The sequence below is a fragment of the Parafrankia soli genome, from assembly GCF_001854695.1.
Classification (GTDB): Bacteria; Actinomycetota; Actinomycetes; order Frankiales; family Frankiaceae; genus Parafrankia; species Parafrankia soli.
Genome location: NZ_MAXA01000232.1, coordinates 1 through 57,671, shown reverse-complemented (window position 1 = coordinate 57,671; position 57,671 = coordinate 1). Strand labels below are relative to the sequence as shown.

Here is a 57,671-nt window from a genome sequence, read left to right as displayed (position 1 = left end):
GCAGGGCTCGGGCCAGTGGCGACCTTCCTCGGGGGACGCGGCGACACGGGGCGCGGCAGGTCCGCGTAGTGGGATTCGACGTGACGGCCCGGGCAGGTCCGACGGGACGGCGGCCGGCCGCGGCCCGGGTGTCGACCGGCGTCCCCCGTCGGCCGGGTCGCGGCCCTGGCAAAGCGGTGCGACCGGCGATGCCCGGACCTCCAACGGCTCCGGGTACGACCGTGGTCACCGGTCTGATCGCGCCTCCGGACCCGATCGTGGTTACCGGCCCGATCGCGGCGCCGGGTCCGACCGTGGTTACCGGTCTGATCGTGGCGCCGGGTCCGATCGCGGTGACAGCCGTCGGAGTGGCCCGCCCAGCGGGGGCTCGTCCGCACGGCCCTACACGCGGCCGACGCACCGTGAGCAGCCCGCGTCCGGCACGGACCGGGTAGATCGGGCGGAGCGCACGGACCGACCGGACACTCCGGGCACCGGTGCGGATCGGGCCCGTCCCGACCAGACCCGCTCCTATGAGGCCCGTGCGGGCCAGGGCCGCCCGGACGAGGGCCGTGCGGGCCAGGGGGGCCCGGACCGGGGCCGCCCGGACGTGGGCCGTTCTGGTCAGGGCCGCGCGGACACGGGACGTCCGTATCAGGCACGTACGTACCAGGAACGGCCGGATCGGGCGGCTCGGCCGGATCGATCCGGTGGGAGCCGGTTCGACGGGAACCGTGCCGGGGCAGGGGGCTCCTACGCGGGTCGCCGTGGTCCGGACACCCGCTCGGGATCGAGCGGGGGACCTCGGGCCGGCCGTGGCGGGGTGAGTGGCGGGCCCAGCCGTTCGGGCCCCGGTACGCGTCCGGCCGGCGGAGCCGGGGGTCGATCCTCCGCGGGGCCGGCCGGCCGGCCGAACAGGGACGACGTCACGGCGCGCCGCAGGCCGCCCGCACCTGCGCTGCCGGACGAGGCCAAGGCCGAGTTGCTTGATCGCGACATTCGCCGTGACCTGCGCAGCGTGCCCGCGCCGCTGGCCGAGACGATCGCCCGGCACCTCGTCGCGACCGCGCTGCTCGTCGACACCGACCCGGTGCAGGCGCTGGCTCACGCGCGTGCCGCGGCGGCCCGGCTGCCCAGGATGGCCGCGGTGCGGGAGGCCGTGGGAGTCGCGGCCTACCACGCCGGCGAGTTCGCCTCCGCGCTGCTGGAGCTGCGCGCGGCCCGCCGCATCGACGGCTCGTCCCACAACCTCCCGCTGATGGCTGACGCCGAACGTGGCCTCGGTCGGCCCGAACGCGCGATCGACTACCTCTCGGACCCGGGTGTCGCGGCGCTGGACGCCGCCGGCCGGGCCGAGCTCCTGATCGTCGTGTCCGGTGCCCGGCGCGACATGGGTCAGCCGGAGGCGGCCGCGGTGCTGCTGCGCGACGAGGTGACCGCCAGAACGGAGCCGAAGCCGTGGACGCCCCGTCTCTGGTACGCCTACGCCGAGGCGCTGCTGGCGGCCGGCCGCACGATGGAGGCGCTGCGCTGGTTCACGGCCACGGCCGGCATCGACGAGGACACGACCGACGCGGCCGAGCGCGTCTACGAGCTCACCATCGATGACGAGACCGATGACGAGACCGAGATCGACAACGAGGACGGCGGCGCCGAGGACGACGGGCCGGAGAGCGATCGGCTCGAGGACGAGCTGCTCGGTGACGAGCGACTCGAAGACGACGGGCCCGCCGCCGGGACCCACGACGGCGCGGCCGTAGACGAACCGGACCCCGACGGCCTGATCGCCTCCGGCACAGGTGCGGCCGTTGACGCCGTGGCAGATGACGCCGCGCTGGCCGACGCCGACGCCGACGCCGACGGTGCCGGTGACGCGGACGCGGAAGCTGAGGCCGCCGACCATGGCGACACGGGTGGTGCCAGTGACGCCGGGGCAGCGGTCGATGTGACCGTCGACGGCGAGCCGGCGGCACCGGTCGAGCAGCCGGCGCCGGCGGAGCCCGCCGCGGCCGTGGAGCCCATCGAGGTCGGCTTCTCCGCGGCCGAGGACACGAGCGCGGTGCCTGCCGCGGAGGTGACCGCCGACACCCCGCCGATTCCAGAGATCATTTTCTCGGACGCCCCGGGCGGTGCGGACCAGGCCGGAGCGCACCGGACATCCGAGGACTGACCCCGGGGCACCGCCACTCTCTCGGGCGCTCGAACTGCTGAGCGCCCGAGAGAGACCGGGCGTTCGAGCACCCGAGCCCCTCGAAGGCCCGAAAGGACAGGCGCCCGAGCGGAGTCAGTCCAACGGGCGTATCAGCAGGCCGGTGCGTGGCTTCGGGGTGAACAGGGTCGACTTGCGGGGCATCCGCTCCGCGGCCCCGGCGACGGCGGTCACGTCGGCGACCGGGGTCGGGTTGAGTAGCAGCGCGACACCGCCGGTGGCGCGTGCGGCGGCGAGCGCGGCGGGGGCGTCGTGGTAGTAGTCGACGACGCCGACCCTGTCCTCCAGACCCCACACGTTCGTGATCAGCGCCAGGTGCGCGACGGTCACGTCGAGGCCGCGGAACGCCGCCGACCGGTCGGCGGGCAGCGCGCGAGCGAGGAGATCGGCGGCGGGCGCCGTCAGCAGATAGGCGTCCGAGTCGTCGCTGATCACGAAGGCGTGGCCGTCGTGGCCCGCCTTGGCGAGCTCGTCGAGCAGCGCCGCGGGGTCGACCGGTGCGCCGGCGCCGGCGGCCTCGGTCAGCCGGCGGACGGTGAAGGCGCCCTCGGCCCGCGCTACGGCGTCGGCGAGGGTGAGTCCCAGCACGGCGCGGTGGATCGCGTGCACCTGCGGGCCGTTGGCGGTCGCGTCCACCAGGAAGGTGAGCCCGAAGTCCCAGGCGCCGGCACCGTCGCCCGCGGCGTGCCGTTCCGCCTGGTAATGGCGGTATGTGGCGTACCGGTGGTGGCCGTCGGCGATGACCGCGCGGCGGGGAAGGAGATCCGCCGCGATGGTCTCCAGCTGGGCGGGGTCGTCGATCGCCCAGATCCGGTGGGTCACCCCGTCGTCGGTGTGGGCGTCCACGATCGGCGGGGTGGTCACCGCGGCGGCGACGACCTGGCTGGCCGGGCCGCCGCCGTCGTAGAGCAGGAAGATCGGTTCCAGGTTCGCGGCGGTCGCCCGAGTCAGCGCGAGCCGGTCGGAGACCGGGCCGGCCATGGTGTTCTCGTGGGGCAGGACGATGCCCGCGTCCGGGTCGGCCAGAGCGAGGGCGCCGACGAGTCCGCGCTGGAGGTGGCCGTCCTGCTCCTGCTCGTAGACGTAGAGCGCGGGGGCCTCGTCCCGGGCGAGGATCCCGGCGTCCAGCCATTCCCGCAGGGTGCGCGCCGCCCGGTCGTACCGGCTGTCCGGCTCGCCGGGGGACTCGGCGGGGGAGAGGTCCCGCGGCAGGATCAGCCGGACGACGTTGTGCTCCGCGGCCGCTTCGAGGGCGGTGCGGCCGTCCTCGTCGATGACGTCGTAGGGCGGGGAGGTCAGCGCGGCGAGATCCGGGCCGGCGGCGGTGAACCGCGCCGCGCGGAACGGCGCGAGGACGAGCCCGGCTGGAACGGGCACGGCGGCGTCAGGGGCAACCATGAGGCGCATCGTAGGTGCTGGGGCTGCCCGGTCGCCCCCGCCTGCCGGCCAGGTCACGCCGCGGAAGACAGGCCGTTATTCCGATGTTGAGGCATGTGGACGCCGCTTGCGGCGAAACTGGATGGGAGGGTGGGACGCCTCCACCCCACCTGGGTCGCCGAGGACGTCGGCCGGGGGGCCGGCCGGATGACGGCCGGTCGCCGGTGCCGGTCATGGGCGGTGCCGGTCGGGCTTCGGCCGCGACCGGTGACTGCCCGGCGCGGCCCGGTGCGGCGTCCCGGCGGTGCTGATGCCGCCGCCGCGGTGGCCACGGCCGTGGCGGTCCGGACGACGTGGAGGTGCCATGACGGAGGAATTCGGCGTTCCGAACGGCAACGGCAACGCTGACGGCAATGGCAATGGCGTCGGCGGCGGCGGTAGTGGCGGTGAGCGGCGGCAGGCCGAGTCGGTCCGCTCGCCGGCCGGCGAGGTCTACGACTGGTACACCCGCGGGATGGCGCTGCTCGGGCACGGTGACGCGAACGCGGCGGTGCAGCTCCTCGCGCATGCCGTCGCGGCGGAGCCGGCGTCCCCGAGTGTGCGGGAGGCGCTGGGCCGGGCGCAGTTCGAGGCCGGGCAGTACGACGACGCCCTGCGGACCTTCGCCTGGATCGTCGACCGCCATCCGACCGACGACTACGCCCAGTTCGGCCTCGGGATGGCCGCGCGCCGCACCGGCGACCTGCGCTCCGCCGTCGAGCATCTTGCGCTCGCGGTGGCGATGCGGCCCGATCTGGCGCACTACGGGGTCGCCCTGCGCGGGGCGCGGGCCGCTCTGAACCGCGCGTGACGGTCCCCCGAGAGGCGGCGGGCACGGCGCGGTCCGTGCTCGCCGGCATGAGCCGTCCACTGGCGGCGATGTTCGACGTCGCGCTGATGGATCTCGACGGGGTGGTGAACCGCGGCGAGCGGGCTGTGCCGCACGCCGCGGCGGCCATCGAGGCCGCGGGCCGGCAGGGGATGCGCACCGTCTACGTGACGAACAACGCGCTGCGGACCCCGGAGACCGTCGCCGCGCGGCTGACGGGTTTCGGCGTGCCAGCCGAACCGTCGGAGGTCGTCACCTCGGCGCAGGCGGCGGCGCACGTGCTCGCCGAACGGCTACCGGCCGGGGCGGTGGTCCTGGTCGCCGGAGGTGTCGGGCTCCGGGAGGCGGTGCGCGCGGAGGGCCTGGTCCCGACCGGGTCGGCCGCGGACGAGCCGGCCGCCGTGGTCCAGGGCTTCGATCCGGAGATCAACTATGCCCGGCTGGCCGAGGCGGTGCTGGCGATCCGGGCGGGGGCGTGGTGGGTCGCGAGCAACACCGACCTGACGGTGCCGACGGAGCGTGGCCTGGCGCCCGGTAACGGGGCGCTGGTGGCCTTCGTCCGGGCCGCGACGGGCGCGGAGCCAGAGGTGACCGGGAAACCGGAGTTCGCGATGCACGCGGAGTCGGTGCGGCGCAGCGGCGCGTGTGATCCGATCATCGTCGGCGACCGGCTGGACACCGACATCGAGGCGGGTTTCCGCGCCGGCACGCGGACTCTGCTGGTGTTCACCGGTGTCACCGGGCCCGCGGAGCTGCTCGGCGCGCCCGCGCGGCACCGGCCGACCTTCCTCGCCGCCGACCTGCGCGGGCTGCTGCGCCCCCAGCCCGCCGCGCTCGCCCGGGACGGCTCATCCCGGTGCGGCGGGTGGACGTGCGACCTGAACGGCGGCACCCTGCGCTGGCACCAGGCCGACCCCGGGAGCAACGGGCCGGACGACGGGCTGGACGCGCTGCGGGCCGCGTGCGCGCTGGTCTGGGCGGCAGCGGACGAGGGCCGTCCGGTCGAGGCCCTGGCCACTGATCGGCCGCCGGGCTGCGAGGACCTGCGCGCGCCGGCCGCGCGCTGACGACGTCCCGGCGACCCGCGGGCCCGGTCGGGACAGGAGCCCATCAGAAGCAGGGCCCAGCCGGAGCCGGCACGGTCAGAGCCGGCACGGTCAGAGCAGGGAGCGGACCCGCAGGAGGTCGCGGACGCTCGCGTCGACCTTGAGCCGGCCGCTGGCCCACGCCGTCGTCACCGAAAGGGTGCCGTCGGTCACGGCGAGCAGGTCGTCGCTGCTCAGGGTGAGGGTGATCTGGGCCCCCGGCAGCTCGCCCTCGCCGATGTCGCGCAGGCAGCCGTCGCGGAGCTGGCCGGAGAACGTGGTCCGCAGGTCCGGGATCCGGCACACGATCACCCGGTCCGGGGTACGCGGCGGCCGGCGCTCGCGTGTGAGCTCGTCGAGCCGGTCGGCGAGGGCTCGCAGTGCTGCCTCGCACTGCAGTCTGTCCGCCATGCTGGACGGTCACCTCCTGCGCCCGCAGCACCCGTCGTCCGTGCCGTAATGGATCCTCCGGGTACGGCGGATCCGGCCGTCAGCGACACTAGCGTGTGCGTGCCGCCCCCGGCGGGACGCCGGCGGATGTGAGGGCAGCCACGTGCCCGCCAGGTGATGCCGCGGCCGGGCGCGGACGCCCCCCGGAATGCGAGAGGCTGGTTCGGTGAACACCGACGAACTGTCCGCCGAGCTGAGCGCGGCGCTCGCGCGGCTCGCCACGCTCCCCGGTCGGCCGGCCGCCGAGCACCTGGAGGCGTTCGAGGACGTGCACCGGCTGCTGGAGGAATCGTTGGAGGATCTCGCGGGCGGCTCGTCGCGCGGCCCGGGCGCGGCGCCGTCGCCCGGTCCGACCGCCGGCCCGGATCCCGGGCCGCGCGCTGCTCCGGGCCCCGGTCCGCGTCCCGGTCCGCGTCCCGGCTCGGGCCCTGCTCCGGGTGCCGGTCCGCGTCCTGCTCCGGGCCCCGGCCCGGGCGGCGCCCGGGCACCTCGGTGAGACGGGCGGGATCACCGGTGGCCCGCAGGATCCGTCTGGACGCGGAGCTTGTCCGTCGCCGGCTCGTCTCCTCTCGGGAACGGGCGGTCGAGGCGATCGCCGCGGGCCGCGTGCGGGTCGGCGGCGTCACCGCGACGAAGCCGGCGACGGTCGTCGACGGGGCGACGTCGATCGTGCTCGCCGTGGACGACGACCCCGGCTATGCCTCCCGGGGAGCGCACAAGCTGGTCGGCGCGTTCGAGGCGTTCGGCGTCCCGGCGCCCGGGACGCCCGGCCTGTCTGGCGGGCCCGGCCAGCCTGATGTGCCGGCTCGGCCTGGTTCGCCCGCGGCGGTGGCGGGGCCGCCGGCGCTCGTGGTCGCCGGGCGGCGGTGCCTCGACGCCGGTGCGTCGACCGGCGGGTTCACCGACGTGCTCCTCAGGTACGGCGCGGCGCGGGTCGTGGCCGTCGACGTCGGATACGGGCAGCTTGTCTGGCGGCTGCGCTCCGATCCGCGGGTGCGCGTGCTGGACCGGACGAACGTCCGCAACCTCACGCCCGAGCAGGTCGGCGAGCCGGTGGAGCTGGTCGTGGGCGACCTCTCGTTCATCTCGCTGGTCCTGGTGCTGCCCGCGCTGCGCGCGTGCGCCGCGCCGGACGCCGACTTCGTCCTGCTGGTCAAGCCGCAGTTCGAGGTGGGCCGGGAGCTTCTCGGCTCCGGTGGTGTGGTCCGTGATGTGGCCCTGCACGCCCGGGCGGTGCGCACCGTCGTGACCGCCGCCGAGGGGCTCGGGCTGGGGGCGCGCGGCGTGGCGGCCAGCCCGCTGCCGGGACCCGCCGGCAACGTCGAGTACCTCGCCTGGCTGCGCGCGGACGTCCGCCCTACCTCCGGCGAGGTCGAGGCGATGATCACTGCTGCGATCGAGGCGGGGCCCGCGAGCACGGCGGCCCCCGCCCCAGCGCCGCCGCCGTCGTCCCAGGACGCCGGCCAGGACGCCCGAGCCGACGGCGAAAGGACCGGCCGATGACCCGCGAGGTACTTGTCGTCAGCCACCCGCGCCGTTCCGTTGTACGGGAGAGCGCGCAGCGCGTGCTGGAGATGCTCGTGGCCGCCGGTGTCTCCCCGCGGGTCCTGCGGGACGAGGCCGAGCTGCTCGACCTGTCGGCGCCGAACGTGGTCACGGGGGACACCGACGCCGCGGTAGGCGCCGAGCTGGTGCTCGTGCTCGGTGGTGACGGCAGCCTGCTGCGCGGCGCCGAGTTCGCCCGCTCGGCGGACATCCCGCTGCTCGGGGTCAACCTCGGGCACGTGGGCTTCCTGGCCGAGGCGGAGCCCGACGCGCTGGAGGCCACCGTCGAGCACGTCGTCCGCAAGGAGTACTCGGTCGAGGAGCGGATGACCGTCGACGTGACGGTGCGCCACCGTGGCGAGCTCATCTACACCGGCTGGGCGCTCAACGAGATGTCGCTGGAGAAGGCCGGGCGGGCCCGGATGCTCGAGTGTGTCCTGGAGATCGACGGGCGGCCGCTGTCGCGCTGGGGCTGTGACGGCGTGATCTGCTCGACGCCGACCGGGTCGACCGCGTACGCGTTCTCGGCGGGCGGCCCGGTGATGTGGCCGGGGGTGGAGTCGCTGCTGGTGGTGCCGATCAGCGCGCACGCGCTGTTCGCCCGGCCGCTGGTGCTCACCCCGACGTCGACCGTGGCCATCGAGGTGCTGCCGGACGTCCCGGCGGTGCTCTACTGCGACGGGCGGCGACTGGTCGACGTCCCCGAGCTGTCGCGGGTGGAGGTGGTGCGGGGCCGGCGCCCGGTGCGGCTGGCGGTAATCAGGCCACGTCCGTTCACCGATCGGCTGGTGGCCAAGTTCGACCTGCCGGTGGTGGGGTGGCGCGGTCGCTCGGGGCGCTGAGCCGGCCGGGGCTGCCGGGGTTTCGGCCCGCTGAGCTGGGAGGACGCGGCGGGCGGAGAAGTGTCGGGGCGAGCGGGGCCGGCGTGGTGACGTGACCGGAATCGGTGGCACGGCTCCGATCTCCCCGATTTCCGGGTGCCGTCCGTGGTGGGGGTGACGCTAGAGTTCGGGGCGTGCTCGAGGAGATTCGCATCCGTGGCCTCGGGGTCATCGATGACGCCGTCCTCGACCTGGCGCCGGGGCTGACGGTGGTCAGCGGCGAGACCGGCGCCGGCAAGACCATGATCGTGCAGGGGCTCGGCCTGCTGACCGGGGGCCGCGCCGACTACGCGCTGGTCTCCCCGCTGGCTGGGCGTGCCTTCGTCGAGGCCCGGCTCGTCGTGCCGGCCGACTCCGGGCTCGCCAAGCGTGTCCGTGAGCTCGACGGCGACGTCGACGAGGACGTCATCATCATGGGCCGCACGCTGAGCGCCGAGGGCCGCTCGCGGGCCCAGCTCGCGGGGCGTTCGGTGCCCGCGAGTGTCCTCGCGGAGATCACCGAGAACGTGATCGCCGTGCACGGGCAGTCCGAGGCGCAGCGGCTGCGCCGTCCCGCGACCCAGCGCGACGCGCTCGACCGGTTCGCCGGCGCCTCCGTCGCCGAGCCGCTCGTCCGGTACGGGCAGGTGTACGCGCGGCTGGCGAAGGTCCGCGCCCGGCTGGCCGACATCACCGGGCGGTCGCGGGAGCGGGCGCAGGAGGCGGAGCTGCTCCGGCTCGGCCTGGCCGACGTCGAACGGGTCGCGCCGCAGCCCGGCGAGGATGTCGCGCTCGACGCGGAGCTGCGCCGGCTGGAACATTCCGAGACCCTGCTGCGGGTGGCGCGTTCGGCGCACGGCGCGCTGGTCAGCGACCCCGCGACCGGTGAGGACGTCCCCGCCGCCGCCGAGCTGGTCGGCTCCGCCCGCCGGATCGTGGCCGGCGACGCCGCGCTCGACCCGGCGCTGGAGGAACTGGCGGGCCGGTTGACGGAGCTGTCGAGCCTGCTGACCGACGTGGCCGCCGACCTGGCCTCCTACGCCGCCGGGGTGGAGTCCGACCCGGAGCGGCTCGCTCAGGCGCAGGAACGCAAGGCGGCGCTGACCGCACTGGCCCGCGCGCACGGCACGGACGTCGACGGCGTGCTGCGGTGGGCCGACACCGCCGGGCGTCGCCTGCTCGAGCTCGACGCCGACGGCGACCAGACGGGCGCRCTGGCCGCCGAGCGCGCCGAGCTGACCGCGGAGCTCGCCGGCCTGGCCGAGCGGATCAGCGCGGCGCGCTCCGCCGCCGCCGAGCGGTTCGGCGCGGCGGTCGCCGCCGAGCTGGCCGGCCTCGCCATGCCGCGGGCCCGGGTGGAGGCGGCGGTCGGGCACCGCGACGACCCGAACGGTCTGCCTGTCGGCGGCCGGACGCTGGCCTACGGGCCGAGCGGGATCGACGACGTCGAGCTTCGCCTGGTTCCGCACCCGGGCGCGCCGGCCCGGCCGGTCGAGAAGGGCGCCTCGGGCGGCGAGCTCTCCCGGGTGATGCTGGCGATCGAGGTGGTGCTCGCGGCGGCCGACGCCGGGGCGACGATGGTCTTCGACGAGGTCGACGCCGGAGTGGGCGGGCGCGCCGCGGTCGAGATCGGCCGTCGCCTCGCCCGGCTCGCCCGCACCCACCAGGTCATCTGCATCACCCATCTGCCGCAGGTCGCCGCGTTCGCCGACCGGCACCTGGTCGTGCGCAAGGCCGATGACGGTTCGGTGACCCGCAGCGGCGTGGTGGCGCTCGACGGCCCCGGGCGGGTCCGGGAGCTGTCGCGGATGCTGGCCGGCCAGGAGGAGAGCTCGCTGGCCCGCGGCCACGCCGAGGAGCTGCTCGCCGCCGCCGCCGCCGACAAGGCCGCCCTCGCCCAGCCGTGACCGCCCGGCCCCGGCGAGCCGGGTGGCCGGCGGCGGGGCGGGGCGTTGGCCTGCTCGGCACGGTGTTACCGTGAAGACCCGTGGAGGCGCCGGGGCCGGACCGGCGGCGTGACCACGGGGGTTCCGCGTGGCGCAGGCGCATGTGACCAAGCACGTGTTCGTGACGGGAGGTGTGGCGTCCAGTCTCGGTAAGGGACTGACGGCGTCCAGCCTCGGCCGTCTACTCAAGGCCCGCGGTCTGCGGGTCACGATGCAGAAGCTCGACCCGTATCTGAACGTTGATCCGGGAACGATGAACCCGTTCCAGCACGGCGAGGTGTTCGTCACCAATGACGGCGCCGAGACCGACCTGGACATCGGGCACTACGAACGCTTCCTCGACGTCGACCTCGACGGCAGCGCGAACGTGACCACCGGGCAGGTGTACTCGGCGGTCATCGCCCGCGAGCGGCGCGGCGGGTACCTCGGTGAGACGGTGCAGGTCGTCCCGCACATCACCGACGAGATCAAGGGCCGGATCCGCCGGCTGGCCACCGATTCGGTGGACGTGGTGATCACCGAGGTGGGTGGCACCGTCGGCGACATCGAGTCGCTGCCCTACCTGGAGGCGATCCGCCAGGTCCGGCACGAGGTCGGCCGGGACAACGCGCTGACGGTGCACGTCAGCCTCGTCCCGTACCTCGCGCCGTCGGGTGAGCTGAAGACCAAGCCGACCCAGCACTCGGTCGCGGCGCTGCGCAGCATCGGCCTGCAGCCGGACGCGGTGGTCTGCCGCTCCGACCGGCCGCTGCCCGACGCGCTCAAGCGCAAGATCGCCATGATGTGCGACGTCGACGACGAGGCGGTCGTCGGCGCACCGGACGCCGGCTCGATCTACGACATCCCGAAGGTGCTGCACAAGGAGGGCCTCGACGCCTACGTCGTGCGCCGGCTCGGCCTCAGCTTCCGGGACGTCGACTGGACGGAGTGGGACACCCTGCTCCGCCGGGTGCACCATCCCTCGAACACCGCCACGGTGGCGATCGTCGGCAAGTACGTCGACCTGCCCGACGCCTACCTGTCGGTGACCGAGGCGCTGCGCGCCGGCGCGTTCGCCGTCGACGCCCGCGCGGACATCCGCTGGATCGGGTCGGACGAGTTCACCTCGCCCGCCGCCGCCGCGCACGCGCTGGAAGGCGTGGACGGGATCATCGTTCCGGGCGGGTTCGGGATCCGCGGCATCGAGGGCAAGATCGAGGTGCTGCGGCACGCCCGCGAGCATGGCATTCCCACGCTGGGGATCTGCCTGGGCCTGCAGTGCATGGTGATCGAGGCCGGCCGTTCGCTGGCCGGGCTGGCCGGGTCGAACTCCACCGAGTTCGACCCGGAGACCGCCCACCCGGTGATCTCCACGATGGCCGACCAGCACGACGTGGTCGCCGGCAAGCGGGACATGGGCGGCACGATGCGGCTCGGCCTGTACCCGTGCGCGCTGGGCGCGGGGACCGTCGCCCGCCGGGAGTACGGCGAGCCGGAGGTGCTCGAGCGCCACCGGCACCGCTACGAGGTCAACAACTCCTACCGGGAGCGGCTGACTGCCGCCGGGCTGGTGTTCTCCGGCACCTCGCCGGACGGCCGCCTGGTCGAGGTCGTCGAGCTGCCGGCTGACGTCCACCCGTTCTACGTGGGGACGCAGGCGCACCCGGAGTTCCGGTCGCGGCCGACGCGCGCGCACCCGCTGTTCCGCGGGCTCGCCGCCGCCGCCGTGGCCCACGCCGACCGGCGCCGGGGCCGGCTGCCCGTCGACATCCCGGACGGTGGCGTCGGGGGCGGCGGCGTCGCGGGTGGCGGGCCCGCCGATGGTGACATGATCGGGTCGGGTGACGGTGACGGTGACGCGGCCGGTGCGCGGGCGGGCAACGGTGCCCGGTCGGCCGGTGGGCGGGCCCGCCGGGGCCGTGCGGAGCAGAGCGTGGCGACCGGCGCCGGCACGACCGCCGGCACGACCGCCGGTGCCAGCGGTGCCGCGGGTACCGGTGGTGCCGTGGGTACCGGTGGTGCCGTGGGTGCCGCATTGCCCGGTGGGTCCACGGGGCCGGCCGCGGCGGCCGGTGTGAGCGACGGAGAGCTGGTTTCCCCATGAGCGGTGCCGTGCACACCTACGAGGTGGCGGACAGCTCCGTCGCCTACCGCGGGCGGGTCATCGCCGTTCGCCGTGACATGGTGCGGATGCCCGACGGTGACACGTCCCAGCGGGACGTGGTGGTGCACCCGGGCGCGGTCGGCGTCGTCGCCCTGGACGACCAGGAGCGGGTGGTGATGGTCCGCCAGTACCGGCACCCGGTGGGCGGCCAGCTGTGGGAGCTGCCCGCGGGCATCCTCGACGTCCCCGGCGAGCCGGCGTCCGTCGCGGCCGCCCGGGAGCTCGCCGAGGAGGCGGGCCTGCGGCCGGGCCGTCTCGACCTGCTCGTCGACGTCTACGCCTCGCCGGGGATGACCGACGAGGCCTTCCGGCTGTTCCTGGCCCGTGACCTGGTGGAGATCCCGGCGGCCGAGCGGCATGTCGGCGTCCACGAGGAGGCCGAGATGGACATCACCCGCGTCGACCTGTCGGAGGCGGTGGACCGGGTGATGCGTGGCGAGATCACCAACGGGATGGCGGTGATCGGCCTGCTGGCGACCTACCGCGCCCGGGTGGACGGGTACGAGCGGTTGCGCCCGCTCGGCTCGGAATGGTCGGCCCGGCCCGCCGCGAGCGGCTGATCGGCGCCCGTCGACAGTACCGGTGGACGGGGCTCAGTCGTTGTCGACGAGCACGCCGCCGGCCTCCTCGATGGTGATTGGCTCGGCCGCGGCGAGGACGACGTCCGCCAGCGGGAACGCCTGCGCCACCCCGGGCACGGTGAAGAAGCCGTCCCAGGTCACGGTGAGGGTCACCTGGTAGGTGCCCGGGCGGTGGTAGGCGTGGGCGACGTAGGCGTCCGGGTGGTCGCGGGGGGAGATCGCCGGGTCGTAGGGGCGGCCGGGCGCGTCCGGGCCGGTCTCGCCGTCGCCGAAGTCCCAGACGTAGTGCGGGTTCGCGCTGATCGTGGCCAGGACGGGTTCGGCGACGTCGAAGGTGAACGCGTCGGGCACCGCCGTGTGCATGATCGTCGGTAGGTTCGCGAAGCTGTTCCCGACCGGCTGGATCACTACGTCCGGGGTGGGCAGCAGCTCCTCGCGCAGGTAGTCGGCGAGCTGCGCGGCGATGTCGGCGACGGCGATGCCGTCGGGGTCGTAGAGCACCGGGCCGCAGTTCGCGACGAGCGCGTCGTACTCGGCGCGTTCCGCCGCGGTCATCTCCGGGGCGGGGCCGACGCCGGTCAGCAGCGCGCACAGCGCGTCCGGGTCGGGCGGACAGTCGTCGCCACAGCCGCCACCACCACCCCCGCCGGTGGCGCCGCCGAGCGGTACCCGCTCGAGGTACCCGCCGCGGTAGCGGTACTGGTAGCCGTTGTCCGTGGCCCGGGTGTCGCAGCTGCCCCACCGCGCTCCGGTGCACGGGACCTGCGCCGCCGTCTCCGGACCGGGCACGGGGGCGGCCCAGGCGGGAGATCCCGGCGCGGACAGCGGGCCGGGACCGGCTCCGCCGAGGGCGAGCAGCGCGGCCGCGACCAGTGCGGCGAGGGCGGCCAGGTGGCCGCGGCGGTGACTCACGGCTACCCCGCGGCGTAGGTGATGGTCTGGACGCGCCAGCCGGGGCCGGTCAGCGCGAGGCGGGCCGTCGCGGTGCGGGTGGGCACGGCCGGTTCCGTGCCGGCGTCGCGGCCCGCCGGGTCGAGCAGGTGGACCTGTCGGGTCGTGGCGGTGAAGCGAACGTCGACGACGGTGCCGGTGCGTTCGCCGGCGGCCAGCCCGGTGATCTCGTAGGGCTCCTGGGTCGCGCGCAGCCCGAGCTGGTCGAGGCGGCGGGTCATGCCGACGTCCAGGGCGCAGGTCTGGCAGCCCGGCAGCGCGGTCGCCGAGACGTCGGCGACCCGCCCGCCGCGGGCGGCGGCGTTGATCTCGCGGTAGTAGGCCTCGACGACCCGGCCGGCCGCGGCGGGGGAGTCGTCGGACGGGTCGGCCGCACCGCCGGCCGGCCCGCCGGTGGTGGTGGTCGGTGCCGAGGTGCCGGTGGCCGCCGCGGTGCCCGCACCGCCGGCGGGGCCGGGGCTCACCGGGCCGCCGACCGTGGCGGAGCCGGGACGTGCGGGCGGCGGTGCCCCACCCGAGGGGCCCGCGCCTCCGCAGCCGGCGAGGACCGACCCCGCCAGGAGCGAGGCCGCGCAGACCGAGGCCGCGCGGGCCGATCCGGCGCGAACCGGGCCGGCTATCGAGGTGGTGGCGATGGTGTACCCCCGACGTGCGGCGAAACGTGACAATACAATGCCCGTCCGCACAAGCTGTCACGATAGACGCTCGACGGCGCCGTGGGACGGGCAACGGCGAACCGTCGCAGCCACGTCCTAATATCAGTTCGATGATGACCACGGTGGAAGGCGGCGACGCCCGCCGGGGTGGGCCGCCGGGCGATCCGGCCGGCCCGGTCCAGGTCATCGAGCGTTACCTGGACCACGTCGACGGCGAGCGCGGGCTGGCCCGGAACTCGGTGCTGGCCTACCGCCGTGACCTGCGCCGCTACCGCGAGCACCTGGCGGCCGGCGGGATCACCTCGCTGGCGGCGGTGGGGGAGGCGCAGATCGCGGAGTTCGCCGCCGCCCTGCGGGAGGGCGACGAGACCCATCCGCCGCTCGCCCCGGCGTCGGTGGCCCGGATGCTGGTCGCGGTCCGGTCGCTGCACCGGTTCGCCGCGCAGGAGGGCGACGTCAGCGAGGACGTGGCCCGTCCGGTCCGGCCGCCGGTGCCGCCCAGGCGGCTGCCGCGGGCGCTCACCGTCGACCAGGTGAGCGCGGTCATCGCCGCCGCGGTGGCCGGCGGCCCGGAGTACGCGGAGGTCTCCGGCGGCGACCCGGCGGAGCTGGCCCGGCGGCTGCGCTCCGCGGCCCTGCTCGAACTGCTCTACGGGACGGGCGCGCGGATCTCCGAGGCCGTCGGGCTGGATCTGGACGATCTCGACCTGGACCGGTCCGCGGTGCGGCTGCGGGGCAAGGGCGGGCGGGACAGGGTCGTCCCGCTCGGCCGGTACGCGGTGACCGCGCTGGAACGCTACCTGCGGCGCGGACGGCCGCATCTGGTCACCGAGTGTTCGGGGGCGGCGGTCTTCGTCTCGCGCCGGGGGAACCGGCTGTCCCGGCAGAGCGCGTGGTCGGCGCTGCGCGCGGCGGCGAACGCGGCCGGCGTTCCCGGGGCGTCGCCGCACGTGCTGCGGCACTCGTTCGCGACCCACCTGCTCGACGGCGGCGCGGATGTCCGGGTGGTGCAGGAGCTGCTGGGGCATGCCTCGGTCAGCACGACCCAGATCTACACGCTGGTCACGATGGACCATCTGCGTGAGGTGTACGCGTCGTCCCACCCGCGGGCCCTGCGACGCCCGCCCGGGTTCGGGTATCCGTCCGCGCCGGGCACGGGCGGCGCGGTGCCGGGCCCCGACCTGGCCGCGGCGGACGCCGGCCTGGTGGCACCCGGTGCGGACCAGGTCTTTCCTCCGCGCCCTGCCGCCGGCACCCCGTGACGGGCACCCCGTTGTCGGATGCCCTCTGAGTTGTCGGGTGCCCTTTGAACGGTCGGCCGCCCATGGGTGACCGACGCGCGCGACGATGACCCCGGGCGACCCGTGAGGTCGACCGGCCTGCTGCCAGAGCGTCCCTGTTCAGGACGGCCTTCGTTCGGGACGGTGCGAGCCGTTTCAGGACGGCGTGTACGGCCCCAGGCTCGGCATTCCGTTGGAGGGCGCGGGCGAGGGGACGCCGCCGACCCCGCCCACCGACTGGTTGCTGCGCTCGGCGAGGGTCTCGCCCACCTTGCGCGCGATCGCTTCCATCAGGCGCAGTGCCTGCGGCAGCGACAGGTTCAGCACCACTTCGCTGTCGTTCGTCATCGCGAAGCGAACCGACACGTCCGCCATTGCTCGACCTCTCTCGCCTGACTCGTAAGATCTGCCTGCCGAAGATCTGCTTGTTACGTGTGATTGGGAACGGTACGGCCCATCTGGGACGAACGCACGTCCGGGGCTCCCCGAAGCGTACGGATCCTCACGTTGCGTCAGGTCGTCGGTGCTCCGCGTCGTGGTCAGAGTTCGATGAAGATCCGCCACTCGTGCTGCTCCTTCGCCGATCGCGATGCTCCGCCGGAGGCGTCGGTGCCGCCTGCCCGAGCCGGGGATCAGTCCAGCTCACATCAATGATCACGATCGTAGCTACCCCGTTGTTTCTTCATAGTCCCCTATCGGGTGGGTGGCCCCGCGAGGGGGTGGGGGTAAATGTCCTTCCGCTGGCCGTTGTGTGCCCCTGTGTGCTGCGTGGGGCCTTCGTGGTATCTGACGGTCGAGGTCACCGGCAACCCTCGGGTGGGGAACCCCTCATGCCGATACCGTGTGCTCCCCGGCCCGCCCACCGCCTCTCCCTGGTAACCCGCCTCTCCCTGGCAGCCCACCGCGGGCCGGCGCTCGTCGGGTCGCGAACCCCGAACTGGGAGCGGAGTCACAGGGTGTGACGGTGGTCGGCATGTGGAGCGGGTTTCGGGCAGGATGGCCTGGTGAGCTCAGCATCGACGCCTCTTCCGGACGTCTCCTCGCTCGTGATCGGCATCCTCGGCGGTTCGGGGCCGCAGGGCGGCGGGCTCGCCGTCCGCTTCGCGATGGCGGGTCACCAGGTCCTCGTCGGGTCGCGCTCGGCCGAGCGCGGCCGGGAGGCGGCCGCGAAGCTGGCCGCGTCCGGGCGGAACATCTCCGGCGGCGACAACGCCGACGTCGCCGAGCGGGCCGACGTCGTGATCGTCGCCGTCCCGTGGGAGGGGCACGGCGAGCTGCTGGCCGACTTGCGCAAGCAGCTGGCCGGCAAGATCGTGATCGACTGCGTGAACCCGATGGGCTTCGACAAGGGTGGCGCGTTCGCGCTGCCCGTCGCCGAGGGCAGCGCCGCGCAGCAGGCCGCCGCCGTGCTGGCGGACAGCACCGTCGTCGGCGCCTTCCACCACGTGTCGGCCGTCCTGCTCATGGACGAGTCCGTCGAGTCGATCGACACCGACATCCTGGTCATCGGCGACGACCGCTCCGCGACCGACACGGTGATCGCGCTGGCGAACCGGATCACCGGGATGCGCGGCATCTACGCCGGCAAGCTGCGCAACGCCGGCCAGGTCGAGGCGCTCACCGCCAACCTCATCTCGGTCAACCGCCGCTACAAGGCGCACGCCGGCCTGCGCGTCACCGACGTCTGAGCGGGCGTCCACCCCGTGCCGGTCGACGATCTGGGTGAGCGGGTGGACGTCCCCGCTGTGGTCCGGCGCGTGGTCTCCCTGGTGCCGAGCCTGACCGAGTCCGTCGCGGCGACGGCGCCCGGCCTGCTGGTGGGGGCCACCGACTGGTGCTCCCGGCCGGCGGACCTGGCCGTGACGCGGGTGCGCGGCACGAAGAACCCGGACATCGCGGCGATCGTGGCGCTGGCGCCGGACGTCGTCTGCGCCAACGCCGAGGAGAACCGGCAGCCGGACCTGGACGCGCTGCGGGCGGCCGGGCTCGCCGTCTGGGTGACGGCGCCGACCACCGTGCCCGCGGCCCTGCGCAGCCTCGACCGCCTGCTGCGCCTGGCCTGCCGGCTGCCCCGTCCCAGCTGGCTGGAGACGGCGGAGCGGGTCTGGGCGGCGCCGAGCGACGGCCCGCGCCGGCGCGCCGTCGTCCCGATCTGGCGCCGGCCGTGGATGGCGCTCGGCCGCGACACGTTCGCCGGTGACCTGCTGGCCCGGCTCGGGGTCGACAACGCCCTCGCCGGGGCGGACGAGCGCTACCCGCGGGTGGATCTCGACACGCTGCCCGCACATGATCTCGTGGTGCTGCCCGACGAGCCGTACGCGTTCAGCCCGTCGGACGGGCCGGAGGCGTTCGTCGCGCCCGCGGTGTGCGTCTCCGGTCGGCTCCTCACCTGGTACGGGCCGTCGCTGGTCGAGGCCCGCGCGGAGCTGTCCACCGCGCTCGCCGCGGCCCCCCGGCCCTAACGGCGAACACCGGGACGGCGGGACGGCGGCGGCCGACGAACGTCGCGGGACAGCGGGACAGCGGGATGGACGGCGGGCGGCGGGACGAACGGCGGGGCGGTGGGCCCCGGGTGCGGGCCCGCCGCCCCGCCGGAGGTCAGTAGCTGTGCTCGACAGTCGGGTAGAGGCCGCTCGACACCTCGTCACGGAACGCGGCCGCGGCGTCGGTGAGCGCCGTGCGCAGGTCGGCGAACCGCTTGACGAAGCGGGGCGCCTGGCCGCCGGTCAGGCCGGCCATGTCCTGCCAGACGAGGACCTGCGCGTCGCAGTCGGCGCCGGCGCCGATCCCCACCGTGGAGATCAGCAGCTCCTTGGTCACCCGGGCGGCCAGGTCGGCGGGGACGACCTCCAGCACGACGGCGAACGCGCCCGCCTCCTGCAGGCCCAGCGCGTCGGCGAGCAGGGCCTCACCGGCGCCGTCGCGGCCCTGTACCCGGTAGCCGCCGAAGGCGTGGACGCTCTGCGGGGTCAGGCCGAGGTGGCCCATCACCGGGATGCCGGCGGCCACCAGCGCCCCGACCTGGGGCAGCACCCGCGCGCCGCCCTCGAGCTTGACCGCGTGCGCCCCGCCCTCCTTGAGGAAGCGGGTCGCGGTCGTCAGCGCCTGCTCGGGACTCGCCTGGTAGGAGCCGAACGGCAGGTCGGCGACGACCATCGCGTGTGGCGCGCCGCGCACCACCGCGCGGACCAGCGGGACCAGCTCGTCCACGGTGATCGGGACGGTGGTCTCGTAGCCGTAGACGGTGTTTGCCGCGGAGTCCCCGACGAGGAGGACCGGGATGCCGGCCTCGTCGAAGATCCCGGCGGTGATCACGTCGTAGGCGGTGAGCATGGCCCACCGCTGGCCGCGGTCCTTGGCCGCGCGGATGTCGCGGACTGTGGTCCGGCTGTGGCTGGCGGGCCGGATGGTGGTCGGTGCGGCGGGCGCCTGGCCACCGGTTCGGGGCGTGGTCGGCGCGCCGTAGAGCGTCGCCGCCGGCTCCGTTCCGGGCGTGGCGGGGCCGCTGGATGAGCGGGGCTTGCCGATCGATGAAGTCATGCGATCTCCCGGTGATCCGTCCGGGCGCGGGATCGCGTCCCGGCGTGCCCCCATGCTGCCACCGATCCGCCTTCGCGCGGAGCCCTGCCGTGGGGCACCGGCCCGAGGGTGACATCGCGGCCCACGGGGTGGGGCCGGGCTGTCACCCTCGCGGGCCCTCCCTGGGCCCGGCGGTGGCGCATGTCGAGTGTGTCCGGATGGTTCCCATTGTTTGTGTGGAGTGTCGGAGCTGGTGTGTTGACCTGCGGTGGCGCATCATGCACAGGCGCGCTGCAATCGCAAACGGATGCGTGTGGCACCGCGCGGACGTACTGTCCGATCTTGTGAGCCGCGGGCGGGGAAACGTGCCGGCACAGTGTGCTTGGAGTCACCGGGTGCCCGGGTCGCCATGCCCGGGGCCACGGGTGCCCCGGGCCGCTGGGTGCCCAGGGGCACCGGGCGGGCAGACCCGACTGGGACGGTCCACGGTCCACGGTCCGTGGGTGGCGTGACGAAGGCGCGGGTGGCGTAGGGCATGCGGATGGACCAGTACGGCGACCGGCCTGGGCCGCCACCACCGTCGGGCCGGGCGGTCTGATGGCCGTCACACACGTGCGCGGGGCGGCGCCCGGGGGCCGGCCGGCGCCCGCGCCCTCAGGGGTGGTGCGCCCGCCGGGGCGTCCGCGGGACACCCGCTGCGACACCGCGATCATCCAGGCGACGCTGACCGAGCTGGCCACCAGCGGGTTCGGTGGGCTGTCGATGGAGGCGGTCGCGGCCGCGGCCGGGGTGGGCAAGGGCACCGTCTACCGGCGCTGGCCGACGAAGGGTGCCCTGGTCGCCGACGCGCTGGCGACGCTGGCGGAGCCCTACGAGCCGCACGACACCGGCTCGCTGCGCGACGACCTCGTCGCCGCGCTCAACTCGGTGCGCCGGCACAGCATCCAGACGCTGTCGGGGCGGATCATGCCGCGCCTGCTGGCGGAGAAGGAGACCCACCCGGAGTTGTTCGAGACCTACCGCCAGCAGGTGATCGTCCCGTCGCGGGAGCGGGTGGCAAGCGTCCTGCGGCGCGGGGTGGCCGAGGGTGAGCTCCTGGCCGACCTGGACATCGACCTGGTGACGGACATGCTCGTCGGCCCGGTCTCCTACCGCCAGTACACCAGCGGGAGCCACGAGGTCAGCGGCACCCGGATCGGCCAGATCGTGGACACCGTCCTGGGTGGCATCCGTCTCTGCTGACCGGTCCCCGCCCACCGGCGGCAGCCGTCCGCCCACAGGGTGGTCGCCGGCCCGGTGGACGCCGGTCCGCGTGCCCGGCGAGGGCCGATGTGTCACCGTGCGTGTAATTCCGTTGGGGTGCCCGGAGCGCGCGAGTAGCATCGGCGGTCGGGACGACCTGGCGACCGCACGACCTGGCGACCGCACGACCTGGCGACCGCACGACCTGGCCCGCATCGCGGCCACGCGCCCGGTACCGGCGGTTCGAGGCCGGCACGCGGCCCAGCCGGCCCGACAACCAGAGAACCCGAGATTCGCAGATCCCCGAGAACCAGCCGATCCGTGATCAGGGGCGGTCACAGGCACGCCCCGGTCGTTCGTCCAACGCAGCAGGAGAAACCGGTGTCCGACGTCCGCGTAACCGTCCAGCGAGGTCAGCAGGCCGAGGAGCGGGTGGTGCGGACGGGGACTACGGCCGCCGAGCTCTTCGACGGGGAGCGGTCGGTGATCGCGGCCCGCGTGGGTGGTCTCCAGCGTGACCTCTCCCATCCGCTCGCCGCCGGTGACGTCGTCGAGCCGATCACCGTCGACTCGCCGGACGGGCGGGCCATCGTCCGCCACTCCTGCGCCCACGTGGTGGCACAGGCGGTGCAGGACCTGTTCCCCAAGGCCCGGCTCGGCATCGGCCCGCCGATCCAGGACGGCTTCTACTACGACTTCGACGTCGAGCGCCCGTTCACCCCGGAGGACCTCAAGGCCGTCGAGAAGCGTGCCCAGGAGATCATCAAGGCCGGTCAGCGCTTCGCCCGGCGGGTCGTCTCCGAGGACGAGGCGCGCGCCGAGCTCGCCGACGAGCCGTACAAGATCGAGCTGATCGGGCTGAAGTCCAGCGCGGGCGACGACGCCGAGGCCGGGGTCGAGGTGGGCGAGGGCGAGCTCACCATCTACGACAACCTCGACCCGAAGTCCGGCGAGCTGTGCTGGAAGGACCTGTGTCGCGGGCCGCACGTGCCCACCACCCGGCACATCCCCGCGTTCGCGGTCCAGCGCTCGGCGGCGGCGTACTGGCGGGGCAGCGAGCGCAACCCGCAGCTGCAGCGCATCTACGGCACCGCCTGGGAGTCCCGCGACGCGCTCAAGGCCTACCAGCACCGGCTGGCCGAGGCGGAGAAGCGCGACCACCGCCGGCTGGGCGCCGAGCTCGACCTGTTCTCGTTCCCGACCGAGATCGGGCCCGGCCTGGCCGTGTTCCACCCCAAGGGCGGCGCGATCCGCACCGTGATGGAGGACTACTCGCGGCGCCGGCACATCGAGGCCGGGTACGAGTTCGTCAACACCCCGCACATCACCAAGTCGGATCTCTACGAGATCTCCGGGCACCTCGACTGGTTCGCCGACGGCATGTACCCGCCCATGCAGCTCGACGGCGGGGCGGACTACTACCTCAAGCCGATGAACTGCCCGATGCACATCCTGATCTTCCGGTCGCGCGGCCGGTCGTACCGGGAGCTGCCGCTGCGGCTGTTCGAGTTCGGCACCGTCTACCGGTACGAGAAGTCCGGGGTCGTGCACGGCCTGACCCGGGTCCGCGGCCTCACCCAGGACGACGCGCACCTGTTCTGCGCCCGCGAGCAGCTGCCCACCGAGCTCGACACCGTCCTGAAGTTCGTGCTCGGCCTGCTGCGCGACTACGGCCTGGAGGACTTCTACCTCGAGCTGTCGACCCGTCCGCCGGGCAAGGCGATCGGCAGCGACGAGGAGTGGGAGGAGGCGACCGAGCTGCTGCGCGAGGCCGCCTCCAAGCAGGACCTTGAGCTCGTCATGGACGAGGGCGGCGGCGCGTTCTACGGGCCGAAGATCTCCGTGCAGGCCCGGGACGCGATCGGGCGCACCTGGCAGCTGTCCACCATCCAGGTCGACTTCCAGCTCCCGCAGCGCTTCGACATGACCTACCAGGCGGCGGACGGCACCCGCCAGCGCCCGTTCATGATCCACCGGGCGCTGTTCGGGACGATCGAGCGGTTCTTCGCGATCCTGCTGGAGCACTACGCCGGCGCGCTGCCGCCGTGGCTGGCTCCCGTGCAGGTGGTGGGCATCCCGATCACCGACGAGCACGTGCCGTATCTGACCGACGTGGCGGCGAAGCTGCGGCAGCGGGGCATCCGCGTCGAGGTCGACTCCTCCGACGACCGGATGCAGAAGAAGATCCGCACCGCCCAGAAGCAGAAGGTGCCCTTCATGCTGCTCGCCGGCGACGAGGACGTCGCCAAGGGCGCGGTGTCCTTCCGCTTCCGGGACGGCACGCAGCGCAACGGCGTGCCGGTGGACGAGGCCGTCGCGGAGATCCTCGACGCCGTCGAGCGTCGTATCCAGGTCTGAGCACGGCCCACCCCGCCCGCGGTCAGGCCGTCCGCGGGCGGGGCCGCCCGGCGGTCAGCCCGCAGAGTGGTCGCGCTCGCGCCAGCGAGAGGTGATCGGCAGCCGGCGGTCGCGGCCGAACGCCTTGGACGTCACCTTCGGCCCGGGCGGGTTCTGCCGGCGCTTGTACTCGGCGAGGTCGACCAGGCGGATCACCCGGTCGACCGTCTCCGGGGCGTGGCCCGCCGCCGTCAGCTCGGCCCGGCCGAGGTCGTGGCTGACGTAGTCGTCGAGCACGGCGTCGAGGACCGAATAGTCCGGGAGGCGGTCGGAGTCGAGCTGGCCGGGGGCGAGCTCCGCCGACGGCGGCTTGACGATGATCTCCTCCGGGATGGGCGGGACCTCGCCGCGGGCGACCGCCCGTGCGTTGCGCCAGCGGGCCAGCGCCCACACGTTGGTCTTCGAGACGTCCTTGATCGGGGCGAACCCGCCGGCGCTGTCGCCGTAGAGGGTGGAGAAGCCGGTGGCCAGCTCGCTCTTGTTCCCCGTCGTCAGAACCAGGTGGCCGTGCTCGTTCGACAGAGCCATCAGCAGCGTCCCACGGACCCGCGCCTGCAGGTTCTCCGCGGCCAGCCCGTGCAGGCCGCCCGCGGCCGCGAGCGCAGCGTGGAAGGCGGCCACGGTCGGCTCGATGGGGACGACGCTGTGCCGGGTCCGCTGCCGGCGGGCGAGCTCGGCGGCGTCGTCCAGCGAGCCCTGGGACGAGTGCGCCGACGGCATGGCCACGGTGTGCACGGCGTCCGGGCCCAGGGCGTCCACCGCGATCGTGGCCACCAGGGCCGAGTCGATGCCGCCGGAGAGCCCGAGCGCCACCGAGCGGAAGCCGTTCTTGCGGACGTAGTCGCGGGTCCCGGTGACGACGGCGGCGTACAGCTCGCCGGCGGGGTCGGGCCGGTCGGCGACCGTCGCCGGGCGCGGCTCCCAGGCCGGCAGCGGATCGGCGGCGAGCACGACGCGGCTGACGGCCATCGTGGTGCCGTCGCCGGCGTCCACCGGCCCGTCCGGGCCCGTCTCCGGGCCCACGCCGGTGCCGGCGCCTTCGGGCAGATCGAGATCGACGGTGAGCAGGGTCTCGGCGAAGACCGGCGCCCGGGCGAGGACCTCGCCGCCGGCGTCGACGACCAGCGAGTCGCCGTCGAAGACCAGCTCGTCCTGGCCGCCGACCAGGTTGACGTACGCCAGCGTCGCGCCGGCCTCGCGGGCGCGGCGCGCGCACAGCTCGTCCCGGTGGTAGGACTTGCCCTGCTCGTACGGTGACCCGTTGATACACAGCAGCAGCCCGACCCCGACCTCGCGGGCCACCGCGACCGGGCCGCCCTCCTGCCAGAGGTCCTCGCAGACGGTCAGGCCGACGTCGACGCCGTGCAGCCGGAACACCGGGAACGTGGTGCCCGGCACGAAGTAGCGGAACTCGTCGAACACCCCGTAGTTGGGCAGGTGGTGCTTGGCCGAGCGGGCCGCGACCCTGCCCTGCCACAGCACGGCGACGCAGTTCTGCGGCTCCCCGGCCGGACGTCCGACCGCCGGCGCCGGGGTCGGGGAGGCGTCGAGGTAGCCGACGACGACGGCGATCTCGCCGGCGCCCTCCTCGGCGAGCCGGACCGCCAGGCGCTCGAGGGCGGCGGCGGAGGCGGCCACGAAGGAGCGGCGCAGGACGAGATCCTCGGCCGGGTAGCCGGTCAGCGTCATCTCGCCGAACACGACCAGGTGCGCGCTGCGGGCGAGTGCCTGCTTGGTCCAGGAGCTGACCAGCTCCGCGTTGCCGTCCAGGTCTCCGACGGTGGTGTCCACCTGGGCGAGGGCGATCCGCAACTGGGCCATACAGGCAGCGTAGGCCGCGATGCCCCGGCCCGGCGGTGTCGCGGCGGGGGTGGGTACGAGCGGTTGCGGCGACGCAACTTCGCTGTAACGTCAGGCGCGTCGGGTCGGATCAGTCGCTACTCTCGGGTCAAAGTACCCGGGGGCGCCGCGCCCCGGCTCGGACCATCGGGCGGCGGCGCATCCGGGGGAAGATCACCGGAAGTTGACTCGGGGAGCCGTGCCGACGAGTCCACACCTCAGCGCGGAGGGCTCATGGACAAACAACAGGAATTCGTTCTTCGCACCCTCGAGGAACGCGACATCCGGTTCGTCCGGCTCTGGTTCACCGACGTGCTGGGGGTGCTGAAGTCGGTCGAGATCGCGCCGGCCGAGCTGGAGGGCGCGCTCGCCGAGGGCATCGGCTTCGACGGCTCCGCGATCGAGGGCTTCGCGCGGGTGCACGAGGCGGACATGCTCGCCCGGCCCGACCCGTCGACCTTCCAGGTGCTGCCGTGGCGCGGCGAGCACCCGATGACCGCCCGCATGTTCTGCGACCTGGTCATGCCGGACGGGACGCCCGCGGTCGCGGACTCCCGCTGGGTGCTGCGCCGCACCCTGGCGAGGGCGGCCGACGCCGGGTTCACCTTCTACACCCACCCCGAGATCGAGTTCTTCCTGCTCAAGCACCCGCCGACGCGCGGTGGCCCGATGCCGCCGCCGGTGGACGAGTCGGGCTACTTCGACCTGACCCCGAACGACATCAGCCACGACTTCCGCCAGCAGGCCATCGGTGTGCTGGAGCGGCTCGGGATCTCGGTGGAGTTCAGCCACCACGAGGTCGCGCCGGGCCAGCAGGAGATCGACCTGCGCTACGCCGACGCCCTCACCATCGCCGACAACATCATGACCTTCCGGCAGGTGATGAAGGAGGTGGCGCTGCGCCAGGGCATCTACGCGACGTTCATGCCCAAGCCGTTCAGCGACCAGGCCGGGTCCGGCATGCACACCCACATGAGCCTGTTCGAGGGCGACCGCAACGCCTTCCACGACCCGACCGACGAGTACCAGCTCTCCAAGGTGGCCAAGGCGTTCATCGCCGGGCTGCTGGTGCACGCGGCCGAGATCACCGCGGTCACCAACCAGTGGGTGAACTCCTACAAGCGGCTGGTCGGCGACCAGCGTGCCGGTGAGCTGATGGAGGCGCCCGCCTACGTCTGCTGGGGCCACAACAACCGCTCGGCGCTCATCCGGGTGCCGCTGTACAAGCTCAACAAGTCCAACGCGGCCCGGGTCGAGTTCCGGTCGCCGGACAGCGCCTGCAACCCGTACCTGACCTTCGCGCTGATGCTCGCCGCCGGCCTGCGCGGGGTACAGGGCGGGTACGACCTCCCGGCACCGGCGGCCGACGACGTGTGGACGCTGACGGACGCGCAGCGCCGGGAGCGCGGCATCACCGCGCTGCCCGGGTCCCTCGCCGAGGCGATCGCGACCATGGAGACGTCCTCGCTCGTCCGGGAGACCCTCGGTGACGAGCTGTTCGACTTCTTCCTGCGCAACAAGCGCTCGGAGTGGATCGAGTACCGCAGGCAGGTCACGCCGTTCGAGATCGACCGGTACCTCCCGACCCTGTGAGGAGCGGCGGCCGCGGGCCGCCGCTCCTCCGGAAGACGCGCCCATGCCCCACCAGACGTCCGTACCCCACCGGGTGACCGCGCCCGGCCGGCTGACCGTTCCCGTCAGATGACCGTCCCGGCCGCTGACCGGCGGCGCCACACGGCCGCCGCGCAGCTTGCCCGGCTCGGCTTCTCCGACGTCGAGCGGGTCGCCGCGACCATGCGGCGGATCGGGCTGCTGCCGGTGGATGACGGCGTGGGCGGGTTCGCGGTGAGCGCCGTCGTCGGCGAGCTCGCTGCCGCCGCCGATCCCGACCGGGCGCTGCGTTGCCTCGACCGGCTGCTGGACGCATTGAACGCCCAGGACACGCCGGACGCCCAGGACACGCTGGCGGGCGCGCGGCTGCTGACCGCGCTCGCCAGCCGGGCGGGCCTGCGCCGCCGGCTGGTCGCGGTGCTGGGCGCGAGCTCCGCACTGGGTGATCATCTCGTCGCGCACCCCGGGGACTGGGCGATCCTGGACTCCGACGAGGCGATGACCGGCCCAGTCGATCCGGTGGCGGCCCGCGGCAGGCTGCTGCGGGCCGTCGGCGCGGACCCGGGCGCCGTCGAGCCCCGCGCCCGCGGCGCCGGCCCGGACGTGCTGGACGCGCTGCGCCTGGCCTACCGGCGCGCCCTGCTCGTCCTGGCCGCGCGGGACCTCACCGGGGCGGTGACCCTCGACGACGCCACCGCCGAGCTCGCCGCCCTCGCCGGGGCCGCCCTCGACGCCGCCCTCGCCGTGGCCCGCGCCGGGCTCGGGCCTGGCGACGTCCCCGTCCGCCTCGCCGTGATCGGGATGGGCAAGTGCGGCGGGTGCGAGTTGAACTACGTCAGCGACGTCGACGTCCTGTTCGTGGCCGAGCCGGTACTGACGCCGAAGGCGGCGGCTGGGACTGGGACGGCGGCTGGGACTGAGACTGTGCAGGCGCGGATGCCGGAGGCGGCGCCGGGTCTGGAGGCGGTGCTGCGCACCGCGACGCGGCTCGCCGAGGGGGTCGTCCGGGTCTGCGGCACGCCGACCGCGGCCGGCGAGCTGTTCCAGGTGGACGTCAACCTCCGCCCGGAGGGGCGGCACGGCGCGCTGGTGCGCACCCTCGACAGCCATCGGGCCTACTACCGGCGCTGGGCCCGGACCTGGGAGTTCCAGGCCCTGCTCAAGGCCCGCCCGATCGCCGGTGACACCGAGCTCGGCCGGCGGTTCGCCGCGATGGTCGCCCCGATGGTGTGGACGGCGGCCTCCCGCCCCGGGTTCGTCGCCGACATCCGGGCCATGCGGCGGCGGGTGGAGCGTTCGCTGTCACGCTCCGAGGCCGACCGCAACCTCAAGCTCGGCCCCGGCGGGCTGCGCGACGTCGAGTTCGCGGTGCAGCTGCTGCAACTGGTGCACGGCCGGGCGGACGCCAAGCTCCAGGTCGCGTCCACCCTGGACGCCCTCGACGGGCTGGCGCGCGGCGGGTACGTCGGCCGCCGCGACGCCGCCGGGCTCGCCGACGCCTACCGGTTCCTGCGCGCGGCCGAGCACCGGCTGCAACTACAGCGGCTGCGCCGGCTGCACACGCTGCCGCGCGATCCCGGGGAGCTGCGCTGGCTGGCCCGGTGCATGGGCCTGCCGGGCGCCACCGAGCTGGAGGCGGAGCACCGCCGGGTGGCCCGCTTCGTCCGTTCCCTGCACGAGAAGCTCTTCTACCAGCCGCTGCTGGAGGCCGTGGCCCGGCTGTCCGCGGAGGAGATGCGGCTGACCCCGCAGGAGGCCGCCGACCGGCTGGCCGCGCTCGGCTTCGCCAACCCGGCCCGCTCCCTGCGTCACATCGAGGCGCTGACGAACGGCGTGAGCCGCACGGCGGCCATCCAGCGGCACCTGCTGCCGGCGATGCTGCCCGCGTTCGCCGACGCCCCTGAGCCCGACGCCGGGCTGCTGGCGTACCGGCAGGTCAGCGAGGCGCTCGGGCGCACCCCCTGGTACCTGCGGCTGCTGCGGGACTCCGCCGGCGCCGCCGACCGACTCGCCCGGGTGCTGGCCACCAGCCGCTACGTCGCCGACCTGATGGCCCGGGCGCCGGAGTCGGTGCGGCTGCTGCGCACCGAGGAGGAGCTGCGCCCGGTGCCGCGGGAGGCGCTGGTACGCACTCTGCTCGCGGTCGCGCACCGCAACCCCGACGCCGAGGACGCGGTCGGTCGGGCCCGGGCGGTGCGCCGGGTGGAACTGGTCCGGGTGGCCTGCGCGGACCTGCTGGGCCTGCTCGACATCGGCGCGGTCGGCCGGGCCCTCTCGGACGCCGCCGCGGCCACGATCGAGGCCGCCCTGCTGACCGCGCGCCGCCAGGTCGCCGGCGTCAGCGGCGGCTCGGACGGGCTGCCCGTCCGGCTGGCCGTCGTCGCGATGGGCCGGCTCGGCGGTGGGGAGCTGTCCTACGGCAGCGACGCCGACGTGCTCTTCGTCCACGAGGCGGAGCCCGGGGTCGGCGAGGCGCGCGCGGCCCGGCTCGCCGCCGAGATCATCGGTGAGCTGCACCGCCTGCTCGCGCTGCCAGGGCCGGACCCGCGGCTCACGCTCGACGCCGCGCTGCGCCCGGAGGGACGCAGCGGGCCGCTGTCCCGCACGCTCGAGGGCTACGCGTCGTACTACGACCGGTGGTCGCTGGCGTGGGAGGCTCAGGCCCTGCTGCGCGCCCAGCCGCTGGCCGGCGACGCGGAGCTCGCGGGCCGCTTCTGCCGGCTCGTCGACCGGGTCCGCCATCCGCGCGGGCTGCCCGCCGGCACGATCGCCGAGACCGTGCGGCTGCGCGGGCGGATGGAACGGGAACGCATCCCCCGCGGCGCCGACCGCGCCCTGCACGTGAAGTTCGGCCCGGGCGGGCTGACCGACGTCGAGTGGACGGTGCAGATCCTCCAGCTCGGCCACGCCTGGCGGCTGCCGGACCTGCGCACCACCGCCACCCGGGACGCCCTGCGCGCCGCGGCCCGCGCGGGCCTGGTCACCGCGGGCGAGCTCGCCGCCCTGGACGCCGCCTGGACGCTCGCGTCCCGGGTCCGCAACGGGATCATGCTCACCTCCGGCCAGGCTGGGGACCTGCTCCCGGCCGGCCCGCCCGGTCTCGAGCGGGTCGCCCGCGCGCTGGGCTACCCGGCGGAGGCGGTGGGCGAACTGCCCGGTGACTACCGCCGCGCCGCTGCCCGCGCCCGCTCGGTGGTGGAGGACGTCTTCGCCCGCGAGCAGCACATCGCTCACGGCTGACTGGCTCCGCGGGGGCGGCGACGGCGACGGAGCCGGTGGCGGCCGCCGCGGGCCCGCGGCGCGTTCCGGCGGCGGGGACGTCTTGAGGAACTGGTCGGGCGACCAGGGACGCAGGAAGCGGACACGCACAGACAAAGGGCGTAGCTGGCGATCGCCGCCGTCTCGGGGGCTGACTCCGAGGAAATGCGTGGTGAGCGCCGTGAGTGCCATGGGAGCGAGCGGCGCGCTCAGCTGAGTGTAGTCATGGTTGGGATGGGGCATGCTGTTCCCTCTCTTAGGTACCCGCGTACCGTCGGTATGCCGGCATCCATAAGACTGTCCGGGAACGCTCCTGGCAATAGAAACAACTAGCGGACGTGAAGATGCGTTTCTGTGGCGACGAAACTCGAATTGAGACGGGAGTTGCGACGATGTTGCAAGGGGGTTGTTACCGCGGTGTCAGCGATGCGGAGGAACCCGGAGACCAGCTGCCCTGCAGTGCTTCTGACCTGTTGCAACGAGATGGGCAAGGAGTCGGAACGTGCGTGACGGCAGGGCCTCCAAGGGCGGTCGTGTTCCGCGGGTCGCCGTGGGCGTCGAGCCGGACCACAGGGAGCTTCTGGATTTCTTCCACCTGCTCAAAAAATGTTTTGGGACGCCGCTGTACAAATGTTCGCTGGACCAGACACCGGCTGGCAGGACCCGGGCGAACAGGAAATTCGGAGGAGAGGTTCCGCTTTGCTGGGAAGATGCCGAGCGTTATCTTCTCCTTCAGCCGGAACCGGTCCGGGAGAAGGTCCTGTGGATTGCGCGTGTCGAATACGTCCACTGGTCTGTAGGTTCACGGGCGAGACGAAGATGGCCGCTGAGACCGGACGAGGAAAAACTTGTCGAGGAGGTGCTGGCGGCCGGTGGGTTCACCCGTCAGCTCGCCGCCGTACGGCGCACGGTCGACCAGCTGCGACAGGGGCATTACGACCTGGCGGGCACCGGGGATGCGGGCAGTACCGAGGCGGATCTCCTACCGGACCCGGCTCGCCGCCGGCCGGGGGCCGTAAGCGGGTTGCTGCCAGCGCCGAGGGCAGACGCACCCACCCGGTTACCCAAGGACACTGCCGGGGCGCCGGCACAGGCCCTTGAGGCGGCTGCGGAGGCGATCGCAGACGGACTACGTCATCGTCTCATCGAGCTGGAAGCCGTCGTCGAGCGTCAGCGGGGCGAGATCGTCACGGCTCTCACCCGCCAGGTCGAGGCCACCCGCCGGGCCGAAACCGCTGAGAGTCGCGCCCGAGAGGCGTACGGACAGAAAGAAGTCCTGCGCCATCAGGTTGAAATGCTCACCCGGGAGCTGGCCCGGCGAACGGCCGCGGCCAACGTGGTCTCGGCCGCGCGGCAATCGTCAGCGCCACCGCCGACAGGTCGCGGGGTTATGCAGCCCTCGACGGCCGTGCCCGGACCGGGGCCTGCCCGCCCTATGTGTTCAGCGCTCTACCAGAGCTGACCGGGGACCAGGGGCGCTGCGGCGGCCTACAGGTCCACTACGCAGTCTTCGCGGGCGCCGCTGGCCTCGTGACAGAGGGCGATCTTGATCTGGACGCGGCCCGAAGCCGAGATCTGATCAAGTGGAAGTCCTTTGTGCCAAGCAGAACCATCGAACTCGTCGTCGACACCCCCGCGGTGCCCACCGGTTGCGGTGCCACCCTCGATTTCAACGAGGCGGTCGTCCGTATCGCTCCGTTTCAGCCGGCGGGCGATGTGGGCGCGGTCAGCGGGCTGCGCTGATCTCGGCAATCAGGTCCGTAGCCCCCGGCGGGTCGCCGGAGGCCACGGACCTGTCGTGTGACGCCAGGCCGCGTGCGGCCTGGCGGTCAGACCTTGGCGGTCGCGTCGGCGGTCTGCGATGGCACGAACAGGGTCGGCTTGTCGCCGGCCAGCGCGCTGCAGCAGGTGTCGACGATCAGCGAGGAGACCACGTACGGGTCCATGTTGGCGTTCGGCCGGCGGTCCTCGATCCAGCCCTTCTTGGCCTTCTCGACGGCCCACGGGATCCGGATCGACGCACCGCGGTCCGAGGCGCCCCAGGAGAACTTGTTCCAGGGGGCGGTCTCGTGCTTGCCGGTCAGCCGCAGCTCGATGCCGTCACCGTAGTGGGTGACGTGCTCCATCACCCGGGTGCCCAGCGCCTCGCAGACGGCGACGATGGCGTCCCAGCTCTCCATGGTCTGCTTGGTGGAGAAGTTGGTGTGCGCGCCGGCGCCGTTCCAGTCACCGGCCATCGGCTTGGCGGCGAACGACACCGACGCGCCGAAGTCCTCGGCGATCCGGTGCAGCAGCCAGCGGCCGACCCAGATGTGGTCGCCGATCGCGGGGGTCGGCAGCACGCCGATCTGGAACTCCCACTGGCCCATCATGACCTCGGCGTTGGTGCCCTCGATCGCGAGGCCGGCGTCCAGGCACGCCTGGGTGTGCTTTTCGACGATGTCCCGGCCGGGCATCTTCTCGCCGCCGACGCCGCAGTAGTACGGGCCCTGTGCCTCGGGGTACCCGGCCGCCGGCCAGCCGAGGGGACGCCCGTTCTGGAAGAACGTGTACTCCTGCTCGATGCCGAACATCGGTGACATGTCGGCGTACTTCTCGGCCACCGCCCGGGCGGCGGCGCGGGTGTTCGTCGGGTGCGGGGTGAAGTCGGTCAGCTGGACCTCACACAGCACGAGCACGTTGTCGCCGCCGCGCAGCGGGTCCGGGCAGGTGAAGACAGGCTGCAGGACGCAGTCGGAGTTCGAACCCGGGGCCTGGTTCGTGCTCGAGCCGTCGAAGCCCCAGATCTCCGGCTCCTTGCCGCCCTTGACGATGCGGGTCTTGCTCCGCATCAACGGCTCAGGCTCGGTGCCGTCGATCCAGATGTACTCGGCCTGATAGCTCTTCGACTTGGAGCTCACTCGTACTCCCCGTGGTTGACGTGGCACGTGACGGAGCGACTGTGTGATCGGCCGGGGGAGGGCCGACCCCGGCCGCGACTGACGCAGGGTTCGTCCGGAGCTTCGTCGGGCCTCGTTTCCAATCAGTTCCCGGGGTGTTAATTCTCGGTCACCGGGGTGTTGCTGCACGGCCGTAGTCGCGGCGCGGAAGCGAATACCCGCCGGTTCGCGGGAACCACCCCGGAAAAGCTGCCGTAACGACGGACGGCCCGTGCCCACGGGTTCGTGGACACGGGCCGTCCGTCATCAGCTGATATCCGCCCACCGTCGCCGGCGGTGTTCGGGGAAGGGCCAGCCGCAGGTCGCGGCGGCTGTCGGGTGGGTGGCGCCGGGGGTGGGCCGTAGGTCATACGAGAAGCCCCCGGCGCCGCTCTCGCCAGGTGTGGCGGGAGTCCGCCCGCCCCGTTGGTGGCGCCGCTCCGGACCGGGAGGGATATCGCGGTCTAGATGTCGTAGTAGAGGCTGAACTCGTACGGGTGCGGGCGCAGCCGGATGGCGTCGACCTCGTTCACCCGCTTGTAGTCGATCCAGGTCTCGATGAGGTCGGGGGTGAAGACGTTTCCTTCACGGAGGAACTCGTTGTCGGCCTCGAGGGCGTCGAGGACCTTCTCGAGTGAGCCGGGCACCTGCGGAACGGCGGCGAGCTCGTCCGGCGGGAGCTCGTAGAGGTCCTTGTCGATCGGGTCCGGCGGGTCGATCTTGTTCTTCACGCCGTCCAGGCCGGCCATCAGCATCGCGGCGAACGCCAGGTACGGGTTGCAGCTCGGGTCCGGCACCCGGAACTCGACCCGCTTCGCCTTCGGCGAGTCGCCGCCGAGCGGAATCCGGCAGCACGCCGAGCGGTTGCGCGCCGAGTAGACGAGGTTCACCGGGGCCTCGTAACCGGGCACGAGCCGCCGGTAGGAGTTCGTGGTCGGGTTGGTGAACGCGAGCAGGGCCGGCGCGTGGTGCAGCAGGCCGCCGATGTAGTAGCGCGCGGTGTCGGACAGGCCGCCGTACCCGTTCGGGCTGTAGAAGAGCGGCTCGCCGTCCTTCCACAGGCTCTGGTGGGTGTGCATGCCGGACCCGTTGTCCTCGAAGAGGGGCTTGGGCATGAAGGTCACGGTCTTGCCGCGGCTGCGCGCCACGTTGCGGATCACGTACTTGTAGAGCATCAGGTTGTCGGCCGTCTTGAGCAGCGTGTCGTACCTGATGTCGATCTCGGCCTGGCCGGCGGTGCCGACCTCGTGGTGCTGCATCTCGACGGTGATGCCGACCTCGAAGAGCACCCGGGTCATCTCCGAGCGCAGGTCGGTGAAGTGGTCCGTCGGCGGCACGGGGAAGTAGCCGCCCTTGAACCGGGGCTTGTATCCGAGGTTGCCGCCCTCCTCCTTCCGCGCGGTGTTCCACGCGGCCTCCACCGAGTCGACCGCGTGCATCGACCCGTAGGGGTTGTAGTCGTAGCGGACGTCGTCGAAGATGTAGAACTCGGCCTCGGGGCCGAAGTAGGCGGTGTCGGCGATCCCCGTGCCGCGCAGGTAGGCCTCGGCCTTCTTGGCGATGTTGCGCGGGTCGCGCGAGTACTGCTCCTTGGTGATCGGGTCGTGGATGAAGAACGTCATTGCGAGGGTGGGGTGCTCACGGAACGGGTCGACAAACGCCGTCCGAGGGTCCGGAAGGAGCAGCATGTCAGATTCATGAATCGCCTGGAATCCGCGGATCGACGATCCGTCGAACATGAGCCCATCGCTGAAGACCGACTCGGAGAAAACCTCCGTGGGGATTGTGAAGTGCTGCATCACCCCGGGAAGGTCACAGAATCGTACGTCAATGAACTGAACGCCTTCGTCCCGGATATAACGGAGCACGTCGTCGGCGTTTGTGAACATCCACCCTCCAGCGTTTGTCAGGTATCCATGGACTGACAGGGTACGCTCCGGTCGGTTGCGTGATGTGACCGCATGGCGTACCGGGGATATCACCGGGTTGTTTCCGAGATGTTACCGTAACGGCGTTCGTGACGGTACGTCATCGCCCGGTTGGCGCGGGATCGCCGCATAGGCTTGCGCCGTGGGACGCGCACTCGGAGGTTGGCTGGAAGGGCCCGGGCTGCCTCGGGACACACCACCCGGAGCCCGACTCGGGCTCCCGGCGGAGGGCCCCGGTTCGGTGGTGGGGTTCGGTCCCCGCCTTGTCGCCTATGCCGTCGACGCGGTGATAGCGAACCTGCTGGTGGGAGTCCTGTTCCTCGTCGGCGTCAGCGCCGCGGGGGATGCGCGCGGCTTGGCCGTGTACGGAGCGTTCCTGCTCGAGGAGCTCCTGCTGGTCGCCGTCGTCGGGCAGACCATCGGCATGCGGCTGGCGGGCATCCGGGTCATCCGGGTGCGCGACGGGGCGCGCCAGAGCTGGCCCTGGATCGTCGTGCGGACACTGCTGCTGGCGCTGTTCATCCCGATCTTCATCTGGGACCGCGACCTGCGTGGCACCCACGACCGCGCCGCCGGAACGGTGGTCGTGCGCGACCCGGTCACCTCACCGACGACCTGAGCCCGCGCGGAGCCCCGAGCCGCGCCACCGGACGGCCCGGTAGGCCCGGGGGGGTGCCGGCCGTGCCGCGGTTCAGCCGCCCCGTGGCGGGACGGTGCCGGCGGCGGGACGGCACCCCGGCAGCACCGGGGCCGGCGAACCGGGGCCCGGTCAGTCGGGGTGCGGGCTCAGCGGAGCCGGCCGCCGCGGGGGATGTTCCGCGGGATGGGGCCCTTGGGGATCGGCAGCGCCGGGGCGCTGACGGCCTTCAGCCTGCGATCGAGGGCGTCCACATCGCGCTTGCGCAGCTCGCGGCGTAGCCGCATGAGCGTGCTCTGCAGCTTCGGCAGTGGGATCTCGCCCTCGCCGTTCCCGACGACGTAGTCGAGCAGCGGCGCCTCGCCGACGATCTTGCGGATGCGGCGCTTCTCCGCGACGAGCAGCTCGCGCGGGCCGCGCCCGCGACCCTCCGCGATCAGGATCACGCCTGCCCGACAGACCACGCGGTGGACCACATCCTGATGCCGGTTCACGCCGACGGCGGGGGTGAGCCGCCAGTCGCCGCGCATCCGCTCGACGACGCCGGCGGCGGCGCCCGGCTTGCCCTCCATCTCGGCGTACGCRGTCTTCTGGACGCGCCGGCTGAACACGTTCAGCGCGACGACCAGCCCGAGCAGCACCGCGATCGGCAGCCACACGTACAGCGGGCCGACGAAGACCCCGAGGATGACGCCGACCGCGATCGGGCCGGCGAGCCCGAGCAGGCTCAGCCACAGCACCCGCGGGTCACGCTGCTTGGTGATCTTGTATACGAGGCGGATCTGCGCGAGCCTGGCGCGCGCCCCACCAGGCTCGCCGCCGCCACCAGCGGGCGGCGGCGGTGTAGCGGCCCGCGCGTTCCGGCCGGCCTTGGCCGGCGGGTCGGACGGACCGCTCTGGCCAGCCTGGTCGGACCTACCGGCCCGGCGGGCCTTGCCACCGGCCTTCGGGGATCCACCCTTGGGGGCGCCGCCGGTCGGCCCGCCCGCCTTCGGGTCCCCAGCCTTCTGGGCACCCCCGCGCGCGCCCGCGCGTGACCCGGCCGCACCCGTTCCACCCGGCCGGCGGGCGGCCCCGCCACCCATCGTTCCGCTTCCACCCGCGGCCGCGAGCACCGGCTCCCCGCCGGCTCCGGCCGGCTTCTTCCGCAGCGCCATAGACGCGAGCCTACGGCCTCGAACGGGGTGCCTGGCGACTGCTCCGGTAACGGAGGTCAGGAACGGGCGGCGGCCGCCGCCCGTGAGCGCACCGGCGAGACCCGTGGCGCCGAGATCCGGGGGACGGGGAACGTGGCCCGGGCCGGCGGCGCGGGCGGCGGGGCGAGGGAGGGTTCGAGTGCGGACACGGAGATCTGGTCGACCCAGCGGTAGCCGGTGGTGACGTGCAGGTCGGTGGCGGCGCGCCAGGCGTTGTGGCGCGCGGTGCGCTGCCCGCCATGGGGCAGGACGAGAAGAGTCAGTTCCTCGAGTGCGCTGAGGAGTGAGCGGAACACGGTGTCGACGACCTCCCGACGCGGTCGTGGCGCCCGAGGCGGGAGGAGCTCCCGCCGGAACAGCACCGAGTGTGAAGGGCGCAGATGTCGCCGCGATGTCCGCAAGGTGGCGACGGCCCCTGCGCAACGGCGAATCTCGTGACCGCCGCGTGACGCAGAGCCGAGCTTAGTCGCTCGCGGTAGTCGCCACCAGTCGAGTCATCACCTGGCGTGAGAGTCGTCGGACACACTTTCGGGCAGATCAGCCTCTACAGCGGCAGTATTACTACGTACGGTGACTGCCTGGCGGTACAGGCGTCCGGCGCGGTACGACGACCGGACGAGCGGACCGGACAGCACACCGGCGAAGCCGATGCCGGTGGCGCGCCGCTCCCACTCCACGAACTCCTCGGGTCGCACCCAGCGCTCCACCGGGTGATGGCGGGGGGTCGGCCGCAGGTACTGCGTGACGGTGAGCAGGTCGCAGCCGGCCTCGTGCAGCGCGGTCATAGCCTCGGAGACCTCGTCGTCGGTCTCGCCGAGCCCGAGGATCAGGTTCGACTTGGTCACCAGGCCGGCCGCCCTGGCCTGGGTCAGGACGTCCAGCGAGYGCTCGTAGCGGAACCCCGGCCGGATCCGGCGGAAGATCCGCGGAACCGTCTCCACGTTGTGCGCGAGCACCTCCGGCTCGGCGGCGAAGACCTCGCCGAGCTGCTCGGGACGGCCGCCGAAGTCCGGGATCAGCACCTCGACCCCGGTGCCCGGCGACCCGGCGTGGATCTGCCGGACGGTCTCGGCGTACAGCCATGCCCCGCCGTCGGGCAGGTCGTCGCGGGCGACACCGGTCACCGTGGCGTAGCGCAGGCCCATGGTCGAGACCGACTCGGCCACCCGGCGCGGCTCGTCGACGTCCAGCGGGGTCGGGCGGCCGGTGTCGATCTGGCAGAAGTCGCAGCGGCGGGTGCAGACGTCCCCGCCGATCAGGAAGGTGGCCTCGCGGTCCTCCCAGCACTCGTAGATGTTCGGGCAGCCGGCCTCCTCGCACACCGTGTGCAGGCCGGCCCCGCGGACCAGGTTGCGCACGTCGGTGTACTCGGGACCGGTGCGCATCCGGGTGCGGATCCACGGTGGCTTGCGCTCGATCGGCGTCTGCGCGTTGCGCGCCTCCAGCCGCAGCAGCGGCCTGCCTTCGGGAGCGACCGCGGTCATCGGTGAACCTTCCCGCCGGCGAGCCCCGCGCCGATCAGATCCGTGTCGGACGTTCCCGCCGTGGCTGCCCTGCCCGCGGTGCCCGCCGTGTCCGTGCCGGCCACCTTGCCCGTGCTGTCCTCCGCGCCTGCCGGCCGGCGGCCGGCCTCGGCGGCCAGGCCCGTGGCCAGGTAGTCGGCGAGCGCGGTGAGCATGTGCCGTTCGACCACCGGGCGGGCCTCGGCCACCGGCAGCGGCCGGCCCAGCTCCCTGCTCAGGCTGGTCACGCCGGCGTCCGAGATCCCGCACGGGACGATCCGACCGAACGCGGCGAGCGCGGGATCGCAGTTCAGCGCGAAACCGTGGTTGGTGACCTTCCAGCTCACCCGGACCCCGATGGCGGCGAGCTTGCGCAGGCCGTCGGATGTCCACACGCCCGTGCGCCCCTCGACCCGCCGGGTCTCGAGACCGAACTCGGCGCAGGCCGCCATCAGGCCGGCCTCCAGCGCCCGTACGTAGGCCACGACGTCCAGCGGCATCGGGAGCCGCACGATCGGGTAGCCGACCAGCTGCCCCGGGCCGTGCCAGGTGATGCCGCCGCCGCGGTCGACGTCGACGACCTCCGTCCCGTCGACCGGGCGGTCACCCGCGCCCGTCCGCCGGCCCGCCGTGTAGACGTCGGGGTGTTCCAGCAGGATCAGCGTGTCGGAGCCGCGTCCGTGGCGGCGGTCATCGGCCAGGGTCCGCTGCATCTCCCAGGCCTCGCGATAGGGAACGACACCCAACCGGAGGACATCCACGTCCCGAGCGTACGCCCGCGGGCCGGGGCAGCAGGGCCACATGGGGATCCGTCGGGAGCTGTCAGGAGCCGGATCGCCGCGGCTACGGCGCCTGGTCCGCCGCGGTCCACGGATCGGGGAGGAGCCTGGCCGGGACCCGGGTCTCGACGGCCGTCCCGGCCGGGCCCGGCTTGACCCGCCAGGCGTGGGCGTCCGGCCGGTCCGCCACCGCCTCGACGAGCTCGGTGCCGCGGAAGTGCAGGCCGGCGCCGTCGTCGGTCGCCCACCCGGCGGGCAGCGTCCCCTCGGCGACGAGGCGCTGGTAGAGCGGCCGGCGCGCAGGCTCGGAGTCGTAGTGCGGGGTGTTGCTGTGCGGCAACAGGCCCAGCCCGTTCGTCACCGGGCGCAGGTCGGGGCCGAACGAGTCGGTGGTGCCGCCGGTGTGCCAGCACAGCGAGCCGGCGGAGACCCCACCCAGCACGACCCCGGCCTCCCACACCTCGCGCATGATCCGGTCCAGGCCGTGCGCCCGCCACACGGCCAGCAGGTTGGCCACGCTGCCGCCGCCGACCCAGACGACGTCCTGCGCGAGCAGGTGGGCCCGGATGTCGGCGACGTTGGGCATCGGGAACAGCGCGAGGTGGGAGACCACGACGTCCGGCCGGTCCCGGCTCAGCGCCGCGTACCCGCGGGCGTAGGCGGCCTGGTCGTCGCCCAGGGCGGTCTGCAACAGGCACAGCCTGGGACGTCCGGCGGGGGCGGCGAGCTCGATCGCGTGATCCAGCAGTGGTCCGACCCGGGCGCCCCACCGCCCGTCGGGCCGGAAGCCGCCGCTCGTCGCGAGGATCTGCACAGATGACTCCTGGTTGACCGGCCCCGGGGGCGTCCCGGGGCGCCCGTCCGCGCCCGGCGGCGCGCCGCCGCCGCTCGAGAGGAAGTTATCCACAGCAGGGGAAAGAGTCCTGCAGAGGTGGTCGGATCCGCCTAGCGTCGACGTTCGTGACCTTCACCGACGATTCCGGCGATCGGCTGGGGCGGCACGGCGGCGAGCCCGTCGTGCCGGGAATCCTCCTGCACGGCCGCCGATACGACGCCGGCGCCGGCGAGGTCTGGGCCGGCCGGATCGAGCGGCTCGGCATGGACGTGACCATCCGCTACGTTCGGTTACCGGCCGACTCGCTGCTGCGCGCCGAGGCCTTCGACGAGGCCCAGCTGCTGCTCGGCATCCGCCATCCGCACCTGGCCTCCGTGGTGGACGTGATCCGCACACCCGACGGCCTGGCCGTCGCCACCGAGCCGGTGCACGAGGCGGTCAGCCTGTCCCGGCTGCTCGGCGCGCGGGGTCGGCTCGACCCGGGCGAGGTCGTCACCATCGGCCTACCCGCGGCGCAGGCGCTGGCCGAGGTGCACGCGGCCGGTCTGCACCACGGCGGGCTGACCGCCCTGGACATTCTCCTCGAGCCGAACGGGCGGCCGGTTCTCACCGGCGCCGGCATCGCGGCCCTCACCGACCCGGGCGTGTCCGCCTCGGAGGACGTGCACGACCTCGCCGACCTCCTGCTCGGCGCGATGCGCCAGGCGACGGGGCCCGACGCCGCCGCGGTCGCCGTCGCGGTCGCGATGGCCCTGGTGGACGACCCGCGTCGCCGCCCCTCGGCCGCCGAGCTCGCGGCCGGGCTGGCCCGCAGCGCCACGCCGCTTCCCGTCCGGATGACGGACGTGCCACCCGGGGCAGCAGGGGTTGTCGAGGTCGACCCGGAGCCCGGCCGGCCCGCGGACGGCGGGAACGCCGCTCCGGTCGACCAGGGCGACCTGCTGGATCCCGACGAGAGTCTCCGGGGCGAGGCCGGCGACAGCGGCGACCCGGACCCGTGGTCGGCAGCCGAGGACGTGGCGTGGCCGGGCGACCCGGCCACGGGTGACCCGGCCACGGGCGACCGGGGCTTCGAGGGCGACCCGGGCTCCGCGGCCGGCCCACCGGAAACCCCGCGGCCCGCCGGTCGGGATGATCCCTACGGTCTGTACCTCGCGACCGGTCAGGTGATCCCGGACGAGGACGAGGAGCCACCGCCGCCCGGCGCGGGCGGCCCGGCGCCCAGGGAGGCCGACGCCGAGGGCATCCGGCCGCCGCATGACGGGCGGACCGCACCGGCCGAACCAGCCGACCTGGTGGGCTCGCTGCGACCGGTGAACCACGACCGGGCCGGCACCCGCCGCCGCGCCGGCCGGGCCGCGGCGCCCGCCCGCGCCCGGGGCACCACCCACTCCCCGGCACCGCGCGCGGCCAGGGCACGCCGGGCAGCGGGGGAGCGGGCCGGCGGCCGGCGGCGGCACCCCGTGTTGTTCCCGGTGCTCGCGGGCGTCGGTCTGGTGATCGTCGCCATCGCCGCGCTCCTGCTGGCCCATGACTCCGGGTCGGACGCCACCCGTCAACCCGTGCCCACCGGGAGCACCGCCCGCGCGGACCCGACCGCGAGCCCCGTCAGCGGGCAGACCCCGGAACAGGTGTGGCGAGCCGTGCTCGACGAGCTCAACACCGCCCGCAGCAAGGCCTTCGAGCGGGCGGACGAGACCGCCCTCGACCTCGCGGACGCGCCCGGCAGCGCCGTCCTGGAGTCGGACCGGGCATCGATCCGGGAAATGGTCCGGCGACGCGGGCGCTCCACGCCGGTGCGGATCGAGATCGTCGACGTCGTGGTTCGTGAGGAGGAAGCCGACCGGGTGGTCCTACGGGTCACCGAGATCGTGGGGGCCTACGACTTCGTCGGCGAGGCGGGCGATGTGCTGGCCCAACAGCCGGCCAGCCCGCCGGAGACGAAGGATCTCACCCTGTGGCGGACCGAGGCGGGCTGGCGGCAGGCCGAGAGCGTCAAGACGGCCCCCAGCTGAGCGAGCGGCCGGACCCGGCGGCCCGGTTCAGGCGTCGCGGTGCACGGCATCGGCCAGTGCCGTGGCGAGGTCGGAGTGGTTGAACCGGAACCCGGCGTCGACCAGCGTGGCCGGCGCGAGCCGCTGGGAGGCGAGTGGTCCCTCGTCGGCGAACTCGCCCAGGGCCAGGCGTAGTGCGAAGCGCGGTACCTGGGCGAAGGCCGGGCGCTGTAGCGTCCGCGCCAGCGCCGACGTGAACTCCGCGTTCGTCACCGGGGTGGGCGCCACCAGGTTGACCGGCCCGCGTACTCCGTCGGCCTCCAGGAGGAAGCACAGCGCGTCGACGGTGTCGGCCAGGCTGATCCAGCTGAGCCACTGGCGCCCCGAGCCCAGCCGGCCGCCGGCTCCGCGCCGGAAGATCGGGAGCAGCCGTTGGAGGGTCCCACCGCGCCCGGAGAGGACGATGCCGGTGCGCACCCGGACGACCCGGATGCCGGCCTCCTGCGCCGCTGTGGTCGCGTTCTCCCAGTCACGGGCGAGCTCGGCGAGGAAGCCGGTGCCGGGCGGGGCCGTCTCGTCCAGCGCGGCGCCGGCCGAGCCGGCGTTCGTGCCGTACCAGCCGATGGCGCTGCCGGAGAGCAGGACCCGCGGGCGCGGGTCGAGGCCGGCGAGGGCCTCGGCGAGCAGGCGGGTGCCGTCGATGCGGCTGGTCCGAAGGGTCTGCTTGTAGGCGGCGGTCCACCGGTGGTCGCCGATGCCGGCGCCGGCCAGGTTCACGACGCCGTCCACGCCGGCCAGGGCGGCGGCGTCCAGCGTGCCGGCCGCCGGGTCCCAGCGGATCTCGGACGGGTCGCGCGGCGGGCGCCGGACGAGGGTGACGACCTCGTGGCCGTCCCCGCGCAGCGCGGGCAGCAACGCCGAACCGATCAGCCCGGACGAGCCGGTGACGGCGACCTTCATGCGTCCGGGACCCCCATCCGACCCTCCTGGACCTGGAGTCCGTGGCACGGCGACCCCGGGGCCCGGACGTCACCCTAGCCGGCCGCGGCCACCTGCGCCGCCGGACCGGGCAGGCGGGGCGGCCGGGGCGGCCGGGTTTCGGGCGCCGGCGCGGCACGTTCTCCCGCACCAGGCCCGGCGTGTCTCCCCGCGAACGACAGCGGCGGTCGGGTGGGTCCGTGGACCCGCCCGACCGCCGCCGGCCCTGCCTGCCTGCCTTGCTGGTGCCTACAGCGCCGAACTCGTGGCTACAGCCCGAGCTCGGCCTCGAAGGCGCCTTCCTCGAGACGGCTGGCGATCGCGGTGAGGAACCGGGCCGCGTCGGCGCCATCCACGATCCGGTGGTCGTAGGTGAGGGCCAGGTAGACCTTCGACCGGATGGCGATCACCTCGCCGAGCTCGGGATCGGTGACGACGGCCGGGCGCTTCACGACCGACCCGGTGCCCAGGATCGCCACCTGCGGCTGGTTGATGATCGGGGTGTCGAACAGGGCGCCGCGGCTGCCGGTGTTGGTCAGCGTGAAAGTGCCGCCGCCCAGGTCGTCCGGGGACACCTGGTTGGCGCGGGTCCGGGCGGCCAGCTCGTCGATCTTGCGGGCCATCCCGCTGAGGTTCAGGTCGCTGGCGTTGTGGATCACCGGGACGACCAGGCCACGGTCGGTGTCGACGGCGATGCCGAGGTTCTCCGAGTCGTGGTAGGTGACCGTGCCCGCCTCCAGGTCGATGCTGGAGTTGATCCCCGGGTGCTCGCGCAGTGCCTCGCACGCGGCCACCGCGAAGAACGGCAGGAACGACAGCTTCACGCCCTCGCGGGCCTGGAAGTTCGCCTTGGCCCGCTCGCGCAGCTTCGCGATCCGTGTGACGTCGGCCTCCACGACGGTGGTGAGCTGCGCGCTGACCTGCAGCGACTCGACCATCCGACGGGCGACCAGCGAGCGCAGCCGGGTCAGCTTCTCGGTGCGGCCACGGGGCGCGGTGGACGCGGTCGGCGCGGCGGCGGGAGCCGGCCGGGCGGCCGCGGGCGCCGCGGGGGCCTGCGCCGGGGCGGGAGCGGCCGGCACAGCCGGAGCGGCGGGGGCGGCGGGGGCGCTGGGAGCCGCGGCCGGCGCGGAGCCGCGGGACTTCGCCGCGTCCTGGATGTCCTGCTTGGTGATGCGTCCACCCGGGCCGCTGCCGGTGACCGAGCCGAGGTCGACGCCCAGCTCCGCGGCCATCTTGCGGACCAGCGGCGTCACGTACCGGCCGAGACCGTCGGCGGCGGCGTCCGGGGCGGCGACCGGGGCCTGCGCGGGCACCGGCGTGGCGGGAGCCGGCGGCGGAGGCGGTGCCGCCGCGGGAGCGGGCGCCGGCGCCGGCGGAGCGGGGGGAGCAGGCGGCGGGGGCGGCGCGGCGGCGGCAGGTGCCGGCGGAGGCTCCGGGGCCGCGGCGGGGGCCTCGGCGGGCGCGGCCGCCGCGCCGGCACCCGCGGCGCCGTCCTCGATGACAGCCAGCTCGACGCCGACCTCGACGGTCTCGTCCTCGGCGACCTTGATCGAGCCGAGCACGCCGGAGGCCGGCGCGGGGATCTCGGTGTCTACCTTGTCGGTGCTGACCTCGAGGAGCGGCTCGTCGGCCTCGACCCGCTCGCCTTCCTTCTTCAGCCAGCGGGTGACCGTCCCCTCGGAGACGCTCTCCCCGAGGCGGGGCATCGTGACGGATACTGACATGCTGACAACGACTCCTTCGTCGCGCCCGGCGCCCTCCCCACCACACCCGGTCGGGCCGGGCGGGGCGGACGCGGGCACCGCGGGCTAGCTGTGGACGTGCCTAGCTGTGGACGTGCAGTGGCTTGCCGGCGAGAGCGAGGTGCGCCTCGCCGAGCGCCTCGGAGAGGGTCGGGTGCGGGTGGAGGAGCTGGGCCACGTCGGCGGGGTATGCCTCCCAGTTGGTGATGAGCTGGGCCTCGGCGATGAGCTCGCCGACCCGGTCGCCCACCATGTGGACGCCGACGACCGGGCCGTCCGCAGCCGAGACCACGGTCACCGCGCCCGCGGAGCGCAGGATCCGTGCCTTTCCGTTGCCCGCCAGGTGGTACGTGGCGGTGTTGATCTCCCCGTGGCGTTCCCGGGCGGCGGCCGCGGTCAGACCCACGGACGCCACCTCGGGATGGGAGTAGGTGACCCGCGGGACGTTGTCGTAGTCGACCGGTACCGGGTCGAGCCCGGCGAGCAGCTCGGCCGCGAGGATGCCCTCGGCGAACGCGACGTGGGCCAGTTGTGGCCCGGGCCGGACGTCCCCGAGGGCCGAGACCGTGGGGATGTTCGTCCGCAGGTGCGTGTCGACGAGGACATGGCCGCGGTCCGTCGAGACGCCGACCTCGTCCAGGCCGAGGCCGGCGGAAACCGGGCCGCGCCCGACCGCGACGAGCAGGAGCTCGGCGTCGACGGTGGACCCGTCCTCTAGGACGACGGTCACGCCCTGGTCGGTGGTCTTCGCGCCCGCGAGAGGCACCCCGAGGCGCAGGGCGATGCCCCGGGCGCGGAACGCGCGTTCGAGCAGCTTCGAGCTGGCCTCGTCCTCGGCCGGGACGAGATGGCCCAGCGCCTCGACGATGGTCACCTCGGCGCCGAACGAACGCCAGACCGACGCGAACTCGCAGCCGATCGCCCCGCCGCCGAGCACCACCACCGACCCCGGGACGTGCTCCAGCGCCAGCGCGTCCCCGCTGTCGATGACCGTCCGGTGGTCGAGGTCGAGGCCGGGCAGCGTTCGCGCGGCCGAGCCGGTGGCGAGCAGCACGTGCCGGGCCTCGACCACCCGGTCGCCGACGGTCACCGCGGTCGGGGACACCAGCCGGCCGGTGCCCGTGACGACCTCGATGCCCCGGGCCCGGACCAGTCCGCTCAGGCCCTTGTACAGGCCGTCGACCACCGAGTCGCGGTATGCGCCGACCCCGGCCATGTCGATGCCGTCCAGGGTGGCCCGGATGCCGAAGGTCTCGCTGGCGGCGACGGTGTCGACGACCTCCGCCGCGTGCAGCAGCGCCTTCGTCGGGATGCAGCCGCGGTGCAGGCAGGTGCCGCCGAGCTTGTCCTTCTCGATCAGGACGACCCGCAGGCCGAGCTCGGCGGCGCGCAGCGCGGCGGCGTACCCGCCGCTGCCACCCCCGAGGACGACCAGGTCGACGGGACCGGCCGCTGTGTCCGCCACGCGAGGGGTCCCTTCTTCGTCGACTTGCGGACGGGTGGGGTCACGGCCTGGCGGCGGGGAGGAGCGTGGTCGTCGTCCAGGCCGGTGAGCCCCGCCGGGGCGGCACCCGACCGCGGGACGGGCGTCCCGCCGGGTGACACGCTCCGGCCCGCCCAGTCTTTCACGACGAGGCGGTTGGACTGGACAGACTGCGCCGACTGTGCCGCATCACGCGACGTCCGTTCGTGTCACCCGGCCTCTCACCCGGCCTCTCGCGCGGCGGCGCGCGGCGGTGGCGCCGCACGTCACGGGGTGGTGGCGGCCCTGTCCTCGGCGAGCTGGACGAGGGTGCGCACGATGGCCCCGGTACCGCCTCTGGGCGTGTAGCCGTAGGGCTCGCCGCCGTTCCAGGACGGGCCGGCGATGTCGACGTGCGCCCAGGGGATCTCCTCGGGCACGAAGGCGGCGAGGAAGTGGGCGGCGAGCAGCATGCCCGCGTCGCGGTTCCCGCCCGGCGCCACGTTCGCCAGGTCGGCGACCACCGAGTCGAGGCTCTTGCGCAGCTCCGGCGGCATCGGCATCGGCCATACCGTCTCGCCGGCGCGCCCGGCGGCGGCGACCACCGCGTCGGTCGCCTCGGAGCGGCCCATCACCCCGCTCGTGCGGGTGCCCAGCGCGACGATCTGCGCGCCGGTGAGGGTGGCGACGTCAACGACGAGCGCCGGAGTGTCCTCGGACGCGCGGGCCAGCGCGTCGCCGAGCACGAGCCGCCCCTCGGCGTCGGTGTTGAGCACCTCGACCCGCTTGCCGCCGCGCAGCGTGATCACGTCGGACGGCCGGATGGCGTCGCCGGAGGGCATGTTCTCCGCGCACGGCATCCAGCCGGTCACGTTGAGCGCCAGGCCCAGCCGCGCGGCCGCGACGACGGCCGCGAGCACGGAGGCCGCGCCGGCCATGTCGCTCTTCATCCACTCCATGGACACCGGCGGCTTCAGCGACAGGCCGCCGGAGTCGAACGTGATGCCTTTGCCCACCAGGGCCAGGTCGGTGCCGGCCGGCTCGCCCCTGGCCGCCCCGGTGCCGGCGGCACCCTGGTAGCGCAGCCGGATCAGCCGCGGCGGGTTGGCCGAGCCCTGGCCGACACCGAGCAGGCCTCCGTAGCCGCCCTCGGCGAGCGCCTCCTCGTCGAGCACCGTCACCTCGACGCCGGCCGCGCCGCCACGCTCCACCGCGATCTCGGCCAGCCGGGCCGGCGAGAGGTGGCTCGGCGGGGTGTTCACCAGGTCCCGCACCAGCGTGACGGCCTCACCGATGATCGTCGCGCGCTCCAGTGCGGCCTCGGTCGCCGCCAGGTCGGACGGGTCCTCGACCGTCAGGACCAGCTCGCGCACGGGTGCAGGCCCGTTCGGCGAGGTGCGCAGGCTGTCGAACGCGTAGGCGCCCAGCAGCGAGCCCTCGGCCGCCGCGCGCAGCGTGGACGCGGTGGGCCGCCCGGTGGCGAGCGCGAGCGTCGAGGCGACCCGGGCGGTGCCGGCGAGCGCGCGGACGGCGGCGCCGGCCGCGCGGCGCAGCGTGTCGGTGTCGGTGTCGGTGTCGGCGCTGGCACCGCCCGCTTCCTCACCCGCTCCGGCGGTACCGGCGGTGAACGCGGCGTGCTCCCCGACGCCGACCGCGAGCACGGTCGGGGCCTTCAGCGTCCCGAGCGTGGCGAAGCGGACGATGTCGCCGGTGGCTCCGGTCGCGCCGAGGTCGGCGAGGATCCGGGCCAGCCGGCCGCCGAGCGCCGCGTCGAGGGCGCCGGTCCCGCCGAGGGGCACCGGACCGTCGTCGCCCTTGGCCATTCCGATCACGACGGCGTCGACGTCGAGGTCGGTGAGGGCTGCGGAGGCGGCAGAGGTGACGGTCATGCTTCGAGCGTATTGGGCCCCGGGACCTGTGGCCTGGTGTGGCACCGAGGCGGTGGGCTGCCGGTGGCCGGAGGGGACAGCGGGAAATCGCCCCGTCACCGCGCCGTCATCCCGCCGGCCCGTGGCCACGTGGTCCCGTCCGGGCCGCCGCCGGCGTGCCGAAGTGACGTCCCGGGCGGCTACGCTGCCGGTATGGGAGAGCTGCGTCGGTCCCCGCTGCACGAACGGCACGTCGAGCTGGGCGCCAAGACGGCCGCCTTCGGCGGGTGGGAGATGCCGATCGAGTACGCCGGCCGGGGCGTGCTCGCCGAGCACGCGGCCGTCCGCGGCGCGGTGGGGATCTTCGACGTCAGCCACCTGGGCAAGGCCCGGGTCGCCGGCCCCGGCGCGGCCGAGTTCGTCAACACCTGCCTGACCAACGACCTGAGGCGGGTCGGCCCCGGCCAGGCGCAGTACACGCTGTGCTGCGACGAGACCGGCGGCGTCGTCGACGACCTGATCGCTTACTACTACGCCGCCGACAACGTGTTCCTCGTGCCCAACGCGGCCAACACCGCCGAGGTCGTCCGGCGGCTCGCCGCGCAGGCGCCCGCCGGCGTCGCCGTCACCGACCTGCACACCGAGTTCGCGGTGCTCGCGGTGCAGGGCCCCGCCGCGCCGGAGGTGCTGCGCAAGCTCGGCCTGCCCGCCGACGGTGCCTACATGAGCTTCGCCGACGCCGAGTGGAAGGGGCGGCCCGTCATCGTCTGCCGCTCCGGCTACACCGGCGAGGCGGGCTTCGAGCTCCTGCCGCGCTGGGCGGACGCGGTGCCGCTCTGGGACGAGCTGCTGACGGTGGTGACCGGCCTCGGTGGCCTGCCGTGTGGCCTCGGCGCCCGGGACACCCTGCGCACCGAGATGGGCTACCCGCTGCACGGCCAGGATCTCTCCCTGTCCATCAGCCCGGTGCAGGCCCGGTCGGGGTGGGCCGTCGGCTGGGACAAGCCGGCGTTCTGGGGCCGCGAGGCGCTGCTCGCCGAGCGCGCGGCGGGCCCGGCGCGGTCACTGTGGGGGCTGCGCTCGAACGACCGCGGCATCCCGCGCCCGCACATGCGGGTGAGCGGCCCGGACGGTGCCGAGCTCGGCGAGGTCACCAGCGGCACGTTCTCCCCGACCCTGCGGCAGGGCATCGGCCTTGCCCTGCTCGACCGCTCCGTGACCGCCGGCGACGAGGTGGCCGTGGACGTGCGCGGCCGCGTCTCGACGATGACGGTCGTCCGCCCGCCGTTCGTCTCCGCCTCTCCCAGATGACGCCGGCGGGCCGCGCCGACGCGAGCCGCCGGGCGGCCGGACTCCCGGGCGCCCGGCGGCCCGCCTCAGCGGGTGACGAGCGGTGTCAGCCGGTCACGCGTTCCGGCTCGGCGAAGTCCAGCAGGGCGGCGCGGTCCTCGCGCAGGACGAATCCGGCCTCGACGGTCTTGTCGGCGCTGGTGCCGTAACGCTGCTGGTAGGCCGCGCGGGTCGGGTACAGCTCGGCGACGCGGTCGGCGGGAAGTGGCGTGGTCGAGCCGAGCAGCAGGCAGATCGTCGACAGCTTCGGCCCGGGATCACCCGAGAGCACGTCGATGGGAACGTCGACGGGCGGTGTGCGGACACCACCGAGGGCGATGCCGTCCGCGTCACGGCGCACGCCCGGCAGCAGGCCTTCCGTCAGCTCGACGCGCGGGCCGGTGACCGGTGCCCGGCCGGTCTCCAGCCAGTCGGTGAGCCCCCGCAGGGCAGCCTTCGCGACCAGGTGCAGGGGACCGTTGTTGATCGGGACGCCGCAGTCGATCGAGGCCGCGTTGGCGCCGAGCAGGTGCGCGTCGGCGTGTGCGGTGCCGGCGACCTCCCACAGCCGGAAGCGGTCGCTGTCGGGCTGCCGGGCCTTGCTGGAGTTGAGGATGCCGGTCAGGTCCGACTCGGTCTGCACGTCGAACACGGGTGCCGTCTGGTCGGTGCGGAACGTCGTCGGGGAGCTGAGCAGCGCGCCGGTGAGGTCCGCCCCCTGGCCGGGCCCGACCAGGGGCAGTGCGGAGGCGCCCCGGCTGTGCACGTAGAAGCCGTCGAAGGCGGCGGTGATCGGCTGGACGCCGTTGTAGTACGTGACCATCGCGAACGCCGACTGGGACTCGCCCGCGGCGACCAGCCGCCGCGGCTGCAGGCCGTCGAGCGCGGCGCCGGCCCGGAGGCCGCGGGCGACCTGGGACAGGATGTCGAACGAGAACCCGTCGCCGGGGTGCGCCAGCGAGCCGTACCGGGCCGGATCGATCGCCTTCAGTCCCTTGCCGGCGAGCTCCGAGCCGGGGCCGGGGGCCTGCACGAGAACCTGGCCGCCGATCACGCCGATCTGCTGCGCGGACACGCCGACCCAGACATGGCCCTGCCGGGTGATCTCCTCGTGCAGGTTGGCCCACTCGGGGTCGGCGTCCACCCCGCCGCTGACGTTCAGCCATTCGACGATCACAGTGCCGCTGAACTCCGCGGCCTGAGCCGGCCGGCGTACGAGGACCCGGGTGCGGTACGAGGCGCTCCCGTCGGGTTCGAACGTCCATCGGCCGTCCTGGGGGAGCCCGCCCACGGCGCGGTAGGACGACGCCGTCCCGGCCGCCGCGTACTCGTGCTCGACGTAGCCGGCCTGGGCCAGGTCCACCGTGACGGCGGCGCCGATGAACGGGCCGTTCCCACCGGTCAGCTCCTGCGACAGGTCGGCCGCGATGTCAGGCGGAGGTCCGCCCGGGCCGCCGCCCGGCACGGTCCAGCAGGCCGGTAACGCCAGCAGCGCGAGGCCCGTGAGCACCACCGCCATCGGCGCGCGCGCCGCGCGCCGCGCGCCGCCGGGAGGGCGGCCCGCTCCCGGCCCCGACTGCGTCGGGGATCGGTTCCCGAACATGGCTGGGACGGAGTCTCACAGGTCCTCCTCGGCCCGCGCCCGGTACTCTGCGCGGCGATGCTCGCCGACTGGGTGTCGGTGGTGGCGACCAGTGAGTCACGCAGGGGCCACGGCGGACAACGCTTCGCGAGCGGTACCGCGAGGCGCGAATCCTGCTGGGCGGGCCCCGAAAGGTCCACCGGGAGTCAGGGCACCGATATCTACCGGCGGGTAACTTCGGGTCCGGTTCCGCGGCCGCCCGATCCGGATGATCGCTACGGGCTTTCGTCGCACTGGCACCAAGGTGCCGACCAGCCGCGGGCCGCGGCACAAGTCCGCGGAACTCCACCCGGGCCGTGATGCTGAGCTACGTCCGACTTGGTACTAGTCGAGGCCGAGGGAGCGCAGGACCGGATTCGGGATAGTCGACGCCATCGTCAGCAGGGTCACCATGGACGTGATCTCGATCGTGGCGCCGAGGGTGTCCCCGGTGATGCCGCCGAAGCGGCGCACCAGCCAGCGCCGTAGCGCGGTGGAGACGGCGACCCCCACGGCGACGGCGATGATCGCGCGGACGGCCCGGCCGGTGTCGCCGCCGTCGTAGTCGAGCCGGCCGGCCAGTCCCGCGACGACGAGGACGCCCACCGTGGCCAGCACCGCGTCCCGGCGCCGCACGGAGCCGGCGACCAGGGCGCCGAGCCCGTCCGGTCGGGCGGAGGGGATGCCCTCGACGCAGGACAGCGTGGCCGCGAGGCGGCCGGCCATCGCCGCGACGAGGATCGAGACGGTCCCCCGGTGGGCGGTGATCGCGACGCTGAGCGCGCTCACCTGGACGAGGACGACGAACAGGACGGTGATCGCCCCGAACGCGCCGATCGTCGACTCCCGCATCACGGCCAGCGCCCGCTCCCGCCCGCCACGGACGCCGAACGCGTCCCCCACGTCGGCCAGGCCGTCGAGGTGCAGGCCGCGGGTGAGCAGGGCCAGCAGCGCCACCCCGAGCACGGCGGGCAGCATGGTCTGGGGGCGCTCGTGCGGGACCTTCGTGACGATGCGCGTCGTCACCACCAGCAGCGCGCTGACGAATCCGAGCACCAGGCCGACCAGCGGGGCGAGGGCCATGGCGCGCCCGGCGACCGTCCGGTCCAGGCGTTCCGGGCCGCGGACGGGCAACACGGTGAGCAGGGTGAAGGCCGCGCGCGCCTCGATCATCAGACGGTCACGGCGCGCTGCCGGCAGTGCCGCCCGCGCCCGGCCCATCGGCGCCCGGCCTGTCAGCGGCCGGTTCGGCAGGTGTGGGCCCGGTCTGGGTGGAGTCCGGCGTGATCAGGCCGAGCATCCCCAGGTCGAGTCCGGGCATGCCGGAACCGGTCGGCCCGAGGGCGGCCGGGCCGACCGCGGGCGGCTCGTAGCTGCCGGGGGCCCCTGGCTCGGGGTCACCCGGCTCGGTGTCTGTGGTGTCGGCGGTGTCGGGCGCGGCCGGCTCTTTGGCGCTCACCCCGGCCTGGTCGAACGTCGCCATCTCGGCCAGCGTGGCCTGCGCGGCCGTCAGCATCGGGACGGCCAGCAGCGCGCCGGTGCCCTCCCCGAGCCGCAGGCCGGCGTCCAGGAGCGGCTCCAGCCCGAGGTGGTCGAGGACGAGGCGCTGCGCCGGCTCGGTGGAACGGGTCCCCGCCACCCACCACCGCTTCGCCCCGGGCGCGATCATCTCGGCGGCCAGCGCCGCCGCGCAGACGATCACGCCGTCGAGCACGACGGGCGTGCGCCGCACCCCGGCCTGGACGAGGAGGCCGGCGAGCGCGGCGAGATCCGCCCCACCGGCGACCCGCAGAACGGAGCGCGCGTTGCCGGCGTACGGCCGGGCGCGGCGCATCGCGTCCCGGATCGCGGCCGTCTTGAGCATCCAGCGCTCGTCGTCGATGCCGGTGCCGCGGCCGACGACCTCGATCGGCTCGCGGTCGAGCAGCGTGCCCACCACGGCGGCGGCGGGCGTGGTGTTGCCGATGCCCATCTCGCCGGGGACGAGCAGGTCGGCGCCGGCGTCGATCTCCTCGTCGGCGATCAGCCGGCCGACGGCGAAGGCGGCGTCGACCTCGGCGGCGGTGAGTGCGTCGGTCCGGTCGATCCGCCCGCTCCCGCGCCGGACCCGGTACCGCTCGGGAGACGCGCTGCCGTCCGCCCCGCCCGCCGTGGTGGGCACGGGGGTGTCGACGGCGACGTCCACCACCCGCACCGACGCGCCGACCTGGCGGGCCAGCACGTTGACGGCCGCGCCGCCGGCGGCGAAGTTCGCGACCATCTGCGCGGTCACCTCGGACGGGAACGCGGACACGCCGGCCGTGGCGATGCCGTGGTCCCCGGCGATGACCACCACCCGGACCCGGCGCAACGGCCGCGGCGGGCAGGTGCCCTGCGCGCCGGCGATCCAGACCGACAGGTCCTCGAGGCGGCCCAGGGCGCCCGGCGGTTTGGTGAGCAGGCCCTGCCGGTGGCGCGCGGCCGTCATGGCCTCGTGGTCGAGGTCGGGGACGACCGGTACGGCGTCCGGCGCGAGCGCGGGCGCGGCGGCGGGTTCGGCGGCCGGGGTGATGTCCACTGGTCCTTATTACCTGATCGACGGAGTTCTTCCGGCACCCGCGTGGTTTCGGGTGACGACCGGCGCCGACCTGGGCGGCGTCGGCGAAGCGTCTGCGCGCTCTGCCGGAGGTGATCCGGTAATTTGCCGGATGTGTCTGTGCCGGAGGGGCTGCCGTCCGAACCGCCCGGCAGCCTCGCCGTGCCCGCCGCGCCGGACGTGGTGGCGGGGGGTTCGGTCGAGCTGCGGGGCGAGTCCGGGATGTGGCCCGCGGGGGTGGTCGCCCCGTGGGCGGGCGACCCGCGCGGCCCGGACCGTCGCCGGGTGATCTTCCTCAGTCACACGGCCGAGCTGCGGCGTTTCCCACGGGACCGGTCGTTCGTGGCCGCCGCCGAGCGCGCCGTCGCGCTGGCCGGTGACCGTGTCGTCGACATGGAGTACTTCGGCGCGCGCGCCGACAACCCGGCCGAGTTCTGCGTCCGGCAGGTCCAGGAGAGCGACGTCTACATCGGTCTCATCGGGTTCCGCTACGGGTCGCCCGTCCGGGAGCTGCCGCACCTTTCCTACACCGAGCTCGAGTTCCAGGCGGCCACCGAGGCGGGCATGCCCCGCCTGGTGTTCCTCCTCGAGGACGACGCGGAGGTCCCCTTCCGCGAGTTCGTCGACCCCGCCTACGGCGAGCGGCAGGAGGCCTTCCGGGCGCGGCTGCGGGACGGCGGCACCATCGTCGCCGGGTTCCGGGACGGCCGGCTGGAGACCGCCGTGCTCGACGCCCTGGTCAAGCTGCGGGACAGCGAGCGGCGGGCGACCCGCACGCTGCCCGGGTTCGGCGACGTCCCCCCGGGCCCCCCGGGCCCGCGGCCCGTCCTCGTCCCGGGTCTGGGCCCTGGCGGTGGATGGCTGCGCCGCCCCTGGATGGTGCCGGCCGTCCGGGGGCTGGTGGAACGCCCGGAGCTCACCGAGGCCGTGCTGCGCCGGCTGCTGCCGCCCGCGAGTGCCCCGGACGCCGCGAGTGCCCCGGACGCCCCGGCCCCCTCGGCCCCCCCGGTCGGCGCCGAGGTCGTCCCACGCCCCGTCGTGCTCGCGGGCGCCGGCGGCTTCGGGAAGACGACGCTGGCCGCGGCCGTGTGCGGCAGCACGCGGATCGCCCGCCGGTTCGGCGGCGGGGTGCTGTGGGTGACCCTCGGCGAGTCGCTGGCCGGGGCGCACCTGGCCGACCGGATCAACGACCTGAGCGAGGCGCTGTCCGGGGTCCGCCCGACGCTGTCGGACCCCGAGCAGGCCGGGTTCCGCCTCGGTGAGCTGCTCGGCGCCGAGCCCCGGCTGCTCGTCCTGGACGACGTGTGGCGGCGCGCCCAGCTGCGCCCGTTCCTGCAGGGCGGGCCGGGCTGCGTCCGCCTGATCACCACGCGGATGCGCGGCCTGCCGCCGGACGCCGACGTCGTCCAGGTGCCCGCGATGGCCGACGGCGAGGCGGTCAGCCTGCTGACCAGGGATGTCCCCGCGCCGCTGCCCGACGCCGTCCTGCGCCGGCTGCTGGTGGTCACCGGCCGCTGGCCGGTGCTGCTCGCGCTGGTCAACCGGGCGGTCGTCCGCCAGACCCGGGACGGCATGTCGGTGCCCCGCGCGGCCGAGCGGGTGCTGCGCCGGCTGGAGCGGCGCGGCCCGACCGCACTGGACGTCAGCCGGGTCGAGGAACGGACGCTCGCCGTCGAGGCGACGCTGTCGGCGAGCCTGGGCCTGCTCACCGGCGACCGGCTCGACCAGTACCTCGAGCTGGCCGTCTTCGGCGAGGACGTGGAGATCCCGCGGGACGTCCTGGAGGCCTACTGGGCGGCGACCGGCGATCTCGACCCCGACGAGGTCGACGACCTGTGCCAGGAGTTCGCCGACCTTTCCCTCGTTGTGGCCTACCGGCGGGACCCGCCGTCGCTGGTGCTGCAGGACGTCCTGCGGACCTACCTGCGGGCCCGGGTCGGGGCGGAGCGCCTGCGCGAGCTGGACGGCGTCCTGTGCGACGCGCTCGCCGGCATGATCACCGGTGGCGCTGGCGGTGCTGACGACCCGGCCGGTGCTGACGACCCGGGCGGCCGCGGCGGCCCTGACGGCCCCGCCAGCCCGGTCGGCTCCGAGCCGGCCGGCGGGGTGCGTGCCCCGTGGTGGACGGCGCCGGAGCGGGCCGGCTACCTCTGGGAGCATCTCGCCCGGCACCTGGCCGGCGCCGGCCGGCACGACGAGCTCGCCGCGCTGCTCGGGGACCTGCGCTGGACGGTCGGGAAGCTCTCCGTCGCCCGGCTCGGGCCGGTGGCGGTCGAGGCCGACCTGGCCGTCGCCGGCAGGGTGCGGCCGGACGACCCGGTGCTGCCCGCGCTGAGCCGGGCGCTCGGGCAGAACGCGCACCTGCTCGGCCCCACCGAGCCCGCAGAGGCGCTGGGCACGACCCTGCTGAGCCGGCTCGACGGCATCCGCGCGCTCGAACCGGCCCGCGCCGCGCTGGCCCGGCGGCTGCGCGGGCCACGGCTGGTCAACCGGTGGACGCTGCCCGACCAGCCGCACCCCGCGCTGCGCCGGGTGCTGGCCGGCCACCACCGCCAGGTCCTCGCGCTGGCCGTCGCCCCGGACGGGTCGTGGCTGGCCTCCGCAGGCATGGACGGCACCGTCCGCACCTGGACGGTCGGCGCGGGCACGGCGCGCTCGGTGCTCACCGGCCACGTCGGCCAGGTGTTCGGCGTCGCGGCCGCGCCCGGCAGCGGCTGGCTCGTCTCGGCCGGCGAGGACGGCACCGCCCGGATCTGGGACGTCCCCGGCGACGATGTCCGTGGCGACGACGTCCGTGGCGACCTGGACGACCCCGAGCCGGGTGATCCCGGCGACACCGGGGAGCGGGAGCGGCGGGGCCGGGATCCCGAGGGGGCCGACCCGGTGGCGCGACTCGTCCTGCGCGGGCACGACGGCCCGGTGAACGGCTGCGCGGTGACCGCCGACGGCACCGGTGTGATCACCGTCGGCGACGACGGCTCGTTGCGGACCTGGGACGCCACCACCGGCACGCCGAGGCTCGCGGTGCCGGTCACCGGCGGGCGGCTGCGCTGCTGCGCCACCGGGCCGGGCGGAGCCGTCGTCGCGACCGGCGGCGAGGACGGGACCATCCGGCTACACGACCCGCTGACCGGCGAGATCCTCCGGCGGCTGGCCGGTCACGCCGGTCCGGTGCTTGCGCTGGCGTTCGGCCCGGACGGCTCCTGGCTGGTCTCGGCGGGCGAGGACGGCACGTTGCGTCGCTGGGACACCGCCGCCGGCCGCCAGACCGGGGTGCTCAGCGACGGCAGCCGCCCCGTACGGGCCTGCGCGGTCGCCCCGGACGGCTCCTACCTGGTGGCGCCGGCCGGGGACGCGATCTCCGTCCGGGATCTCCCCACCGGCGGCCAGCGGGCCGAGCTCACCGGGGCCACCGGGACGCGGGCCTGTGTCGTCGCCCCGGACGGCTCCTGGATCGCCTCCGCCGGGCGCTACGGCACGATCCGGGTCTGGAGCACCGGCAGCGACCTGCCGCGCCCGTCGACCGCGGGGCGCAACGAGGGGGCCCGCGGCTGCGCCGTCGTGGCCGGCGGCCTGGTGGTCTCCTCCAGCGACGACGGCACCGTCACGGCCTGGGACCCGGTCACCGGCGAGCCGGGCGCGGCGATGGCGGGCCTGCCCGGGCCGGCCCGCGGCTGCCGGGCCGGCCCCGGCGGGCGCTGGGTCGTGGTGTCGGCGCAGCCGACCGCGCTGCGGCTGTGGGAGCCCGCCACCGGCGTCGTCCGCGCCGTGCTGACCGCCGACGTGGCGATCCTCGGCTTCACCGTCTCCGCGGACGGCTCCTGGGTGGCCGGCGGCTGCGAGGACGGCTCGGTGCGGCTGTGGGACACCGAGTCCGGGGAGTGGATGGCCACCTTCGCCGGCCACACCGAGGAGGTGCAGGCCTGCGTCGCCGGTCCGGACGGCACCTGGCTCGCCTCCGGCGGGGACGACGCCACCGTGCGGATCTGGGACGTGGCGACCCTCGAGCAGCGCGCCTCGCTGCCCGGCCACACCGACCCGGTGCTCGGGCTGACCACCGACCCGGCGGGCCGCGTCCTGGTCTCGACCGGCGCGGACCACACCGTGCGGGTCTGGGAAGTCGTGACCGGGCGGGCGCTGGCCGTCCTGCACGGTCACGCGCACACGGTGCGGGAGGCGAGCTTCTCCCCGGACGGCGCCTGGCTCGCGACGGTCGGCGGGGACGGGTCGGTGCGGGTCTGGGACCCGCTGACCTGGCAGTGCCGCACGATGATCCGGTTCGAAGGCGCGGCCCGCGGCTGCTGCTGGCTGCCGGACTCCACGGGCCTGGCCGTCGCCGGCTCGGCCGGCCTGTACCTCTACAGCTTCCTGCCGGACTGAGCGATCCGTCCCGACCGGCGTGGACGGACGTCTGGCCGTCGGGTGCGGGCCGTCGCGCGGACGACTGTGGCGGTCGGGTGAGTCCGGTGGGATTCACCCGACCGCCACGGTCGGGGCTGATCGGGGGC

The 57,671-nt window shown here is 74.4% G+C and carries 43 protein-coding genes; 22 read left to right on the top strand and 21 right to left on the bottom strand.

Features of this window, described 5'->3' with window-relative positions:
• Nucleotides 1-961 precede the first annotated feature (961 nt).
• The gene (locus BBK14_RS23320) at nt 962-2,149 is read left to right on the top strand and encodes a hypothetical protein (protein ID WP_241831781.1); all 1,188 of its coding nucleotides are present in this window, start codon (nt 962-964) and stop codon (nt 2,147-2,149) included.
• A gap of 114 nt (nt 2,150-2,263) precedes the next feature.
• Here BBK14_RS23320 and BBK14_RS23315 read toward each other — a convergent pair whose 3' ends face one another.
• Nucleotides 2,264-3,595 carry a DUF1015 domain-containing protein gene (locus tag BBK14_RS23315; protein ID WP_071065397.1) on the bottom strand — a complete coding sequence of 444 codons (1,332 nt, stop codon included), beginning with the start codon at nt 3,593-3,595 and terminating at the stop codon, nt 2,264-2,266.
• A 334-nt stretch (nt 3,596-3,929) separates the two neighbouring features.
• On the opposite strand from BBK14_RS23315, the gene BBK14_RS23310 reads away from it, so the two are divergent.
• Nucleotides 3,930-4,415 carry a tetratricopeptide repeat protein gene (locus BBK14_RS23310; protein WP_071065396.1) on the top strand — a complete coding sequence of 162 codons (486 nt, stop codon included), beginning with the start codon at nt 3,930-3,932 and terminating at the stop codon, nt 4,413-4,415.
• Complete coding sequence (locus BBK14_RS23305; protein WP_071065395.1) at nt 4,412-5,500, top strand: HAD-IIA family hydrolase; 1,089 nt, start codon at nt 4,412-4,414, stop codon at nt 5,498-5,500. Before BBK14_RS23310 ends, BBK14_RS23305 begins: the two co-directional genes overlap by 4 nt.
• 90 nt (nt 5,501-5,590) lie before the next feature.
• Here the strand turns inward: BBK14_RS23305 and BBK14_RS23300 are convergent, their stop codons facing one another.
• Entirely contained in the window at nt 5,591-5,929 is a 339-nt protein-coding gene (locus BBK14_RS23300; RefSeq protein ID WP_020459360.1) for an SCP2 sterol-binding domain-containing protein, read from the bottom strand.
• A gap of 205 nt (nt 5,930-6,134) precedes the next feature.
• Between BBK14_RS23300 and BBK14_RS37285 the strand changes: the two genes are divergently transcribed.
• The 6 genes from BBK14_RS37285 (at nt 6,135) to BBK14_RS23270 (ending at nt 13,022) form a co-directional block, all read left to right on the top strand.
• Nucleotides 6,135-6,464, top strand: coding sequence for a hypothetical protein (locus BBK14_RS37285; RefSeq protein WP_071065394.1), 330 nt, complete (start codon nt 6,135-6,137; stop codon nt 6,462-6,464).
• A 17-nt stretch (nt 6,465-6,481) separates the two neighbouring features.
• Nucleotides 6,482-7,471 carry a TlyA family RNA methyltransferase gene (locus BBK14_RS23290; protein ID WP_071065393.1) on the top strand — a complete coding sequence of 330 codons (990 nt, stop codon included), beginning with the start codon at nt 6,482-6,484 and terminating at the stop codon, nt 7,469-7,471.
• Nucleotides 7,468-8,355, top strand: a complete 888-nt coding sequence (locus BBK14_RS23285) for an NAD kinase (protein WP_071065392.1) — start codon at nt 7,468-7,470, stop codon at nt 8,353-8,355. The genes BBK14_RS23290 and BBK14_RS23285 overlap by 4 nt, the downstream gene beginning before the upstream one ends.
• Nucleotides 8,356-8,528: 173 nt before the next feature.
• The gene (gene recN / locus BBK14_RS23280; protein WP_071065391.1) at nt 8,529-10,280 is read left to right on the top strand and encodes a DNA repair protein RecN; all 1,752 of its coding nucleotides are present in this window, start codon (nt 8,529-8,531) and stop codon (nt 10,278-10,280) included.
• A 127-nt stretch (nt 10,281-10,407) separates the two neighbouring features.
• Nucleotides 10,408-12,402 carry a CTP synthase gene (locus BBK14_RS23275; protein WP_071065390.1) on the top strand — a complete coding sequence of 665 codons (1,995 nt, stop codon included), beginning with the start codon at nt 10,408-10,410 and terminating at the stop codon, nt 12,400-12,402.
• Entirely contained in the window at nt 12,399-13,022 is a 624-nt protein-coding gene (locus BBK14_RS23270; protein WP_071065389.1) for an NUDIX domain-containing protein, read from the top strand. Before BBK14_RS23275 ends, BBK14_RS23270 begins: the two co-directional genes overlap by 4 nt.
• 33 nt (nt 13,023-13,055) lie before the next feature.
• On the opposite strand, the gene BBK14_RS23265 is transcribed toward BBK14_RS23270, so the two are convergent.
• Together BBK14_RS23265 and BBK14_RS23260 are read right to left on the bottom strand one after the other, a co-directional pair.
• Complete coding sequence (locus BBK14_RS23265; RefSeq protein WP_071065388.1) at nt 13,056-13,955, bottom strand: PKD domain-containing protein; 900 nt, start codon at nt 13,953-13,955, stop codon at nt 13,056-13,058.
• Nucleotides 13,956-13,957: 2 nt separating this feature from the next.
• Nucleotides 13,958-14,458, bottom strand: a complete 501-nt coding sequence (locus BBK14_RS23260) for a hypothetical protein (protein ID WP_241831780.1) — start codon at nt 14,456-14,458, stop codon at nt 13,958-13,960.
• Nucleotides 14,459-14,760: 302 nt separating this feature from the next.
• Between BBK14_RS23260 and BBK14_RS23255 the strand changes: the two genes are divergently transcribed.
• The gene (locus tag BBK14_RS23255; protein ID WP_071065387.1) at nt 14,761-15,912 is read left to right on the top strand and encodes a tyrosine recombinase; all 1,152 of its coding nucleotides are present in this window, start codon (nt 14,761-14,763) and stop codon (nt 15,910-15,912) included.
• A gap of 174 nt (nt 15,913-16,086) precedes the next feature.
• Here the strand turns inward: BBK14_RS23255 and BBK14_RS23250 are convergent, their stop codons facing one another.
• Nucleotides 16,087-16,305 (bottom strand): hypothetical protein, encoded by a 219-nt coding sequence (locus BBK14_RS23250; RefSeq protein WP_006542192.1) that lies wholly within the window; start codon nt 16,303-16,305, stop codon nt 16,087-16,089.
• Nucleotides 16,306-16,934: 629 nt separating this feature from the next.
• Here BBK14_RS23250 and npdG point away from each other — a divergent pair.
• Complete coding sequence (gene npdG, locus BBK14_RS23245) at nt 16,935-17,618, top strand: NADPH-dependent F420 reductase (protein ID WP_020459369.1); 684 nt, start codon at nt 16,935-16,937, stop codon at nt 17,616-17,618.
• Between the two features lie 15 nt (nt 17,619-17,633).
• Entirely contained in the window at nt 17,634-18,392 is a 759-nt protein-coding gene (locus tag BBK14_RS23240) for a helical backbone metal receptor (protein WP_071065386.1), read from the top strand.
• A 136-nt stretch (nt 18,393-18,528) separates the two neighbouring features.
• Here the strand turns inward: BBK14_RS23240 and panB are convergent, their stop codons facing one another.
• On the bottom strand, nt 18,529-19,470 hold the full coding sequence (gene panB / locus BBK14_RS23235) for a 3-methyl-2-oxobutanoate hydroxymethyltransferase (RefSeq protein ID WP_071065385.1): 942 nt from the start codon (nt 19,468-19,470) through the stop codon (nt 18,529-18,531).
• A 576-nt stretch (nt 19,471-20,046) separates the two neighbouring features.
• Here panB and BBK14_RS23230 point away from each other — a divergent pair.
• Nucleotides 20,047-20,691 carry a TetR-like C-terminal domain-containing protein gene (locus BBK14_RS23230; RefSeq protein WP_071065384.1) on the top strand — a complete coding sequence of 215 codons (645 nt, stop codon included), beginning with the start codon at nt 20,047-20,049 and terminating at the stop codon, nt 20,689-20,691.
• 381 nt (nt 20,692-21,072) lie between these two features.
• Nucleotides 21,073-23,049, top strand: a complete 1,977-nt coding sequence (thrS, locus tag BBK14_RS23225) for a threonine--tRNA ligase (RefSeq protein ID WP_071065383.1) — start codon at nt 21,073-21,075, stop codon at nt 23,047-23,049.
• Nucleotides 23,050-23,103: 54 nt separating this feature from the next.
• On the opposite strand, the gene BBK14_RS23220 is transcribed toward thrS, so the two are convergent.
• On the bottom strand, nt 23,104-24,909 hold the full coding sequence (locus BBK14_RS23220) for an NAD+ synthase (protein ID WP_071065382.1): 1,806 nt from the start codon (nt 24,907-24,909) through the stop codon (nt 23,104-23,106).
• A gap of 252 nt (nt 24,910-25,161) precedes the next feature.
• Here BBK14_RS23220 and BBK14_RS23215 point away from each other — a divergent pair, with 252 nt between their 5' ends.
• From BBK14_RS23215 to BBK14_RS23205, 4 genes are all read left to right on the top strand, one after another.
• Nucleotides 25,162-26,520, top strand: a complete 1,359-nt coding sequence (locus BBK14_RS23215; RefSeq protein WP_071065381.1) for a glutamine synthetase family protein — start codon at nt 25,162-25,164, stop codon at nt 26,518-26,520.
• A 108-nt stretch (nt 26,521-26,628) separates the two neighbouring features.
• Nucleotides 26,629-29,778: a bifunctional [glutamine synthetase] adenylyltransferase/[glutamine synthetase]-adenylyl-L-tyrosine phosphorylase gene (locus BBK14_RS23210; protein WP_071065380.1), complete on the top strand. Its 3,150-nt coding sequence runs from the start codon at nt 26,629-26,631 to the stop codon at nt 29,776-29,778.
• A gap of 520 nt (nt 29,779-30,298) precedes the next feature.
• Nucleotides 30,299-31,258 carry a hypothetical protein gene (locus BBK14_RS39080; RefSeq protein WP_131802402.1) on the top strand — a complete coding sequence of 320 codons (960 nt, stop codon included), beginning with the start codon at nt 30,299-30,301 and terminating at the stop codon, nt 31,256-31,258.
• A gap of 68 nt (nt 31,259-31,326) precedes the next feature.
• Nucleotides 31,327-31,539, top strand: coding sequence for a hypothetical protein (locus BBK14_RS23205; RefSeq protein ID WP_131802400.1), 213 nt, complete (start codon nt 31,327-31,329; stop codon nt 31,537-31,539).
• A gap of 86 nt (nt 31,540-31,625) precedes the next feature.
• On the opposite strand, the gene glnII is transcribed toward BBK14_RS23205, so the two are convergent.
• Together glnII and glnA are read right to left on the bottom strand one after the other, a co-directional pair.
• A complete protein-coding gene (gene glnII, locus BBK14_RS23200; protein WP_071065378.1) occupies nt 31,626-32,696 on the bottom strand; it encodes a glutamine synthetase GlnII in 1,071 nt (356 codons plus the stop codon).
• Nucleotides 32,697-33,178: 482 nt separating this feature from the next.
• Nucleotides 33,179-34,603, bottom strand: a complete 1,425-nt coding sequence (glnA, locus tag BBK14_RS23195) for a type I glutamate--ammonia ligase (protein ID WP_020459379.1) — start codon at nt 34,601-34,603, stop codon at nt 33,179-33,181.
• Nucleotides 34,604-34,886: 283 nt separating this feature from the next.
• Here glnA and BBK14_RS23190 point away from each other — a divergent pair, with 283 nt between their 5' ends.
• Complete coding sequence (locus BBK14_RS23190; protein WP_071065401.1) at nt 34,887-35,261, top strand: RDD family protein; 375 nt, start codon at nt 34,887-34,889, stop codon at nt 35,259-35,261.
• A gap of 167 nt (nt 35,262-35,428) precedes the next feature.
• Here the strand turns inward: BBK14_RS23190 and BBK14_RS23185 are convergent, their stop codons facing one another.
• The 5 genes from BBK14_RS23185 to BBK14_RS23165 all read right to left on the bottom strand — a co-directional run bounded on the left by BBK14_RS23185 (nt 35,429) and on the right by BBK14_RS23165 (nt 39,570).
• Nucleotides 35,429-36,436 carry a DUF4191 domain-containing protein gene (locus tag BBK14_RS23185; protein WP_071065377.1) on the bottom strand — a complete coding sequence of 336 codons (1,008 nt, stop codon included), beginning with the start codon at nt 36,434-36,436 and terminating at the stop codon, nt 35,429-35,431.
• A gap of 56 nt (nt 36,437-36,492) precedes the next feature.
• Entirely contained in the window at nt 36,493-36,771 is a 279-nt protein-coding gene (locus tag BBK14_RS23180) for a hypothetical protein (protein WP_071065400.1), read from the bottom strand.
• Nucleotides 36,772-36,972: 201 nt separating this feature from the next.
• Nucleotides 36,973-37,959, bottom strand: coding sequence for a lipoyl synthase (gene lipA, locus BBK14_RS23175; RefSeq protein ID WP_071065376.1), 987 nt, complete (start codon nt 37,957-37,959; stop codon nt 36,973-36,975).
• Nucleotides 37,956-38,780, bottom strand: coding sequence for a lipoyl(octanoyl) transferase LipB (gene lipB / locus BBK14_RS23170; protein WP_071065375.1), 825 nt, complete (start codon nt 38,778-38,780; stop codon nt 37,956-37,958). The genes lipA and lipB overlap by 4 nt, the downstream gene beginning before the upstream one ends.
• Before the next feature lie 40 nt (nt 38,781-38,820).
• Entirely contained in the window at nt 38,821-39,570 is a 750-nt protein-coding gene (locus BBK14_RS23165) for a Type 1 glutamine amidotransferase-like domain-containing protein (protein ID WP_198541405.1), read from the bottom strand.
• Between the two features lie 146 nt (nt 39,571-39,716).
• Between BBK14_RS23165 and BBK14_RS23160 the strand changes: the two genes are divergently transcribed.
• Nucleotides 39,717-41,606 carry a protein kinase gene (locus BBK14_RS23160; RefSeq protein WP_083391190.1) on the top strand — a complete coding sequence of 630 codons (1,890 nt, stop codon included), beginning with the start codon at nt 39,717-39,719 and terminating at the stop codon, nt 41,604-41,606.
• Between the two features lie 27 nt (nt 41,607-41,633).
• Here BBK14_RS23160 and BBK14_RS23155 read toward each other — a convergent pair whose 3' ends face one another.
• The 4 genes from BBK14_RS23155 to BBK14_RS23140 all read right to left on the bottom strand — a co-directional run bounded on the left by BBK14_RS23155 (nt 41,634) and on the right by BBK14_RS23140 (nt 47,659).
• Nucleotides 41,634-42,545 (bottom strand): TIGR01777 family oxidoreductase, encoded by a 912-nt coding sequence (locus BBK14_RS23155; RefSeq protein ID WP_071065373.1) that lies wholly within the window; start codon nt 42,543-42,545, stop codon nt 41,634-41,636.
• A gap of 287 nt (nt 42,546-42,832) precedes the next feature.
• Entirely contained in the window at nt 42,833-44,290 is a 1,458-nt protein-coding gene (gene sucB, locus BBK14_RS23150) for a 2-oxoglutarate dehydrogenase, E2 component, dihydrolipoamide succinyltransferase (RefSeq protein WP_071065372.1), read from the bottom strand.
• Between the two features lie 100 nt (nt 44,291-44,390).
• Nucleotides 44,391-45,773, bottom strand: coding sequence for a dihydrolipoyl dehydrogenase (lpdA, locus tag BBK14_RS23145; protein ID WP_071065371.1), 1,383 nt, complete (start codon nt 45,771-45,773; stop codon nt 44,391-44,393).
• 284 nt (nt 45,774-46,057) lie between these two features.
• Nucleotides 46,058-47,659 (bottom strand): leucyl aminopeptidase, encoded by a 1,602-nt coding sequence (locus tag BBK14_RS23140; protein ID WP_071065370.1) that lies wholly within the window; start codon nt 47,657-47,659, stop codon nt 46,058-46,060.
• 192 nt (nt 47,660-47,851) lie between these two features.
• Here BBK14_RS23140 and gcvT point away from each other — a divergent pair, with 192 nt between their 5' ends.
• Nucleotides 47,852-48,949, top strand: a complete 1,098-nt coding sequence (gcvT, locus tag BBK14_RS23135; RefSeq protein WP_071065369.1) for a glycine cleavage system aminomethyltransferase GcvT — start codon at nt 47,852-47,854, stop codon at nt 48,947-48,949.
• 85 nt (nt 48,950-49,034) lie between these two features.
• Here the strand turns inward: gcvT and BBK14_RS23130 are convergent, their stop codons facing one another.
• The 3 genes from BBK14_RS23130 to cobT form a co-directional block, all read right to left on the bottom strand.
• On the bottom strand, nt 49,035-50,486 hold the full coding sequence (locus tag BBK14_RS23130; protein ID WP_112108421.1) for an alpha/beta hydrolase domain-containing protein: 1,452 nt from the start codon (nt 50,484-50,486) through the stop codon (nt 49,035-49,037).
• Nucleotides 50,487-50,933: 447 nt separating this feature from the next.
• Complete coding sequence (gene cobS / locus BBK14_RS23125; RefSeq protein ID WP_071065398.1) at nt 50,934-51,761, bottom strand: adenosylcobinamide-GDP ribazoletransferase; 828 nt, start codon at nt 51,759-51,761, stop codon at nt 50,934-50,936.
• A 7-nt stretch (nt 51,762-51,768) separates the two neighbouring features.
• The gene (cobT, locus tag BBK14_RS23120) at nt 51,769-53,145 is read right to left on the bottom strand and encodes a nicotinate-nucleotide--dimethylbenzimidazole phosphoribosyltransferase (protein ID WP_071065367.1); all 1,377 of its coding nucleotides are present in this window, start codon (nt 53,143-53,145) and stop codon (nt 51,769-51,771) included.
• A 138-nt stretch (nt 53,146-53,283) separates the two neighbouring features.
• Between cobT and BBK14_RS42365 the strand changes: the two genes are divergently transcribed.
• Nucleotides 53,284-57,543 carry a DUF4062 domain-containing protein gene (locus BBK14_RS42365; protein WP_241831779.1) on the top strand — a complete coding sequence of 1,420 codons (4,260 nt, stop codon included), beginning with the start codon at nt 53,284-53,286 and terminating at the stop codon, nt 57,541-57,543.
• Nucleotides 57,544-57,671: the final 128 nt, after the last annotated feature.

Excerpts from the sequence above, each read along its gene's own strand:
- lipB (WP_071065375.1), bottom strand. The coding sequence starts at position 38,780 with ATGTGGCCCTGCTGCCCCGGCCCGCGGGCGTACGCTCGGGACGTGGAT.
- BBK14_RS23215 (WP_071065381.1), top strand. The coding sequence starts at position 25,162 with ATGGACAAACAACAGGAATTCGTTCTTCGCACCCTCGAGGAACGCGAC.
- BBK14_RS23220 (WP_071065382.1), bottom strand. The coding sequence starts at position 24,909 with ATGGCCCAGTTGCGGATCGCCCTCGCCCAGGTGGACACCACCGTCGGA.
- BBK14_RS23315 (WP_071065397.1), bottom strand. The coding sequence starts at position 3,595 with ATGCGCCTCATGGTTGCCCCTGACGCCGCCGTGCCCGTTCCAGCCGGG.
- BBK14_RS23230 (WP_071065384.1), top strand. The coding sequence starts at position 20,047 with ATGGCCGTCACACACGTGCGCGGGGCGGCGCCCGGGGGCCGGCCGGCG.
- sucB (WP_071065372.1), bottom strand. The coding sequence starts at position 44,290 with ATGTCAGTATCCGTCACGATGCCCCGCCTCGGGGAGAGCGTCTCCGAG.
- BBK14_RS23300 (WP_020459360.1), bottom strand. The coding sequence starts at position 5,929 with ATGGCGGACAGACTGCAGTGCGAGGCAGCACTGCGAGCCCTCGCCGAC.
- BBK14_RS23250 (WP_006542192.1), bottom strand. The coding sequence starts at position 16,305 with ATGGCGGACGTGTCGGTTCGCTTCGCGATGACGAACGACAGCGAAGTG.
- BBK14_RS23285 (WP_071065392.1), top strand. The coding sequence starts at position 7,468 with ATGACCCGCGAGGTACTTGTCGTCAGCCACCCGCGCCGTTCCGTTGTA.
- BBK14_RS23130 (WP_112108421.1), bottom strand. The coding sequence starts at position 50,486 with ATGGCGGTGGTGCTCACGGGCCTCGCGCTGCTGGCGTTACCGGCCTGC.
- glnA (WP_020459379.1), bottom strand. The coding sequence starts at position 34,603 with ATGTTCACAAACGCCGACGACGTGCTCCGTTATATCCGGGACGAAGGC.
- panB (WP_071065385.1), bottom strand. The coding sequence starts at position 19,470 with ATGACTTCATCGATCGGCAAGCCCCGCTCATCCAGCGGCCCCGCCACG.
- BBK14_RS23155 (WP_071065373.1), bottom strand. The coding sequence starts at position 42,545 with ATGAAGGTCGCCGTCACCGGCTCGTCCGGGCTGATCGGTTCGGCGTTG.
- gcvT (WP_071065369.1), top strand. The coding sequence starts at position 47,852 with ATGGGAGAGCTGCGTCGGTCCCCGCTGCACGAACGGCACGTCGAGCTG.
- BBK14_RS23270 (WP_071065389.1), top strand. The coding sequence starts at position 12,399 with ATGAGCGGTGCCGTGCACACCTACGAGGTGGCGGACAGCTCCGTCGCC.
- BBK14_RS23310 (WP_071065396.1), top strand. The coding sequence starts at position 3,930 with ATGACGGAGGAATTCGGCGTTCCGAACGGCAACGGCAACGCTGACGGC.
- BBK14_RS23255 (WP_071065387.1), top strand. The coding sequence starts at position 14,761 with ATGATGACCACGGTGGAAGGCGGCGACGCCCGCCGGGGTGGGCCGCCG.
- BBK14_RS23140 (WP_071065370.1), bottom strand. The coding sequence starts at position 47,659 with ATGACCGTCACCTCTGCCGCCTCCGCAGCCCTCACCGACCTCGACGTC.
- cobS (WP_071065398.1), bottom strand. The coding sequence starts at position 51,761 with ATGATCGAGGCGCGCGCGGCCTTCACCCTGCTCACCGTGTTGCCCGTC.
- BBK14_RS23210 (WP_071065380.1), top strand. The coding sequence starts at position 26,629 with ATGACCGTCCCGGCCGCTGACCGGCGGCGCCACACGGCCGCCGCGCAG.